The sequence below is a fragment of the Cyanobacteria bacterium QS_8_64_29 genome, from assembly GCA_003022125.1.
Classification (GTDB): domain Bacteria; phylum Cyanobacteriota; class Cyanobacteriia; order Cyanobacteriales; family Rubidibacteraceae; genus QS-8-64-29.
This window is the reverse complement of sequence record PXQH01000055.1, coordinates 1-42,706: the sequence shown is the minus strand read 5'-3', so window position 1 is coordinate 42,706 and position 42,706 is coordinate 1. Positions and strand designations below refer to the sequence as shown.

Genomic DNA, 42,706 nt, shown 5'->3' with positions numbered 1-42,706 from the left:
ATTACCTCGCTGATCGCGATCGCGCGCAAGATCATTATTTTTGACTCCAGCGAAGGTGCTAGCCGCGATCTAATCGCCCTCTCAATCGCCGTACTGGCCCTGGCAGCAAGCTATTGGCTGATCCGGCGCACTAGCCGCCAGCGCGACCGGCAAAGCGCGATCCGGCGTGCCAGCCGCCGTCGCGGCCCGCGCAACCACTAGCGACCTTCCGCAGATCCGAACGGATGGTGCAGCTTGGGTACCATCAATCGTTCTGTACGTCCGCTAGGGGACGATCCTGTTCGTAGCGAAAGCGCTCGGGGGCTCGTAGAGCGGTTTCGGCCTTTTGCAGCTCCGTGCCTAAATACAGCGCATGCTCGACTTGCAAGCTCGGGCAGTCGGCAGCAATCTCGCGGTAGAGCTGCTGGGCCGAGGTGCCAGTGTAGTGCGCGACCGTTTCCCCGCTATGGGGGGTGGTGCGCTCGACTAAAATATCCGCTGCTCGAACGCTGATAATGAAGTTCCCCCAGGGGTCAGCGTAATGGCGCTGGCGGCATAGCTGAGGGTAGTGTTCCCGAATGGCGCGATCAGCACTCTCCCAGCAATCGTCGTAGATGTGGGCGCTTTGGCTGAGGGTGATGAGCGGTCCCAGCTGGATGCTGCCGTTGTTACTGGCATTGAGCCGGTCCCGCACGTACTGCTGCAGGGCGCGCAACCCCATGGCATTGGCCGGCCAGGCCGAGAATAGGTCATTGCTGCGAAAGGTCGCGGTGAGCGAGAGTTCCCCCTCAACCAGGCGCAGCCACACGTGATTGAGACAAGGCGGACTGTCGCTGGCCTCGCCATCCCGCACGTCCCAAAGCGACATGACTGCCCGCGTGGAGTGGGGGTCGGCGGTTAGCGTTTGAATGGCTTGCTCGATCTGGTCGCGCCCGAACCAGGAGCGCAGCCGCTGGCCGTAGGTGTACTGCACGCCGGCTTGCGGGGCGGCATCCGCCAAGATTTCGTTGATGTAGTCCTGGATGAAAGGGCGGCCGATGGGGAGGTAATTGGGCTCGGGGAAGTAAAAGTCCTCGGGTTCTGCCGTGACGATCGCCATGAGGTCGATCAGCTCTTGCCACTGCCCGTCGTAGGCGGTCGGGCGGATTGTGCCGGTGGTTTTGACGCGGTGGATCAGCTGGATCCAGGTCTCGGCAATGGTGCGGCCTTCAATGCGATGGCCGTAGCGCGGCCCCGGGTAAACGGTGGGTGCCGCCTCGGGCATGGGAAACTGCTGGGGCTCGCCCCACGGCGGCAGCGGTCCTTGCTGGGCGCAAGCGCGCGCTTGCTCGATGGCTTCGGCAATTGAGCTGGCCGCACGGCACGCAACCGACTGCCGCAACGCCGTTAGGGCTGCCGCCGGGATTTCGCCGTCGAGATAGCCCGCGACTGGCGATCGCACCACCCAGCAGGGCTGCCCGGCATCGCTAGTGCCGCTGGTAAACCCGTTGCGGAAAAAATCCAGCAAGCACCGGCACGCACCGGCATTGCGATCAGCCGCCGTGGCCTCCAGCACCACCAGAAAGCGAACCTGCGGGTTGAGCAGCAGGTTGCGCGCTAGCAGGTTCACCCCGCGTGCCGGCGAGTACAGCTGCCCGATCGCGGCGTATTCGCTGGGCGCCAGATGCTTGCCCACCGCGTCTTTGCGCGTCCAGCCGGTCACGATGGCAACCTGCCCCGTGCCGCACAGGAGCTGGTTGGGCTTGTAGAGCGGCCGATACGGCGATTGCGAGGTCGCAGTCACAACAGGGATCGCTGAAGGCACAAGCGACTCGATCCTATTCGTTTGATAGGACGCAGCCGCTGCGAGCTGGGAGGTCCAACTGCAGCGTCGAGCCGTCCCAGCTCAGTTGGGCGCGGCCGTAGCGCAGCCGCTCGGGTTGGGATTGCAGGGACGGGGCCTCAATAGCCACTGAGACCGCTTCGGTCCCGGCGTTGACGGCCACAATAAGCTCGGCTGTCCCCAAAACGCGCGCGAACGCATACACCCCTCCCTCGGCCAGCAGGATGCGGTAATCGCCAGTGTGCAGGGCCGGGTGCGCGCGGCGCAGTGCAATTAGCTCTTGATGGATTTGGCGCGTTTCGCCATCCCATTGCGCGTGCGGGGGGAACCCGCGCCGCGAGTCCGGGTCCAGGCCGCCTGGCAGGCCCACCTCATCGCCGTAGTAAATGCTGGGGGCGCCGGGAAAGGTCATCAGCAGTAGCGTCGCAAGGTGGATGCTGGCGCGATCGCCGCCTGCAATGGTGAGCAGCCGGGCCGTATCGTGGCTGTCGAGCAAGTTGAGTTGCGCCTGCCCAATTTCGCGCGGATACAGCTCGAGCAACGTGGCAATCTCGCTGGCATAGCCCGCCGCATCCAGCGGCGGATAGGGAGCATAGTCAGGCTGCTCGACGTACTCGGGCCTGACGCGCTCGCCCGCTGCAAACGCGATTGTCGGGCCGCAAAAGCGGTAGTTCATGACCCCATCAAACTGGGTCCCATCCAGCCAGGCGCTGGCGTCTCCCCAAATCTCGCCCACCAGGTAGGCCTCGGGGTTGATGGCTTTAACGCGCCGGCGGAACTCCTGCCAAAACCCAGGTGCCTCAATCTCAAAGGGTACATCCAGGCGCCAACCATCGATGCCCTGGGCGATCCAGTACTCGCCCACCTGCATGAGGTACTCGCGGGCGGCGGCGCAGTCGTGGTTGAACTCGGGCAGCGCCCGATTGCCGCTCCAGCTATCGTAGTTAGCTGGCTTGCTGCCGTCGTAGGCCGATACGGGCCAGTCGCGGATTTTGAACCAGTCGAGCCAGGGGGAGTGGGGGCCGTTCTCCAGAATGTCGTGGAAGTAGAAAAAGCCCCGACTGGCATGATTAAAAACCCCATCGAGCACGATCTTGATGCCGCGCTGGTGGGCCGCATCCCGCAAGGCTTGGAACGCCTCGTTGCCACCGAGTAGCGGATCGATCTGATAGTAGTCGTGGGTGTGGTAGCGGTGATTGCAGGCCGCCCGAAAAATGGGGGTCAGATAAATGGCATCGATGCCCAGATCTTGCAGGTAGGCAAGTCCCTCAGCGATGCCCCAGAGGTCGCCGCCTTTGTAGCCGCCTAGCGTGGGGGGATCCATCCAGGGCTCGAACGAAACGCTATCGGTCCACGGGCGGGCGCCACCGCGGGGCGGTTTCCCGCGAGCAAAGCGATCAGGAAAAATGTGATAAAAAACCGCGTGCTTGACCCACTCGGGCGTCTCGATGGCCATACTGGGCGTTGGTCTTTTGGCAATGCAACTGCGCGGCTCGGGCCAACGCTACCACGGCCCTACTCTCTAGCAATCAGCGAGGCTCGCTCGTCTGGGCCTTTTAGGGCTGGTGAGGTGCGCTTGGAAAAGCCCCAAGCGAACGCGCAGCCAACGACGGCCACCATGGCCCACTCGGGCGGTACCCAGGTGGGCGCGATCACGCGCACCAGCAACCGCAGGCCCACCAAGCCCACCGTGAGGTAGCCGGCGTCTTCGAGGCGCTCGAACGCGTTCAGCAACTGAATGAACCAGCCAGCCAAAAAGCGCAGCGCGATGACACCAATCGTTCCGCCTGCCACCACCAGCCACGTTTCGTCAGCAATGGCGACCGCTGTCGTCACACTATCGAGCGAAAAGGCCAAATCGGCCAGCGCGATTGCGGGGATGACCTGCCAGAACGAGGCAAACTGCCGCGGGTTCGTCCCGTTGGCGCTCGCGCCCCGCCAGGCAAAATGCTTGATGGCCAACCACAGCAAGTACAGGCTGCCCAAAACCTGAAACTGCCAAAACTGCACGACCCAGCTCGCCATTAAGATGAGCGCGACCCGGAGCACGTAAGCGGCCACCAGGCCGAAATTGAGCGCTTGGCGCTGGCGCTGCTTGTCGGGCAGCCCTTGGGCGATCGCGGCCAGCGCGATCGCATTGTCGGCCGACAGCACGACCTCCAGGGCCACCAGTACGGCCAGCAAAAATGGCGTTTCCAGGCCGGCTTCTACAGGGAGATCGGCAGCTGCGTCTAACATGCGTGCTGGCAGGGAGCGGCTCAACTGCTCGAGGGCCTGCTCCTTAGGCTAACGTCCGGAACGCCGCTGCCTGACGGCTGAGTGCTGGGGTCGAATGTGGCGTTTTGTAACGCATGGCTTCGCGATGCCACTGTGATCGCCCACCTTGGTAGAGTGACGTGCCGAGTGAGGGTTTTTGTGATGTCAGACGCTCAGGTTTTGATTGCGTTGGCTGTCGCTCTCGTGCCCGGGGTTTTGGCATTCCGGCTGGCAACCGAGCTTTACAAATAGGCGGCAGCCAATCAGGACTGACGCGCCGGGACCATCATGGGCAGTTCCCCTCACTGAGGGGGTTGGCCCCTTGTCCGCGGCGTGTATACTGGGCGCGAGCGCGCAAGCGGGATCCCCATGAACGCACCGGCGCCCACTGAGCCCACCCCCCGGCGATCGCGGTCCCGCCGCCGCGCGCCGCGCCAGCGCCGCCAGCAGCTGCCAGCCAGCCGGACGCTGGCAGCTGAAGCCGGCCTCAAATTGGGCATTAACAGCTTGCTGATTGCGGCGGCGATCGCGGCGCTGAACCAACTCCTGCCCATCTACCGCCAGCAACAGCAGCAGCTCGATCGGTTGCAGGCCGATCTCGGGCGCACCGAGCAGCGCGTCGATCGCCTGCGCCAGCGCCTGGGCCACAATCTCAACCCGCAACACCCGGGCACGATCGTCCGCGAGCAAACCCACCTGCTGCGGCCCGCCCAGCGCCAGATTATCTGGACCGAGCCCCCCACGGGTGCGGGCAAGCAACTGTCGGCTACCGGCGAGCGTAGCAACTCGCCCTGAGCGCGGCCCGGTACAATGGCGGGAGACGAGCGCGGGAGTGCCGACGACGCCATGCTAAAGCTCTACGGGGGTGCCCGCAGCCGCGCCGCGATCGCGCACTGGTACCTGGAGGAAAAAGGGCTGGACTACGAGTTCGTTCAGCTCGATATGGAGGCAGGCGAGCACCGGCAGCCTGCCTTTTTGGAGATCAATCCGGTCGGTAAAGTGCCCGCAATTACCGATGGCGGCCTCAAGCTGTGGGAATCGGGCGCCATCCTGCTGTATTTGGCCGAGAAAGCGGGCGAGCTGACGGCCCATGCGCTGCAAGCGCGCATGGAAACGGCGCAGTGGGTCATCTTTGCCAATGCCACGCTCGCGCCCAACCTGTTTATGGAGTCGGCTCGGGAGCGCGAGATGCCCAAGCTACTCGCGCCGCTCGAGCAAACCTTGGGGGAACGCTCGTTTCTACTGGGCGAGGAGCTGACGGCAGCGGATGTAGCCGTAGGGGCCTATCTGACTTACGCCCAGCTGATGTTGGGCTTGACCTTTGACGGGCATCCCCAGCTGCAGGCCTACCTCGAGCGCCTCTCGCAGCGAGAAGCGTTTCAAAAAAACATCGGCACCCGGTCGGCCTAACGGAATCCGACCGCCGCCTGCCAGACAAACGCAAGCAGCAGGAAAAACAGTGGGATTAGCGGCAGGACGTCAACTAGCGGTTTGAAAGCCGAGTAGGCCTCGGGCAGTTTGGCCAGGAGAATGCCTGCTTCCATAAGGCAGTACGGCCGTTGCGGCCGGTGGCTCGCGTGCTGCCTCAGTAGATTAACACGACTCCGGGGCCGCCCGAGCGGGGGGATCGACCCAAGCAGTCAGCTCGGCTGTCAGGCGATCGCGCCGGATGGCCGCGCGCAAGCGCTCGGTGAAGCGCACGAGCTCGGTGATGTTGTGCAGCGATAGCAGCGTACCGCTCAGCAGCTCGCCCGCCCGAATCAGGTGATGGAGGTAGGCCCGGCTAAAGGTCTGGCACGTATAGCAAGCGCAGTCCCCGTCCAAGGCAGCCCAGTCCTGACGAAAGCGCGCATTTTTCAGGTTCCAGCGCTCTCCTCGCACCAGCGCTGCCCCATGGCGGCCCAACCGCGTTGGCAGGACGCAGTCGAACAAATCCACCCCGCTGGCGATCGCGTGGGCCATCTCGCGGTAGGTGCCTACCCCCATCAGGTAGCGGGGTTTGTCGGCAGGCAGCAGGGGCGCTGTCTTGCCGACAATGGCCCGGATGGTCTCGACTGGCTCGCCGACGCTCACGCCCCCAATGGCGTAACCGGGTAAATCGCAATCGGTGACGGCCCGGGCAGCTGCCGCGCGCAAATCCGGATGCGCGCCGCCCTGAACGATGCCAAACAGGGCCTGCTCGCCCGGGCGCTGGTGGGTTGCAATGCAGCGCTGCAACCAGGCATTCGTTCGGGCCGTTGCCGCCTCAATGACCGCGCGGTCGGCCGGATAGGGCGGGCAGCAATCGAAGGCCATGATGACATCGGCCCCCAGCGCGTTTTGGATGGCCGTGGCCCGCTCGGGCGTCATCTCGATGGTTTGGCCGCTGCGCGGCGAGCGGAACGTCACGCCGGCGTCGCTCACCTGGCGGCAATCACCCAAGCTAAAGACCTGAAAGCCGCCTGAGTCGGTCAGAATCGGGCCGTCCCAGGCCATAAAGGCATGCAGGCCGCCCGCGCGCTCGACGATTGCCTCGCCGGGTTGCTGGTGCAAGTGGTAAGTATTGGCCAACAGCATCTGGGTGCCCGCAGCATGCAGCTGGGCCGGCGTCATCCCTTTGACGCTCGCGAGCGTCCCCACTGGCATAAAGCAGGGGGTCTCAACGGCGCCGTGCGGCGTGCAAAAACGCCCCACGCGAGCGTGCGTTTGGCTGCACTGGGCCTGGCGTTGAAATCCAAATGCCAAAGCGCGGGATCCCTGACTCGCTGGCGGCTGCACCAGCCCCAGTCCAACAGTTATTGCGATCGCGAGCCAATATGCCACGCCCGCAACTGCCTGGGTGGGTCGCCTCCTTGCTGGGGGCCATCGTCTTTTTTACCGCCATTCCGCTACCCCGGCACTGGCCCATTGCCTGGGAGCAGGTCGCCCGCTGGGCGCCTTGGATCGGGATAGCCATAGGCGGGATTGTGGCCGGATTGGATGTCGCGCTGGCCGGAGTGGGAATGCCCCCGCTCGCGCGCAGCGCGTTGCTGGTTGCCGTGTGGCTCGCCCTGACCGGCGGCCTCCACCTCGATGGCGCCATGGACGCGGCCGATGGCCTGGCCGCAACCGATCCCCAGCGGCGCTTGGCCGTTATGGCCGATAGCACCACCGGGGCCTTTGGCGTTATGGCCGCCATCGTGCTGCTAGGGTTCAAAACGCTGGCGCTGAGCGAGCTGACAGCCGGGCGCAGCTGGGCTTTAATGGCAGCGGCGGGTTGGGGACGCTGGGGGCTGGTCGCGGCGATCGCGGGCTATCCCTACCTCAAGGCCGCAGGCAAGGGCGCCTTTCACCGGCCCGCCCTGCGCCTGCCTCAGGACCTGCTGCTGGGCCTGGCGGGCCTGCTGGTGCTCGGCGGGTTGGGGGTCTGGCAGTCGCCAGGGGGTGGTTGGGCGGCACTGGCAGCCATCCCGGCCGGTGCCGCCATCGCCGCTGCGGTCGGCGCCTGGTTTGCCTGGCGCTTGGGCGGCCACACTGGCGATACCTACGGTGCCGTCGTGGAGTGGACGGAAGCGCTGCTGCTGGGGGCGCTAACCGTGCTCTATCCGGCTGGCTGATTGCCGCTTTGCGAGAGGCGCATCCACATGGGGAGCTGGCGCTCGCCACCGCTGCGGATGCGCTCGAGCGCTGCGTTCATCTCCAGGCGCACGTCGAATTCACACTCGCGCTCGATGGCCTGTTGCAGGGTTTCGAGGGCACGCTGGTCCCCACTTTCGTTGAGAAAGCGCGCCGCTCGCCAGCGGACGAGCTTGGAGGGATCGCCCAGCAGCTGGCCCATGGTGGGCGTCGCGCGCGGATCGCCCAAGTCGCTAAGCGCATCGCCGGCAGTGCGGCGAACGATCGCCGAGCGATCACGACAGGCTAGCTCGCTCAACGGCTCGATAGCCTCGGGCATCTCGCTGCCGCCTAGCAGGACAGCGGCCCAGCGGCGGACGGCCGCTCGCGGATCTTGGAGGGCCTCAACGATGGCTGGAAACGTCTCGGCGTCAATATCGAGGATTTGGATGGCTTTGAGCCGCTCCTTCCAATCGTCGCTGCGCAGCTGCGCGAGCGCTTCGGCCCGCTGGGCTGCCGTTTCGTCCGGCTCCGCGGCTGGCGTGCCTTGGGCCGCCGCCCGCTCGATGCGGGCGAGCCGCTCGCCATCGATGGCGCTATCCAGCTCCTCGGCGACCATATCGGCCACCTCCTGGGGTTGGCCGTAGCGCGAGCCGTAGGGCTCCCAATGGCGCTCGAAAACGTAGTTGGCCCCGGTGGCTTCCACAACGCGCTGCATGGTCTCGTTAAAGCGATCCGGCAGCGCAGTGCGAGCTTGCGCCTCGGCGCCAGTGGCGCGCACCTGGGTGGGAATGCCGCGGAAGTAGAGCACGGCCACTTCCACCTCGCCCAAGGCTGGCTCCTCACCGGCACTAGCGGCAGGAGCGCTGGAGCGGGCTTGACTGTCGGTCGTTGCTTCGCCGCCAGCCGCCGACTGGGAGCGGGCCAGCAGCTCGGCATCGGCGCCTTTGGCAATGCCCAGCACCCGGGCCGCTGAGGCCAGAATGGGCTCCCAATCGGCATTGCCCTGGCGCGTGAGCGTGACAAAATCTTGGGCCAAAAATGCTTCTTGCACGCCTTGAATCTCGATCAGCTTCGCCACAGCGGAGGGGACGCCTTCCGGGCGGCGATCAGGCTTGAGGGTTAGGGGCTGATCCGCGATCACTTCATCCAGGTTGAGCTTCATGCAGTTGGGGTTGGGAGTGGTCTCGAGGGAGGCAAGTTTCATGGCGGTCGCTCGCGCGCTCGCTCGATCGCTAGGGTATCGGGGGCCGGAGACTAAGGCGTTTGCAACCCCTTGAGCGAACGGTGGCGCTCCGCTTCGCTCAGGCCTTTGGCTTGGATCAAAACGCCAAAGTTCCCCAACCCGGCGGGATCGATGAGCTGGTGTAAGGCGTCCCGGCGCCGCAGCGCTGTCGAGACATCCCAATTGCCGTCCGAGAGGGCCGCCAGGCGATCACCCAAGCCCAGCGCCATTAAAAACGGGCCCTGTTGGGTCAGTCCCAAGGTCGCCAGCCGGCACGCCTCGCCCTGTTGTTGCAGCGCCGTCCAGTCCACATGCGCCGTCATGTCCTGCCGACCGATGCCCGCGTAGGGATGGGCGTTGCGCTGGTGCTGGGTGTAGCACTGCAGCGTTCCCTGATGCCGCTGCGGGCTGTAGTAGCGCTGGGCGCTGTAGCCGTAATCGACGATCAGCATGTAGCCGCGATGCAGGCGCTCGGCAATGGCCTGCAACCAATCCAGGGCCGCCAGGTTGACCTCGGTACGGTAACCCTCGGGATACGCCGGTGAAGGCAGCTCGACTCCCACCCAGCGCAAGTACTGGGCCAACCGCGGCGTGGAAGGCTCGCCGCTGGTCTCGGCGAACGGTCCGTTCTGGCCCGAGGCAGTGGTGACGTAAATTTCGCGCAGCCGGCCGCCTTCAAGGGTGACGCGGTGGACGGGCAGCGCATCGGCGACCTCGTTGGCAAAGACGCAGCCCGTGAGGCTATCGGGCGGGATGGCCTCGAGCGAGCGCCACTGGATGGCAACGCCGTGATCGCGCCAGGGTTGCAAGCGCTCCTGCTGGCGTGCCGCCAGCGCTGGGGCTTGCTCGACGATGGTGTAGTCGAGCGCGGCCAGCAGTTGCGGTTGGTGCTGCTGCAAGTGGTGCAGGATATCGGCAGCCAACTGCCCTTGGCCGGCGCCCACCTCCACGAGCGAAAACGGCTGGGGGCAGCCCAAAACCGCCCACATCTCGGCGAACTGTTCGGCCAGCAGCTCGCCCCAGTCACTGCCCAAGGAGGCAGCCGTAAAAAAATCCCCCTCGGCCCCAATGGCTGCATTCCCGCCGCCGTAATACCCATGCTGCGGGTGATAGAGCACCCAGTCCATGTATTCGGCAAACGAGATGCGCTGCTGCGGCGCCGTGGCAATGCGCGTCGCAATGGCATCAACGAGTGCGGGCGAGTTCTCGGGCACCGCCATTTCCTACCCCGCCCCCGAATCGGTTGGAGCCACGCCCTAGCAGCCCTATTGGTAGTAGTTGCCTTCGCTGCCCGGGACCGCCTGGTGGGGCAACCCCATGCTGTAGTTCAACGTCCGGCTGTCGAGGTTATAGTCGAGCTCGCCGGCAAACAGCAGCGAGCGGATGTAGTGCTCCAAATCCGAACCGATGCGCCGGAGGTTGTACTCGCTCAGATCGCGCCCGCTGTAAGACTCAACCAGGGCGTCGAACTTGCGATAGACCTTTTGCAGGGCCTGCTCGTTCCAGTCGAACTCGTTATCCGGATCGACATCGAGCGTCAGGGCGCTGTCGCTGCTGACGAGCTCGTTGTCTTGGACTTCAGCCGTGTAGATGCGGACGTGCCGCGTTGTCGATTTGAACAGCATGCGCGCTGCCTCCGCTTTACTGGGTGCAGTTCGCTCGTCGCCATTGGGCGGCCGCGGGCCCAACGGGCCGCCTGGCTAATGTATCGCACGCCCGCCGGAGCCAATCCCGTGACGCCGCGATCAGCCAGTGCCGACAGTCCCTGCATTTTGCGGCACAATGCCCCGGCGACCTAGCCCGACAGCCTGGTTGCCGCGATCGAGCCACCCCAAGCCAGCCCAAACGGCGCATCCGAGGGCACAGAGGCTGTTGCCGTCGAGACCGAAACGCTCGAGCGGCGCAGGCGGTGCATTACCGCCCGAACGCCCATCGAGGCTGCTCCCGAAGCCATTTGGGCCGTCCTGACCGACTACGAAGCTCTGGCAGAGTTCATCCCCAACTTGAGCGCGAGCAATCGGCTCGAGCGCCCGGATGGCGGCATCCGCTTGGAGCAAATTGGGGCGCAGCGTGCGTTGGGGCTCGATATCCGCGCGCGGGTCGTCCTCGATTTAGAGGAGGATTTTCCCGACCAGATCCGCTTTGCCCTCGTCGAAGGCGATTTTCAGGAATTTTCAGGCGCCTGGCAGCTGCATCCGCTAGCAGCCGATCCGCCCCAAACTGAGCTCGCCTATACCGTGACGGTCCGGCCCAAGCGGACGCTGCCGGTCGCCGCGATCGCGCGGCGCCTCCGGCAGGATCTCGCGGCCAATCTGGAAGCCGTTCGCCAGCGGGTTGCCGAACGGGCTGCAACCTAAACCAAGCGGCACCAGCTCGCCAGAGCCAGTGCCGCTCGATACCCCCAAGGGAATTCGAATCCCTGTCTCCTCCGTGAAAGGGAGGTGTCCTAGGCCGCTAGACGATGGGGGCACGCTTGAGTGGCCCTTGACGGGCCAACTTCAACCATAACGGTGTCGCCCAGGCGCGTCAATGCCTCAATTCGCGCTCGATGGCGCCCAAGCGGCTGCAAGGACAGCTCAACCGTCTTTCATGGACTGCAGCAGCACTTGCCGCAGCCGTTGCGGATCGCCCCAGTCGGTAACGCGCCCGGATTCGAGCAGGAAGGCCCCATCGCAGTAGCTGAGCTCATCCAGGCGGTGAGTTACCCAAAGCGCGCTCATGCCGCGCTCGTCGACCAGCGCGCGGACGCGGGCGACAAACTCAGCCTGCGTTTGCGGATCGAGCAGGGCCGTTGGCTCATCGAACAAAATCGTTTGGCTCTGACGCGCGATCGCGCCAGCTAGGGCGATCCGCTGCTTTTGCCCGCCGCTTAGCGCATAAATGGGGCGCTGCTGCAGCTCGAGCAAATCCACAGCGGCAAGGGCCCGGGCCACGCGCTCGCGGATCTGCCGGAGCTCGAGCCGTTCGGCCACCAACCCAAAAGCCACATCTGCCCCTGCAGTGGGCATGACCAGTTGGTGGTCGGGATTTTGGAACACTAGCCCCAACGGCGCAGCAACCTCGCAACTGCCCGAATCCGGTTGCAGCAAGCCTGCCAGTACGCGCAGCAGGGTCGATTTGCCGCTGCCATTGGTGCCCAAAAGCATCCAGAACTTGCCCTGCGGCACAGTCAGCGAACAGGCCTGCAAAGCCGCTTCCTGCCGGCGGTCCCACCGGAAGGTCAGGCGATCGGCCCCAATGGCGGTGCGGGCCATGGCGTTTCCCCCAAACGACCGGCGCTCAGGCAGATTGCGCTTCGCTGGCAGCGAAGAAACCGGGCGCGCGGTTCTGGGTTGAGGGACCGGACTGAGGCGAGACCACGACTGCGCTGATTTGATCGCTGAGCACGCCGATCTTTTTATCCGGCTGCCGCTCGCAGCTGAGCTCTACCAGAGAACTATCCTGGGAGCGCATCGCCTCCAGCACGTGCCGGTAGAGGGCTTCGGCATCGGCAGCGTCCTTGCGCTGCACGGACAGCGGCAAGGAGCTGTTTTTCAGGGTCAGATCGATGGTAAACATGCAAGGCCTTCCGAAACGCCGCCTCCGATTATCACAAATGCCGCGCCAGACGGCAGCTTAGCGCGACGGTGCCTGGTAGGGCGGCTGGGGCAGCTAGTGACAAACGAGCTGCTTCTCCTTTAATATCTTATATAAGCCTACGTAAACTTTCTTTTCAACCTGAGGGCCTATCGCTTAATCTGGTCGGTAGGACCCGGGTGCGGAAAGAAGGAGTCCTCATCGGGAGATTGCGTTATGACTATCGCAGTAGGAAGCGCGCAACAACAGCGAGGCTGGTTTGAGGTCCTAGACGACTGGCTCAAACGCGACCGGTTCGTCTTTGTCGGTTGGTCCGGCCTGCTTCTGTTTCCTTGTGCCTACCTAGCTATCGGTGCCTGGCTTACCGGCACCACCTTCGTGACGTCGTGGTACACCCACGGGTTGGCGAGCTCATACCTCGAGGGCGCCAACTTCCTCACTGTCGCCGTGTCCACACCGCCAGACAGCATGGCTCACTCCCTGCTGTTCCTGTGGGGCCCTGAAGCCCAATGGGATTTTGCCCGCTGGTGTCAGATTGGCGGGCTGTGGACGTTTACCGCCCTCCATGGCGCCCTGGCATTGATTGGGTTCATGCTGCGCCAGTTTGAGATTTCGCGTCTGGTCGGGGTTCGCCCCTACAACGCGATCGCCTTTAGTGCCCCCATTGCGGTCTTTGTCAGCGTCTTTTTGATGTACCCGCTGGGCCAATCCAGCTGGTTCTTTGCCCCGAGTTTTGGGGTTGCCGGCATCTTCCGCTTCATCTTGTTCTTCCAGGGCTTCCACAACTGGACGCTCAATCCCTTCCACATGATGGGCGTCGCCGGCGTCCTTGGTGGGGCTCTGCTGTGCGCCATTCACGGCGCTACGGTGGAGAACACCCTGTTTGAAGACGACAAGCAGAACTCGACGACCTTCCGCGGCTTCGACCCCACCCAGGGCGAGGAAACCTACAGCATGGTGACGGCCAACCGCTTCTGGTCCCAGATCTTTGGGATCGCGTTCTCGAACAAGCGCTGGCTGCACTTCTTCATGCTGTTTGTCCCCGTCACGGGCCTGTGGATGGCCAGCGTTGGCATCGTAGGGCTGGGCGTCAACTTGCGGGCCTACGATTTCGTCTCGCAGGAAATCCAGGCTGCTGAAGATCCCGAGTTCGAGACCTTCTACACCAAAAACATCCTGCTCAACGAGGGCCTGCGCGCCTGGCTGGCGCCCAAAGACCAGCCTCACCAGAACTTCCAATTCCCTGAAGAAGTTCTACCGCGCGGTAACGCGCTGTAGTGCTTGCGCCTAGCGCCCTCTCGAGCCCCTACCCCAGCGGTAGGGGCTTTTTGCGCGGTGGCGCAGCTTGCAGGCAACTGTGTTAAGCTGCGCTAAGTACATCAACAGCTCGAATGAGCCGCACAGGCGATCCAGGAGGTGATGCCAATGGCAAGTAGTAGTAAACGCATGGGTCTGCTGGTTGAGGTTAGCCGGCTGTGCGCCGGGGCTGTTCGCTAACAGCCAGTGGTTTGCCTCTGCGGAGGCAGGTAAGCTGGCTGTAACGGGTTCCTCCCGGCAGTCAGGTTCAATTCAGACAGACCCGCTAGACCGCCCCTGCCATAGCGCTTTTAAGGCGCTCCTCGCAGGGGCGGATAGTTTTTTACGGGTGTGATCGCGGCGTTATTCTAGACTAGCAGCAGCTGCCAATCGCGATAAGGACGGACTGCCATGGTGCAACTGCTAGATGAGTCGCAAATTCAACAGCGCATGAGCGAGCTGTCCGACGAGTGGCAGCGAGCGGGCAATAAAATTCAGTGCACGCGCGAGCTGGGCAACTTTGTTGAAGCGGTCAACTTTGTTAACAAGCTCGTCGAACCAGCCGAGTCGGCAGGGCACCATCCGGATTTGGCCGTTTCCTACAACAAAGTCACCATCGAGCTGACTAGCCACGGCGTGGGCGGTTTGACCGACAACGACTTCAACATGGCCAAAACCATCTCCAGCATTCAGTAGCAGCTTGCTGCCCGTAGCAGCGAATGGCGCCAGCTCCTGAGGCTGGCGCTTTTAAGCCTATCTGCTGCCGCCACTGCTGCAACCTTCCTCCATCGATGCCCTCAAACGTAACCTAGAACACTGTTTGGCGCGAGCGGCTGCCCGACAATGGCCCCCAACCTTATTTGTTTGGGTGAGGAGGAAACATGCAGTCGCCTAAAAGGCCATTGGCCCTCGCGCCGACAGCCCTAACCGCAACGGCGTTGGCCGCGCTAACAGGGACAGCAGCGTCGGCAGATCCCGCTAGCCCAACGCAGTCACTCGATCGCATCGAGGCCTACAGCAACCAAGGTGATCGCGCCCAGAGTCAAGTCAACAGCGTCTCGCAGCTGCGCGATTTCTCCCCGGACGCCTGGGCGTTTGAGGCCCTGCGCAACTTGGTCGAGACCTATGGCTGCATCGAGGGCTACCCGGACCAGAGCTTCCGTGGCAACCGCGCGCTGACGCGCTACGAGTTTGCCGCTGGCCTCAACGCCTGCCTGCAGGCCCTAAAGCAGCAGACAGTGGGCGAGAAAGACCTGCAAACGCTGCAACGCTTGGTGGAGGAGTTCGAGGCCGAGCTTGCCACGCTGGGCACGCGCGTGGACAATCTGGAAGGCCGCGTTGCCACGCTGGAGGAGAATCAGTTTTCCACCACCACCAAACTTTCCGGGGAAGTTGTCTTTGCGCTGACCGATACTTTCAGCAACGGCTCAATTGCAGGTACCGACATCGACGGCGAGACAGTTTTCCAGAATCGCGTTCGCCTACTGCTTGAGAGCAGCTTTACTGGTACGGATCGACTCTTTACGCGCATTGATTTTGGAGGCGCTAACAATCCATTCCCAAGCGGTGTCAACCAGGGGCTTCCAACCTTTACGGGGTCGACTGATAATGAAGCCATATTGGGATGGTTAGCTTACTACTTCTCGCCGACTGAAAACAGTCGCGTCTATTTGCCAGCTGCCGGCGCACTGCACCAGGACTACGCACCGACCCTAAGTCCATACCTCGAAGGCGTTACTGGTGCCAACAACGCCATATCGAACTTTGCAGAATCGAGCCCAATTTATAAAATTAATGAGTTCGGCGGTGGTGTCGGTGTCAACTACGAGCTGGCCGAGAACCTGAAGCTGACGGCAGGCTATCTGGGGACTGCCGATCAATTCAGCGCTCAACCTGGCAACGGTCTCTTCAACGGTGGGTATTCGGCGCTGGGTCAGATCGCTTACCTCGGTGATCGCTTCAAACTAGGATTGACGTATGTCAATGCCTACGTTGATGATGGATCCCTCTTTACCATCAATACTGGAACGCGTACTGCCGATAATGTCAATGCCTTCTTAGGGGGCAATGCCATCACCAATTCGTTCGGCATCGAAGGGTCGCTCAAACTGAGCGATAGCGTTACGCTTAATGCCTACGGCGGATTCACCAAGGCCGAAGAGCGCGGCACGCCAGCGTCAACACCGGAAGACGCCGAAATCTGGTACTACTCGCTCGGTGCCGCCTTCCCTGATCTAGGGGGTGAAGGCAATCTGGGTGGCCTGGTGGTTGGCTCCGAGCCCTACGTGGGCGGTGTTGACGATACAGCGCTCCACATCGAGGCCTTTTACCGCTACCAGCTCACCGAGCGGCTCTCTATCACGCCGGGCCTCGTTTGGCTGGGTGCCCCGGCTGGCAATAGCGATGACAATGCATTCCTGGGCACGATCCGGACGACCTTCCAGTTCTAGGACTTGCCAGGGAACCCCGCAGCATATACTTAGCCCCATCGCTCCGATGGGGCTTTTCTGCCATTGGGGGGGATATACTGGACGCGAGCGCCCAAGACCGGCAAGGTTGAAACCCGTGGAACTGTCGTGCAAGACAGAGTACGCCCTCCTGGCACTGCTGGCGTTAACCGGTCGCTACCGCCAACAAGAACCGCTCCAGATCCGTCAAATTGCCGCGCAACAGGGCATTCCCGAACGTTACTTAGAGCAACTCCTGGCGACGCTCCGGCGCGGTGGGTTCGTTCGCAGCCAGCGAGGGGCTAAGGGCGGCTACTTGCTAGCCCAGGAACCCGGCTGTATTGCGCTGTTGGATGTTATTGACTGCCTAGAAGGGTCCGAGTCTCAGGCAACGGATGGTGCCACGCACCAGACCGTTGAGCGCGCAGTCGTTGCTGAAGTTTGGAAAGACGTTTACGCCAGTGCCAAGACAGTCCTGCAGCAATACACGCTGCAAGATTTGAGCGATTGGCGCGATGCCAAGGCGCAGCCCAATCTGATGTATTACATTTAACGGACCGCCTCGCGCGAGCGCGTTTGGGGGACCGGCGATCGCCTGCGAGCTTGCCATGCCTATTGCCAGCGACATTACCGAGGTTGCCTTTCAAACGCCGCTCGTATGGCTCAAGCGGATTCCGCAATCGGAGGGGTGCCACGCCCGGATTGCCATCAAGCTGGAAGGCATGAACCCCTCTGCCTCGGTCAAAGACCGCATTGGCATCAGCATGATCGATGCCGCGGAGCAAGCGGGCGAGATCGAACCCGGCAAGACAGTTTTAGTCGAGCCCACATCCGGCAATACGGGCATTGCGCTGGCCATGGCAGCCGCGGCTAGAGGCTACAAGCTCGTTTTGACCATGCCGGATACGATGAGCAACGAGCGGCGGGCCATGCTGCGCGCCCACGGCGCCAATTTGGAGCTCACCCCAGGCATCCAGGGCATGACCGGTTCAATCGAGCGGGCTCAGGCGATCGTGGACGGCACGCGCGATGCCTACATGCTGCAGCAGTTCAGCAATGCCGCCAATCCGGCGATCCACCGCACGACCACTGCCGAAGAGATTTGGTCGGATACCGACGGGCGCGCCGACATTCTGGTTGCCGGTGTGGGCACCGGCGGGACTATTACCGGCGTTGCCGAGGCGCTCAAACCGCGCAAGCCCGATTTTGAGGCGATCGCGGTCGAGCCGGCCAACAGTGCCGTCCTGTCAGGGGGACAACCGGGACCGCACAAAATCCAGGGGCTGGGGGCAGGATTCGTGCCCAAGGTGCTCAATGTCGATCTCATCGATGAAGTCATGACCGTCACCGATGAAGAATCGATTTTCTACGGCCGACGCCTGTCGCGCGAGGAAGGCATTTTATCCGGCATCTCCAGCGGCGCCGCGCTCTGCGCCGCCATTCGCGTGGCACAGCGCCCGCAAAACGCCGGCAAGTTAGTCGTCACCATCCAGCCCAGCTACGGCGAGCGCTATCTAAGTACTCCCCTGTTTCAGGATTTGGGGGCTAGCGTTACCAGTGCTGCTCGCGAACGCTAGACGTTTGCTACGGGCTGTCCTCGATGGCAACTGCTAGCTACTACGACATTCTGGGCGTCTCGCCGCAGGCGAGCCAGCGCGATATCAAGCAGGCCTACCGGCAGCTTGCCAAGCGCTTCCATCCCGATGGCGACAATGCCGCCACTGACAGTGCCGCCATCGCGCGCATTAATGCAGCCTACGAGGTCCTGCGCGATCCGCAGCGCCGCCAGGCCTACGATCGCCAGCAGCTGGATCCTGGTGGATTCAAGCGAGGACAGGCTAGGACTGCCGCTCAGGCTAGCTACCAACGACAGCGCCAGGCCGATCGCGAAGCCGTGCGGGACTGCCAGAATTGGCTTCGAGCCGTCTATGCCCCTCTCGAGGCATCCATTAGGCGCATTCTCGATCCGCTGGAGGCGCAATTGGATGCCCTAGCTGCCGATCCGTTCGATGAACGCTGCATGGAAGCGTTTCAAGCCTATCTAGACGACTGCCACGACCAACTCCAGCAGGCTCAAGGCCTGCTGGTGTCTCAGGCCCACCCCGTACTGGCCCAGGGCGCAGCCGAGTGCCTCATGTATTGCCTGGAGCGCATTCGCGATGGGCTCGAAGAGCTGGCTTGGTTCCCGCTCAGCTATGACGAGGGCTACTTGCACGCCGGCCGAGCGCTGTTTGGGGTGGCCGAGCGCTTGCTGCAAGAGGCGCGCGCGAGCGCCCGAGCGCCGGCCTAGCAGCAAGCCTGCAATGGCAGGGGTTCTTGCCGGCGATCTATGCTGATGGGGAGGCTTGCTTAAGCTCCATTAACAATGAGCTGCATCGTCCATCGCCGCGCGCAGTTTTCCGCTAGCCACCACTACTGGCTGCCCGAATGGAGCGAATGGGAAAACCAACGGCGCTTCGGGGCAGGTAGCCATTTCCCCGGCCACGGCCACAATTACGTTTTGTACGTCTCGCTAGCCGGCGAGATCGACAGCAACGGCATGGTCGTCAACCTCTCTGAGGTCAAACCCATCCTGCAGCGCGAGGTCGTCGACCAGCTGAACTATGCCTACCTCAACGAGGTCTGGCCGGAGTTCCAGCAGACGCTACCGACCACCGAATGCATTGCGCGCGCGATTTGGCAGCGGTTGCGGCCGCAGCTGCCCGTTACCAAGGTGCAGCTATTCGAGCATCCCGAGTTGTGGGCCGACTACCGAGGCAATGGCATGGAAGCATCCCTGACGCTGCGAACGCACTTTAGTGCCGCTCACCGGCTGGCACGCCCCGATTTGAGTTACGAGCAGAATTGCGACATTTACGGCAAATGCGCCTGGCCTCACGGCCACGGTCACAACTATCACTTGGAAGTCACCGTCACCGGTGAGATCGAGCCGCGCCTGGGAACAGTCGTCAATTTGGGGGCCTTGCAACAGGCTGTGGACCAGTACGCAACCGAGCCCTTCGACCACAAGTTTCTCAACAAGGACATCGCCTACTTTGCCCAGGTTGTGCCCACAGCTGAAAACATTGCCGCCTATATCGCGCAGCAGCTGCAGGAACCGGTCCGAGCACTAGGCGTCACGCTCGAGCGGATCGAGCTCATCGAGAGCCCGAACAACGCTTGCGAGATTGACTGCCGCCAACTGGGCGAGTCCGCCCAGCCGGTGCAGACTGGCGCGCCGGCCAGTAACCGCGCCTAACTTGCCCGCCTTTTGGCGCTTGCCAAGGCTCGATCGCCTCTGCAGGGCGCAAGGGTTGAACGGCGCCGCCGCCTTAGCGCATACAATGGCAAGCAACCGAGTGCGCCGAACGCAGTAAGGACCGACAACCTATGGCATCGCAAGCTGAAAATCAAACCGAGCGCACCGACGCCGAGTTCGATACTGAGCTAGGGGGCGTGATCGCGCCCACACGAACGGCGGCCGAACCTGAACCTGCGGCCTCGGATCAGCCCTGGCGCGAATGGCTGGATCCGGTTGTAGAGTTTATTGCCCAACTGCCCGACTTGATCGGTCGCTTCGTTGCCGACTACAAACAGCCGCTGATCGCGCTGGTCCTGTTTGTGGCCGCCATCATCGCCGTGCGCATCACGCTGGCGGTTTTGGAAGCCATCAATGGCATTCCGCTGTTGGCACCGGCATTTGAGCTAATTGGCTTGGGATATAGCGGCTGGTTCGTCTACCGCTATCTGTTGCGCGCCTCGACGCGCCAAGAGCTAGGTAGCGAGTTCCAAGCCATCAAAGCGCAAATTGTAGGCGAGCGCCCCTAACCGGCAGCTCCCGTTTTTATCCTCAGCCCGGGCTGCCAAGCGCCGCTTGACAGCCCGATTTTTACGCTTGTGGCGCTGCCTGCTCCGCCGCCAGCTCAGCCTGCGCCTCGCTGGGGGCGAAGTGCTGCTCGACTAGCGCCGGGATGCGCTCGGGAGTTACCCCCAAATAGCGCGCTTTATCGGGCTTGAACGCGATGCAGGGCCCCTGCTTGCACTTGCTCATGCATCCAGTGGCACGGACCTCGACCTCCTCGTCCAACCCTTGCTGCTGTAGCGCCGCTGTTACGGCCTGATAGACATCGCGGGCACCGCGCTTGCAGCAAGAGGATTTTTGGCAAACCAAAACGGCTGGGGAAGCCGATTTGCCCGAGCGCTTGGCGGGTTGGTTCGCTCGGGCTGCTGAAGCTTCAGCAGTGGCAGGCGAGGGCGCTGTCGCTTGTCCCAGCGGGCGAATGACCTCGGCTCGGCACTTCCAGCAGTCCTTTTTGGGGTTGTATTGCTGCATCCCGATCACCTCAACCCAATCGCCGGTTTGCAGGTTGGCCCCCGCCCAGCCGCGAATGGCCTTGGAGAGCTTCAACTCACGCTCGGCATCGCTGCCGACCAGGCGCATGCGCTTGGGCCGATCTGGGGATTTGCCCCACAGCGCTGCGATCTGACCTCGCAGGTGCAGTTGCGACGCTCGCTTTTTAGCCTTGCTCACGCTCACCCTCATGCGCGCTGTTACTCGCATCCTAATTGATGCGATTGAGTTGCAGCAACGGAGGACGGTGCTCACGCGGGCGGGAGCGGCTACGGCTTCTGCGACCAGCTGAACATCGCGCGCAGATCCTGACCGACTGCTTCGATGGCATGCTCGCGCTCGCGCTGGCGCATTTTGGCTAGAACCGAGCCCCCGGATTGATTCTCGAGGACGTACTCGCGCGCGAACTCGCCGGATTGAATGTCGCGCAGAATGCCGCGCATGGCCTCTCGAGTCTGCTCGTCAACGACTCGGGGGCCGCGGGTGTAGTCCCCGTACTCGGCCGTATTGGAGACGCTGTTACGCATGTTGCTCAGGCCGCCTTCCACAATCAGATCGACGATCAGCTTGACCTCGTGGAGGCACTCGAAGTAGGCCAGCTCGGGCTGATAGCCAGCCTCAACCAGGGTTTCGTAGCCCGCTTTGATCAGCGCGCTGATGCCGCCGCACAAAACGGCTTGCTCGCCGAATAGATCCGTTTCGGCTTCTTCGCGAAAGCTGGTCTCTAGCAAGCCCGCTCGCGCGCCCCCAATGCCCTTAGCGTAGGCAAGGGCGCGATCGCGGGCCCGCCCGCTGGCGTCTTGAAAGACCGCGAACAGGCAGGGGACCCCCTCGCCCTGAGTGTAGGTCCGGCGCACCAGATGGCCGGGGCCTTTAGGGGCGATCATGACCGTATCGACCGATTCTGGGGGCACGATCTGGGCAAAGTTGATGTTGAACCCGTGCGCGAAGGCAAGCGTTTTGCCCTCACCCAAATGCGGAGCAATCTCTTGCTCGAACACGCGCTGCTGCACCTCATCCGGCAGCAGTACCATGATGAAATCGGCCTGCTGGGCCGCCTCGCCGACCGAGCGCACGGTCAACCCGTCCGCCTCAGCTCGGGCAACCGAGCGGCTCTGCGGGTACAGCCCCACCACGACATCGACCCCGCTTTCTTTCAAGTTCAGGGCGTGCGCGTGGCCTTGCGAGCCATAACCAATAACGGCCACGGTTTGGCCGGCAATCGCGCCCAGATCGGCATCGCTGTCGTAATACATGCGCGCCATGACCCAACTCCTTCAGACCTTACTGTTCGGAAACCGCAACCCTGCAATCCTACCGCACGAGCGGAACGCGCTCGAGAGGCGGATGCGGCCGCCAAACGTATTCGATATAACAAAGTGGCATCGCCCAGCGTGGTAAAAACGGAAGAACCGTTTGATCGGTTAAGGCGTCCGGTAGAGTTCGCAAAGGAGCGGTACGGTTGAAAAAAATTGAAGCGATCGTCCGGCCCTTCAAGTTGGACGAGGTCAAGGTTGCCCTAGTGAATGCCGGCGTTGTGGGCATGACCGTCTCTGAAGTCCGCGGGTTCGGACGTCAAAAAGGCCAAACCGAGCGCTATCGCGGTTCCGAATACACGGTCGAGTTTTTGCAAAAGCTCCAAATCGAAATTGTCGTTGAGGACGATCAAGTCGATACGGTCGTCGACAAAATTGTCAATGCTGCCCGGACTGGCGAGATTGGCGATGGCAAAATCTTTGTCTCGCCCATCGACCAAATCGTTCGCATTCGCACGGGCGAGAAAAACCTGGAAGCCGTTTGAGCGCTACTCGCAGCGGAAGGGGTCAGCCGTGCGCTGTCCCCGGTAGCGCTGCTAGCTGCGGCAGCAGGGTCCGAAATGCCTGCGCGCGATGGCTGAGCTGCTGCTTGGTGGCTGGCGGCATCTGGGCAAACGTTTGCCCCTGCTGGGGGACGTAAAAAACGGGATCGTAGCCGAAGCCGCCGCTGCCGCGCGGCTGGGTCAAGATCTTGCCCCAGCAGCTGCCTTGCGCTTGCAGCGTGATCGCGCCATCAGGCTGGGCGACTGCGACCGCGCAGGCAAATTGGGCCGCCCGATCGTCACTGTCGCCTAGCTCTTGCAGCAACCGTTGGATGCGCTCGTGATCGCTGCGGCCGTAGCGGGCCGAGTAAATGCCGGGCCGAGCGCCCAAGGCCCGCACGCACAGTCCCGAGTCTTCGGCGATCGCCCATTTGCCCGTGGCGCGAGCAACGTGCGCCGCCTTGAGGGCCGCGTTCTCGGCGAAGGTCATTCCGGTCTCGGGGGGATCGACCGCCTCAGGTTTGAGCTGCAAGCGCCACCCACTCTGGGCCAAATAGGCTTGCATTTCGTCCCGCTTGCCGGGGTTGCCGGTGGCCACGATCAGCTCGGTCATGGCGCTCGGGCTTCGCTCAGTTTGCGTTGGTCCACTGCCGCGCCCAATCCAGGGTCTGGCGCACGCGCGCGGCCGTGGGTGCCTCGCAGTAGAGCCGCAGCAGCGGTTCCGTGCCGCTACAGCGGATCAGCAACCAGCTGCCATCCTCGAGGCGGAATTTATGACCGTCCTGGGTGGTGCACTCGCGGACCCGCCGGCCGGCAATGGTGTCGGGCGGCGCTTGCTGCAGGCGCTCGCGCACCCGATCGCGGGCTGCGGCATCCGCCAGCGGTAGGTCGAGGCGATCGTAGCTAGCGCTAAAGCCGGTCTCGCGCTGCAGCTGGGCGCAGCGCGCGCTCAGATCCTGCCACTCGAGCGCGACGGTCTCGAGCAAGTACAGGGCCGATAGCAGCGCATCCCGCTCGGGGATGTGGGTGCCGTAGCCAATGCCGCCGGATTCTTCTCCTCCGAGCAGCACGCGCTCGGCGAGCATGCGATCGGCCACGTGCTTGTAGCCGACGGGGGTTTCGCAAACTGGCAACCCGAGCTGAGCGGCCACATGGGCGATCAAATCCGAACCGCTGACCGTTTTGACTACTTCACCGCTCAAGCCGCGCTGGCGGGCCAAGCGATCCACCAGGAGGGGAATGAGGGCTTGGGCGCTCAACACGTTGCCGCGACCGTCGATGGCCGCGATGCGATCGCCGTCGCCATCGAAGGCCAACCCCAGCCGCAACCCGCCCGAGGCTCCGCGAGCGGTGCGCCGCACCTGGCGGCAGAGGGCTGACAGGTGCTGGGGAAGGGGCTCGGGGGCGCCGTCCCCAAAGGTGGGATCGCGTTCGCTGCGCAGCTCGCCAATGGGGAGCTCTAGCAGCTGGCTCAGACCGCCGGCCGCTGCCCCGTGCATGGCATCCGCCCAGACTGTCAGCTCGCCGCTGGCAATGGCATCGCGGATGGCGGTGCAGTCCACCCGCTCGCGCAGGGCTTGGCAGTAGTGCGGCCAGGGGTCGAAGGCGCTGGCGTGCCCGCTGCGCTCGCTCGGGGGCATCGAGTGGGTCAGCCGGGCTTCCACTTGCTGCGCCACGGCCTGCGGTACGGAGCCGCCAAAGCTGCCCTTGAGCTTGACGCCCAAATCGCCGGCTGGGTTGTGGCTGGCCGTGATAACGAGGGCGCCTAGGGCCTCGCGATTGCGGGCAGCCCAGCTCAGCGCTGGGGTGGGGGCGTAGGTTTGCGCCAGCCAGACATTAAAGCCTGCTTGCCGCACGGCATCGGCTGCTGCCTGCGCGAAGTCCTCGGCCATGAAGCGGCGGTCGTAGCCCACCAGCACGGGGCGCTGCCGCTCGGCATCGCCATAATGCTCGGCCAGGACCTGGGCAGCCGGCGGCGCGAGCTGCCGGAGGCGCTCGAAAGTAAAACTGCCTGCGATCTGGCCCCGCCAGCCATCCGTTCCAAACGCGATCGGGGAGCTTGGGGCGGTCATGGCAATTCGGTCGCAGTGGCGGGACGAGATTGTACAATGAAAGCGCGTTACGCGAGTTTAACAAGCTGAGTACGCTCGATCGAGCGGCAGCGATCGCTTGGGGTGCCCAAGTGCGCCAGCGCTCGATAGCGGTCTATAGAGAAAACCCGAAGCGAGCGAGAGCAACCATGAGCTACCGTGCGTTTGTCGTTGCCGTTCTGGCTTTGTGCGTCGGCGTCCTGACGGCTTGCAGTGAGGGTCCTGCCGCCACGGTCACGGCGACCGACCGGCAACAACTAACTTACGACCAGGTTATTGGGACGGGCCTGGCGAACAAGTGCCCGCAGCTATCCGAGACGAGCCGCGGCAAGCTCGACATCGAGCCCGGTCGGTCCTATGCCATACGCGATATGTGCTTGCAACCGACCGACTACTTTGCCAAAGAAGAGCCGGTAACCCAGCGGCAAGACCCCGAGTTCGTTCCCGGCAAGCTGCTGACGCGGGCGACAACGAGCCTGGAGCAAATTCGGGGCAAGCTCGAGGTCGACGATCGCGGGAACCTGACGCTGCGGGAAGAAGATGGCATCGACTTCCAGCCCATTACCATCCAGCTGCCTGGCGGCAAGGAAGTGCCGTTCATGTTTACCGTGAAGGGGCTGGTGGCCAACGCGCAGTCCGCTGCCCCGGCCATCACCACCTCCACCGACTTTCAGGGGCAGTACGTTGTCACCCCTTACCGGGGCGGTGGCTTTCTCGATACGCGCGGCCGCGGCCCAGCAAGCGGCTATGATAGCGCGCTTGGCCTGCCCGCCAAGGCGGACAGCGACGAACTTGCCCGCGAGAACATCAAGCAATTGACTACCGACCGGGGCAATATCGACTTAAAGGTAGCCAAGGTCAATGCCAATACGGGCGAGATTGCCGGCACCTTCGAGAGCGAGCAACCCTCCCATACCGATATGGGGGCCAAAGAGCCCGAGGACGTCAGGGTTCGCGGCGTGTTCTACGCGCGAGTTGCTGAAGCGCTCTAAGCAGCGCGAGCGCCACGAGGATGGGGCTATTCCCCATCCTCGTTTTTAGAGCCCATTGCCTTGCTGGCTGCTGCGAGGAACGCAGCTGTTACGCTTGCTGGATAAAGCTGAGCTTGAGGAACCATCGTGGGGCTATTCGATGACCTGAGCCGCTTTCTGGAGACGCGCCTCGATGAGTTCCTGCGCGAGCATCCGCACTTGGAACTTGAGGCGATCGAGGAGCAACTGCGCGAGCAAGAAGAAGACACCCAGCGCCTGATTGCCGAGCTCCAGCAGCAGCAAAAGCAGCAGCGCGAGGGCATCGTCGCGATCGCGCAACAAATCCAGCGTTGGCACGAACGCATCGAAAAAGCCAAAGCCGCGCAACGCTGGGATTTAGTCCAAGCCGCTCAGGACAAGGAAGCCTCGCTGCTGCGCCTGGGCAACCAACGCTGGGGGCAAATGGAAGGCGTCAACAAGCGCCTCGAGCGCGCTCAGCGCTTGCTAGCTCAGATCCGACAGCGGCGGCAGGAAGTCAAAACGCAGTCTGCTCGCGCGGCCGCACCCTCTGCCGACTCGGGGAGAAGCAGCGCCGGCTGGCAGCGGGGCGCAAGCGAAGCTGCCGACGATCCGCTCGAGGCACAGTTCCAACGCTGGGAGGCTGAGCGCGAGCTGGATGAAATGAAGCGCCAGTCGCGCTCCTAAATTAATATCCCCCGCAAGGCTCCCTTGCGGGGGACGCGTGGGACAGGGTCAGCCCGCGGGAACGGCTAGACCTGGGCGGCCACTTTGGCTTCGCCCGCTGTCAGTTGCTCGTAGGCCTCGCGCATCTTGAGCCCCACTAGCACCTGGAACAAGCCGGTGCCGTTGTTGGAGCCGGGATAGTCTCGATGCTTGAGTAGCAACTCGGTCATCTCGCCGTAGTAGCGGGTGGCGGTCTTGCTGAGGTGGCTCTCGATGTAGATCATCTCTTCGAGGTTGTCGAATTGACCGTCCACCTCAAGAATCGAGACCTCGTTGCCGTGGAAGGTATCCGGCCCGTAGTACATTTTGATGCCGGGGTAGCTGCAGGTGAGCTTGCGCCCGCAGGGCCGCCAGTGGATCGTCGAGCCCTCATCGAACAGATAGACCGACTCGAACGAGTCCTTGCCCTCACGCTGGATCAGGCGAACCCGAACGTAGTTGCAGTCCGGATCGTCGATTAGCTCGGTGGGCAACACCTGCAGCACGACATCGGCGTGTGCTTTTTGGGGCTCGATGTAGGCACTGAAATCGGGACGGCGCGCGTTGATCGAGGCCAGCACGTCCTCGTAACTGTGGCCGCGCTCGGACATGTCCCGCTTGACCTTCCAGCTAATTTTGACCTCGTCGCTGATATCGAGGTAGACGCTAAAGTCAAGCAGCGAGCGGACGCGCTCGTCGTAGAAGGGATGCAACCCTTCGATGACCACGATGTGGTTGGGCTCGATGCGCTCGCGCGGATCGAAGGTTCCCGTTTCGTGGTTGTAAATGGGTTTGTCGATGGCCTGGCCGTTTTTGAGCGCCGCGATCTGTTCGTACATCAGATCGAAGTCGTTGGCCTTGGGGTTGAGTGCCGTCACCCCGGCTTCCTTTCGCTGCTGGCGATCAAGGCTGTGATAGTCATCCAGGCAGATGACCGTCATGAACTCTTCGCCGAACAGATCGCTCAAGCGGCGCAGGAACGTGGATTTGCCGCAGCCGGAATCGCCGGCAACGCCAATTAGGACGACGCGGTCAGATTGTGCCTTCATAACCTCCCTCTTGGTATCCCGCTAGTTGGGCGCACTGCGCTCCTCAAACCAGGGCGAGTAGCTAGCCTCCTACTGATGCTCCGGACGGAGAGAAGGGGGCAAGTCGGGATATGGATTGAGTATTGTTGCTATAGGATATTGAGCCCGTATCATACCAGACGGGAAAACCTCCTACAAGGCAGCGACCACGGCTGCGCTGGTACTGGCAAGCATGCCTCCATTCTGCCTCTTCCCGAGCGTCCTGGCGCTCTAGCTAGCAATGCTAGGCTGATGGATGCGCTAGGGTTCGAGCCCACTAATGACCCCTCAAGCGGGTTAGGGGGCCCACGCGAGAGAACCTGCTTGCAGTTCGAAGCGATTCGGAGTGGAAACTAGTTGCCAATGTACGGTCCCAATCCAGTAGCTGCCTTCGCCAACAACGCCAATTCCAGCCGCACGTTCGTGTTCGAGGTAGCGGGGCTGCACCAGAACGGCGAGACCGATCGCATGGGCTATCCCATCCGCTACAGCGGCAGCACCTACCTAACGGTACCTTACGAGCGCATGAGCAGCGAGATGCGCCGGATTGCACGCTTGGGAGGCCGGATCCTCAATATTAGACCGCTCAATGGCGACTCTGCCTCGGCCAACGGTAGCGGCGGCTCTGCTAGCGCGGGGGCTGCCAAGAACGAGGGCCGCAATGCGCCAGCCCAGGTGCAGCAACAAGGGCAAGATAAGGCGCAGAAGGATAAGGACAAAAAGGCCCAGAAAAAATCGGACGTTCCGGTCAACCTCTACAAGCCCAAAAGTCCGCTGGTGGGCCAATGCGTCGAGAACAGCGAGCTGGTTTATGAAGGCGGCATTGGGACGGTACGCCACGTCGTACTGGATGTAGCCGATAGCGATTTGCGCTACCTAGAGGGTCAGAGCGTTGGCATCATCCCGCCTGGGACCGACAAAAACGGCAAGCCGCACAAGCTGCGGCTCTACTCCATTGCCTCGACGCGCAGCGGCGAATACGGCAAGGCCAACACCGTATCGCTGTGCGTCCGCAAGCTGGTGTACCAACATCCCGAGACGGGCGAGACCGTCTACGGCGTGTGCTCGAGCTATCTCTGCAACTTGGAGGAAGGCGAAAACGTTTGGATCACGGGGCCCGTGGGCAAAGAGATGCTGCTGCCCGAGGATCCCAACGCCAACCTCATCATGATGGCAACTGGGACCGGCATCGCTCCCTACCGGGCCTACTTGCAGCGCCTGCTGGAAGAGCTGCCGCGAGAGGGCGGCCAATTCAACGGCTTCGCCTGGTTGATTTTTGGGGTTCCCAAAACGGAGAACATCCTATATAAAGAAGAGCTCGAGCGCTTGCAGCAGCAGCATAGCGACCGCTTCCGCCTGACTTATGCGCTCAGCCGCGAGCAGAAAACGGCGGAGGGCAACAAAATGTACATTCAAAACCGCGTCGCCGATTGTGCGAGCGAAATCTGGGAGCTGCTCCAGCAAGAGAACACGCACACCTACATCTGCGGCCTCAAAGGCATGGAAAACGGCATCGACGAGGTCCTATCGGCCGAGGCCGACAAGCACGGCGTCAATTGGGCCGAGTTTCAAAAGCAGATGAAAAAAGCCGGTCGCTGGCACGTCGAGACTTACTAGCTCCGCGTGCAAGCCGTTTCGAGGCGCGCCTGGCCCCGACGCAGCGGGGATAGGGCGCGCTTTTAACGTTGGGCAGCTGCCCGGGCGGCGCTCATGAAGTTAAATTAAGTTAAGATAAAAGCCAGCAGCTGGCTGCAAGGCACTTCCAGTTCCGCCGCGAGCTAACTACCACGCGTACCGTCAACAAGCGAGAGATGCAGTTATGAAACTTCCCTGGAGAGCAATCCTACTTTGGACGCTACCGGCCTTAGCCATTGGCATTTTCCTGTGGCAAGGCACGTTCTCGCCTGCTGGGGGCGACCGGTTAAGCGGCAACACGGCCAATACGCGCATGAGCTACGGCCGCTTCATCGAAGCCCTGGAGCAGGGGCGCGTGCAGAGCGTCGATTTGTACGATGGCGGCCAAACGGCGATCGTGGAATCGGCCGATCCGCGACTCGATGGCCGGGTGCAAAAGCAGCGCGTTGAGCTTCCCGAGCGGGCCCCCGAGCTGATTGCCCAGTTGCGCCAGTCGGATGTGGAATTTGAGGTCCACGACTCGGAGGACAATGGCGCCATTTGGGGCATTCTGGGCCAGCTGATTTTCCCCATTCTGCTGATTGTGGCGCTGTTTTTCCTGTTTCGGCGCTCCAACAACAACTCGGCGACCGGCGGCGGCCCCGGACAAGCCATGAACTTTGGCAAGTCCAAAGCCCGCTTCCAAATGGAGGCCAAAACTGGCATCGTCTTTGACGATGTGGCTGGCATTGAGGAAGCCAAGCAGGAACTAGAAGAGGTGGTGAGCTTTCTCAAGCAGCCCGAGCGCTTCACCTCAGTGGGGGCACAAATTCCCAAAGGAGCGCTAGTAATTGGCCCGCCAGGAACGGGCAAAACGCTGCTTGCCAAGGCCATTGCAGGCGAAGCTGGCGTGCCGTTTTTCAACATCTCGGGCTCGGAGTTCGTCGAGATGTTTGTTGGTGTGGGAGCTTCCCGCGTGCGGGATTTGTTCAAAAAAGCCAAGGAAAATGCACCTTGCTTGATCTTTATTGACGAGATCGACGCGGTGGGCCGCCAGCGCGGTGCCGGCATCGGCGGCGGTAACGACGAGCGCGAGCAAACGCTCAACCAGCTGCTGACCGAGATGGACGGATTTGAGGAGAACACCGGCATTATCATTGTGGCGGCCACCAACCGCCCGGACGTGCTGGATCAGGCCCTACTGCGCCCCGGCCGGTTCGATCGCCAGATTATGGTCGAGTCGCCCGACATTAAAGGGCGGATCGGCATTTTGGAGGTCCACGCCCGCGACAAAAAGCTGTCTCCGGATGTCTCCATTGAGGGGATCGCGCGCCGCACGCCCGGATTCACTGGTGCCGATTTGGCCAACTTGCTCAATGAGGCTGCCATTTTGGCCGCGCGGCGCCGCAAAGATGCCATCGAGATGGTGGAAATTAGCGATGCGGTTGATCGCGTCATTGCGGGCATGGAAGGCACGCCGCTGGTGGATAGCAAAAGCAAGCGCCTGATCGCTTACCACGAAGTCGGCCACGCTCTAATCGGAACGCTGCTGCAGTACCACGATCCGGTGGAGAAAGTCACGCTCATCCCGCGCGGTCAGGCCCAGGGACTGACCTGGTTTACCCCCAGCGACGAGGAGCAGACGCTAGTCTCGCGGGCCCAGCTCAAGGCGCGCATTACAGGCGCCCTAGGCGGACGGGCCGCCGAGGAGGAAGTCTTTGGCGAGGACGAGGTTACCAGCGGCGCCGGCGGCGACCTGCAGCAGCTGACCGCCATGGCCCGGCAGATGGTGACGCGCTTTGGCATGTCCGAGCTGGGGCCGCTATCGCTCGAGAGCCAGGGTGGCGGCGAGGTTTTTCTGGGCGGCGGCCTAACGCGCTCGGAATACTCGGAAGAGATCGCCTCGCGCATTGACAGCGAAGTCAAAGCGATCGTGGAGGCCTGCCACGAGCAGGCGCGCCAGATCGTGCGCGAACATCGGCCGGCGGTCGACCGGCTCGTCGATTTGCTGATCGAAAAAGAGACCATCGACGGCGACGAGTTCCGGCAGATCGTGGCCGAGTACGCCACCGTGCCGGACAAAGAGCAGTACGTGCCGCAGCTCTCCTAAACGCGCCCAACCTTGAAGTCCCAAGGGATGGCCTCGCGGCCATCCCTTTTTGTATGGAGCCAGTCGCGCTAGCGCAAGCGCTCCAGCGCCAGCTCAGAGGCCGCGCGGGTGAGTGCCCCGCGATCGCGCCAGCTCGCCAAATAGGGCAGCTTCCCCCATACGGGCACGCCGGTGAGCGATTCCATCAGCGCGCTCGGGGCCCAGTCAGCGCCAGACTCGCCTGCCTGCGGTTGCGCGCAGTTGAGCACCAGGCCTTGCAGCGGCACGCCGACCTGGCGGGCAAGCGCCACGTTGGCCACCGCCTGCGCGATCGCGCCTAGCTGCACCGGCACGACCAGCAAGGTGGGCAGATGCCAGGCAGCCGCCACTTCACCTACTGTGAGCTCTTCGGTGACGGGCGAGCCCAAGCCGCCCAACGACTCGATCAACACAAAGTCTCGCTCTCGCTGAAGCGCCTGCAGCGCCTGCCAAGCCGCGCCCAAATCGAGCGGGCGTTCCTCACGGGCGGCAGCCAGCGGGGGCGCGACTGGCATCTCGAACGCCAGCGGCACTCGGATGGCAAGGCCCTCATCCTGCCCGAACAGCTCGCGGTAGCACTCGGCATCGCCGCGACCGGCCTGAACGAGTTTCATCAGCCCCAGCGAGGTGGCCGGCCGATACGTCCGCCAGTAGGCTGCTAGGGCGAGCGTTAGCGCTGTCTTGCCGCTATCGGTATCGGTTCCGGCAATGAGCAGGGAGGAGGTCATGCAAGCGCGCCCGCGACCGTTGCGCTCGAATGGCAGCCAGTGTAGCGTCCCCAGCAGGCCGGCTGCGATCGCAACAGGCAGGCGAGCTGCTGGAGTGACAACGCCTCAAGCCCCGTCAAGCGAGGTTTTTGCGGAGCGTCGGGCAAGCTCGTTGCCGGCGGCAGAAGTGATAGAATGATTGTCGAGTCGAGGGGGAGCTGTTTGCCGTGAGCCAACCTGCTACTTTGCCGGTTCACCCCAGCGCAGCCTCGGTCGCACCCCAAAACCGGCTGCGCTTGTTTTCGGGCTCAGCCAATGTCTCGCTCTCAAAAGAGGTGGCGGCCTACTTGGGCATGGAGCTAGGGCCCATCGTGCGCAAGCAATTCGCCGACGGCGAGCTCTACGTCCAAATTCAAGAATCGGTGCGCGGCTGCGATGTCTATCTCATCCAGCCCTGCTCGCATCCGGTCAACGACCACTTAATGGAGTTGTTGACCATCATTGATGCCTGCCATCGGGCCTCAGCCCGGCAGATTACCGCTGTCATTCCTTATTACTGCTACGCGCGCGCCGATCGCAAAACCTCGGGGCGCGAATCCATTACGGCCAAATTGGTCGCCAACTTGATTTCCGAGGCGGGAGCCCATCGCGTGGTGGCGATGGACCTGCACTCGGATCAAATTCAGGGCTATTTCGACATTCCCTTCGACCACGTTTACGGCTCGCCGGTGCTGATCGATTATTTGGCGAGCAAGCAGCTCTCCGACCTAGTCATCGTCTCGCCCGATGTGGGTGGCGTGGGGCGGGCGCGCGCCTTTGCCAAAAAGCTCGACGATGCGCCGCTTGCCATCATCGACAAGCGCCGCCAGAGCCACAACGAGGCGGAAGTACTCAACGTGGTGGGCGATGTGGCGGGCAAAACGGCCGTATTGGTCGATGACATGATCGATACAGCCGGCACCATTACGCAAGGGGCACGCTTGCTAAAAGCGGAGGGGGCGCGCGCGGTCTATGCCTGCGCCACGCATGCCGTCCTCTCGGATCCGGCAGTGTCTCGCCTCTCGAGCGGCTTGTTTGAAGAGGTCATCGTCACCAATACCATTCCGGTCCCCGAATCCCACTGCTTCGAGCAGCTCACCGTTTTGTCGGTAGCCAACCTGTTGGGCGAAACTATATCGCGCGTGCACGAAGATAGCTCGGTCAGCAGCATGTTCCGCTAGCGCCGGCCACCCCCGCTAGCCCCTTTGCTAGGATTGCAGCTATCGAGACGGAAGCGATATTGCTCATGCCCATTTTGTTGCAAGCCGGCGGCGACCTGCCGATCTCGTTTACGGCCGTTTACATCATTGGCTTCATTGCCGCTGTCACCATTGGCTCCATTGCCTGGTACAACTCCAAGCGTCCGGCCGGTTGGGAAGGCAGCGAGCGCCCCAATTTCATCCCCAAGGTCAACAAGAAGGTCAACAAGCAAGACAGTTCCGAGTCTGAGGACGGCGAGTCCGGCAGCGATCGCGAGTAGCCCGCAAGCGCTAGCCATGGACGAATCGCTCGAGGGGCTGCTGGCTGAGCTCCGGCAGCCCGATGAAGCGGCCCGCGAAGCCGCGACGGCCAAGCTCTGGCGTCGATGGTTCGAGCAGAAAGGGCGCTGGGGCCAGGAGCAGCTCGAGCGCGCGCAAGCCATGCTCGATGCGGGCAACATCACTGTTGCCGAAGACCTGCTCTGTGAGGCGATCGCCCAGCACCCGGATTTTGCCGAGGCCTGGAACCGGCGGGCCGTCCTCTACTACGTAGTCGGCGAATACGAGCGCTCCCGCGAGGACTGTCAAACGGTGGTGCGCTTGAATCCCCACCATTTTGGGGCCTGGCATGGGTTGGGGTTGTGCCACGCCGCCTTGGGCGACTGCGCGGCAGCCATCGAGGCGTGCCGGCAAGCGCTGGCACTGCAGCCCTACGACATCACCAGCCAGCGCCTGATGCTGGAGTGTACGGCGCAGCTCAGCTAGCGGCATGCGCGATTCCTACCGCCGCAAGCAGCGCCTGTTCGATGCCTGGGCCCCCACTACGACTGGCTGCCGACTACTGCGTTTTATCAGGCCATCCACGCGCGCTTGCTGGCTTTCGTGACGCTGCCGGAGGGGGCGCGGGTTCTCGAGCTGGGCTGCGGTACGGGTCGGTTGCTCGCACGCTTGGCCAAGACCTATCCCCGCCTGCGTGGGGTGGGGTTGGATCTCTCGCCGCAGATGCTGCGCCAGGCGCGCGCGCACAACCCCGATCGCCGGCGGCTGGTGTACGTACGCGGCAATGCTGAGGCCTTACCGTTTGCCAGCGGCGAGTTTGACGCCACCTTTGCAACCGCCAGCTTTTTGCACTACCTGCGACCGCTAGCAGTGCTGTGGGAACTAGCGCGAGTCCTGCGCCGGAACGGGCAGTTCTACTGGGCCGATTGGACCCTGCCGAGCCAGTCTGCCAACAACTGGCTTTGGCAGCGCTCGCCCGAGCGGTTGCACCTGTATGCTCCCCAGCGGCGCGCCAGCCTGGCGCGGGCTGTGGAACTGGTTCCTCAACAGCACCACCGCCTGCTGGGCCCGGTCGTGCTGAGCGTGCTGGCCCAACCGGGTCGCTAATCGCGGTGGTTGCGCCCAAGATTTACAATTAGAGCTCAGCTCAAGCTACCCCGACCGAGCCAGCTCATGCCAGCCATCAGCCGTGTCCTGAAAGCCAGTATTGCTGCCGCCATTGCGGCCGGCAGCAGCACTGCCGCGATGGCACAACCGGCTCTGCCCGAATCGCAGGAATCCGCCCCTGAGCCCCCCAAGGTGCCGACCTTCGAGCTACCGCCTGCCCTCATCCCGCCGCCTCAGGAGCGCTCCCAAGAGTCGTTGCGCGAGATCGAGCCGTCCCCCAATCCGCTGCAGCGCCCGAACCGACCCCAGCAAGCTCAAGTTGAGATGGTTCGGGCCCTATCGCTCGAGCAGGCGCTGCAGCTCGCGCGGCGCAACAACCCTCAGCTCGAGCAAGCGCGGCAGGAGCTCGCCGCCGCCCGCGACAGCTTGCAAGCGGCCCAAGCCGAACGGTTTCCCGAACTCACAACGCGAGTGACGCTCGATACCGCCAAACGGGCAACGAGCGAGATCCGAGCCCAAGAACAAAGCTTTCAACTTGAACCCGATGAACTCAACACCGCCCTCAATGGGGAGCTGCAGCTGAGCTACGACATCTACACTGGCGAGCGGCGCTCGGCCCAAATCGAGCAAGCCGAGCAGCGGGTGCGCTTGCGGCAGCTGCAGCTCGAGCAGCAGCGCGAGGCCGTCGCGCTGAAAGTCAAAGAGCGCTACTACAGCCTGCAAGAGGCCACCTCGCAGGTGGCCATCGCCCAAGCCGCCATCAACGAATCGCGGCAGAGCCTGCGCGATGCCCAGCTGCGCAAGCGGGCCGGGGTGGGCACGCAGTTTGATGTCCTGCAGGCCCAAACCGAGCTCAGCCAGGACCGCCAGGAGCTTGCCAACGCCCGGGCCCAGCAGCGCATCGCCCGCCGGCGGCTGGCCCAAACACTCAACTTGGCCCCGCAAGCGTCAGTCACTGCCCAAGACCCGGTGGAGAAAGCTGGAACCTGGCAGCAGTCGCTAGAGGCGAGCATCACCCAAGCGCTGCGGAACCGGTCCGAACTGGAGCAGCAGATCGCCCAGCGCCGCATCAGCCAACAGGAGGCCCAAGTCGCGCTCGCGGGCATCCGCCCCCAAGTCAGTGCCTTTGGCAGCTACAACATCCGCAAGGAATTCAACAACGTTGGGCCGGGGGACGGCTTCCGCTTGGGCGTGCAGATGCAGTGGACGGCCTTTGACGGCGGCCGCGCCCGCTCCCAAGCCCAACAAGCCCGCGAGCAAGCTGAAACGGCCGAGGCTCGCTTTGCCAACCAGCGCAACCAGATCCGGTTGGCGGTGGAGGAGAGCTTTTTCAACCTGCAAGCCAACCAGCAAAACATCCAAACGGCAAAAGCCGAGGTCCGCCAGGCTGAGGAGGCGCTGCGCTTGGCGCGCTTGCGCTTCCAGGCCGGGGTGGGCACGCAAACCGATGTCATTAACGCACAGGCACGCCTGACGCGAGCGCGCGAGAACCGGCTGACGGCCATCATCAACTACAACACTTCCCTAGCCCGGCTGCAGCGGCGCACGAGCAGCTTCCCCCAGGACGATCCCTTCGCTGCCCCCTAACCGCTCGGCTAGCACCGGCCCGTCGTTTACGATCTAGGGGTGGAGGCGCTCCGCCGCTCGCTGTAAGGAGAACCGATGCCCAACATCCACTTTGCCGTTGAAGGTCAAGATGTGGTTGCTGCCGATGGGGCTAACCTGCGGCAAAAAGCCATAGAAAACAAAATTGATGTCTACACGCTCAAGGGCAAGCTGACTAACTGTGGCGGCTACGGCCAGTGCGGCACGTGCATTGTTGAGGTACTAGAGGGCAGGGAGAATTTATCTGCCCCAACGCCGGCCGAGCAGCAAAAACTCAAAAAGCGCCCCGACAGCTACCGCCTCTCCTGCCAAACGCAAGTCCATGGCCCCGTCAGTATCAAAACTAAGCCGCAGGCGCGCAGCTAGGGCGAAATACGCATTACTGCCGGCATTGCAAGTGGTAGCCTAGACGTTGTGGCTGCGAGCGTGAGAGGGGAAATTGCCATGCTCATGGACGTCAACACCTGGGGCTTTGTCGCTAGCCTGCTGTTCGTGCTGGTGCCGCTTGTGGTGCTGCTCGTGCTCTACATCCAAACCGCCAGCCGCAACCAGCAGAGCGAATGAGGTGCTCCTGGAGCCCACCGCTTATGCTGCCTGCCCGCAGTGAGTAGCTGGGCCTAGGTTGAGCTAGGCATGCGTCCTAAAAGTACCGGACAGGTGGCATTGACGCGCACGTAGTCCGAGATTGAGGTGCCGAGCAGGCGATCCAAATCGGGCAGGCTTTTGGCAACAGAGGGCCGCCGCTCGGGCGATCCCAGCAGCAGCAGATCGGCGCGGTTCTGTTGCGCCAAGTTGCAGAGCGTTTCGGCCGGGGCACCGCCGGTGGCGATGCAGCGGTGGGCAACGCCCTGGCTCTGGGCCTGGCGGGCAGCGGGTGCCAGCACCGGATCCTGCTCGGCGGTTTCGGGGGACTGCGGCGGAGCTTCCTTATCCAAGTTGGGATCGACATGCACCAGATCGAGCTGGAGTGCACTGTGCTCGCGCATGAGAAACAGTGCCAGATCCAAGCAGTACTGGGCGGCTTGCGAGCCATCGAGCGCGACCATCAGGCGCTTGAACCGCCGGACGTAGATGTCGTCTTTGACCAGCAGCAGGGAGCGGTTGGTGAGCTGGAACACGTACTGGCTGACCGAGTTGGCCAAAATGGCCTCCAGCCGCTTTAGCCCCCGCGAGCCCATGACGATCAGATCGGCATCCACTTCCTCAGCCACTTGCGGGATCGTGTCTTTGGGGTCCCCTTGGCGCAGGACCGTGCTGGCATGCTGGGGGTCGAGCTCGAGCCGCTGCAGGACCTCGGCCAGCAGCCGACCCCCTTGCTCCCACTGCTCGGCCATCTGGGCGGTGGTGGTCTGCGCCGAGACCACGTGCAGCACGGTCACCGTGGTGTCCTTAAGCGCTGGCAGCTCCAGTAGGTACTGCAGGGCCTCTTCCACGTGGCCGGTGCCGGCATCGGCGAGCAATAGCTTGTTGAGCATGGCCGTTTCCTCCACTGGGACGATCTGTGCGTATCCCCATCGCCCGAGCAACCGGGCGGTAGTTTTAGCTTAAGCGATGGATCGCGCCTGGCTCGATGGAGCCTCGCGCCCAGCGCAATCACTCTTCAAATTCGGGCGCGATCGCACAGCTACCCTGGCCGCGCGCTGGGGCGGGCTCGCTGCCTTGGCGGCTGCCCCATTAAAATGGATGAAGCTACATAAAACTTCATAAATGGCAATCGCGCGCCCTGCCTCGATCACCACCTTCCTGCAAGACAAGGTTTTTTTCGGCAACAAGCCCACCCCCGAGCTGATCGCCATCCTGACGGTTTATTTCGTTCAGGGGATCTTGGGCTTGGCCCGGCTGGCGATTAGCTTCTTTTTCAAAGACGAGCTGGGGCTGAGCCCAGCCGAGGTGTCGGCGCTGGCCGGGATCGCCGTCCTGCCGTGGGCGATCAAGCCGGCGTTCGGGCTGCTATCGGATAGCGTCCCGCTGCTGGGCTACCGCCGCCGCCCCTACCTGGTGCTCTCGGGGATTGTGGGCTCGCTGTCCTGGCTGGCGTTCGCCACGCTGGTGGACTCGAGCGCAACGGCGGTGGTGGTGCTGCTGCTGAGCTCGCTCTCGATGGCCGTGAGCGATGTCATCGTCGACTCGCAAGTGGTGGAGCGGGCGCGGGTGGAGTCGCTGGATCGGGCCGGGTCGCTGCAGTCGGTGTGCTGGGGGGCCTCGGGGCTGGGCGGCGTTATTACGGCCTACCTCAGCGGCTGGCTGCTGGAGCTGTGGTCGCCGCGGGCGGTGTTTGCCGTCACGGCGATCTTTCCGCTGCTGGTCTCGGCGGTGGCCTGGGCGATCGCCGAGACGCCGGTGAGCCGCGGCACCGCCCGGCCGCAGTTGCGCGACCAAATCCGGCAGCTGTGGGGCGCGATCGCGCAAGAGCCGGTGTGGATGCCGGCGCTGTTTGTCTTTGTCTGGCAAGCCACGCCCACCGCCGATTCGGCGCTGTTTTTTTTCCAGACCAACGAGCTGGGCTTTGAGCCCGAGTTCCTGGGCCGGATCCGGTTGGTGACCAATCTGGCCTCGCTCGCGGGCATCTGGGTGTTCTACCGCTTCCTCAAAACGGTGCCCTTTCGGCGCTTGTTCGTCTGGACCACCGTGCTGTCGGCGCTGTTGGGGCTGACGACGCTGATCCTGGTCACCCACGCCAACCGCGCGCTGGGCATTGACGATCACTGGTTCAGCCTGGGTGACAGCCTGATCCTGGCGGTCATGGGCCAAGTGGCCTTCATGCCCGTGCTGGTGCTCTCGGCGCGCCTGTGCCCGCGCGGGGTGGAAGCCACCCTGTTTGCGCTGCTGATGTCGCTCTGGAACCTCTCGGGGGTGCTCTCGCACGAGGCCGGGGCGCTGCTGACCCACTGGCTGGGCGTCACCGAGACCGAGTTCGACAACCTCTGGCTGCTGGTGCTGCTGACCAACGCCTCCACGCTGCTACCGCTGCCGCTGGTGAGCTTGCTCCCCAATGGCGACCCCGGGGCGCAGCCACCCCCAGCGCGCGAGGGCGAGGTGCGCCACTCGCAAGCCGCCCAACCCGGCTTGCCCCTCGCCGTGCCCGAATGGGGCAGCACCCTCGCCGAAATCGAGGCTTATGCGCCCGCCTCCCCCCGCAGTTGAGCTTGCCTTATGACCGATACGCTCGCATCTGACGCCACCACCGCCCCCTACGACCGCCGCGACTGGCAGCAGGGCTACGCCTCGCAGCCGCAGGAGTTCGACTACCCTATCGAGGCGATCAAAGGCACCCTACCGCCCGATCTGAACGGGACGCTGTTTCGCAACGGCCCGGGCTTACTGGATGTCAACGGCCAGCCGCTGCACCACCCCTTCGATGGCGACGGCATGGTCTGCGCGGTGACGTTTCGCCACGGCCGCGCCCGCTTCCGCAACCGCTTCGTACGCACCCCCGGCTTTATCGAGGAGCAGCAAGCCGGCGGCATCCGCTACCGCGGAGTGTTCGGCACGCAAAAGCCCGGCGGCTGGCTGGCCAATGCCTTGGACCTGAGCCTCAAAAACGTGGCCAACACCAACATCATTTACTGGGGCGGCCGGCTGCTGGCGCTGTGGGAAGCGGGCGAGCCCTATCGCCTGGACCCGGCCACGCTGGAGACCCTGGGTCCCGATACCCTCGATGGCATCCTGCCCCCGGGCGGGGCGTTTGCTGCTCACCCGCGCATTGACCCCAGCAGCCCGCTCAACGGCGGCGCCCCCAGCCTGGTCAACTTTGCCCTGCAACCGGGGCTCTCTACCAAAGTCACGGTTTACGAGCTGGACCCGGCGGGGCAGCTGCTGCAGCGCCAGGCCTTCAGCCTGCCGGGCTTTGCCTTCATCCACGACTTTGCCCTGACGCCCCACTACTGCCTGTTTTTCCAAAACCCGCTGGCGTTCAACCCACTGCCCTACCTGTTGGGCTGGCGCACCCAGGCCCAGTGCCTGCGCTTTCAGCCCCAGCGGCCCACGCGCATTGCCGCGGTGCCGCGCGACCCCAGCGCCGGCGAGCCCGTGCGCTTCTGGGAGGCCCCTGCCGGCTTTATCTTTCACTACGCCAATGCCTTCGAGCGCGAGGGCGGCCTGACCGTGGATTCCATCGGCTACGCCGATTTCCCCGAGCTGGATCCCGAAGCCGACTTTCGCCAGGTTAACTTTGCGGCCCTACCGCCCGGCCAGCTCTGGCGCACGCAGCTGGAGTGGCAACGGGAGAGGGCAACGTGCGAGTGCCTGGAGCCCCAATGCTGCGAGTTCCCGGCGCCCAACCCCAACTGCGAGGGGCGCCCCTACCGCTACCTGTTCCTGGCGGCAGCCCACCAGCCCCGCGGCAACGCGCCGCTGCAGGCACTGCTCAAGCGGGATGGGGCCACCGGCGAGCGCGAGGTCTGGAGCGCTGCCCCGCGCGGCTTTGTGGGCGAGCCGGCGTTCGTGCCCAAGGCCAACGCCAGCGCCGAAGATGAGGGTTGGGTGCTGATGTGGGTCTATCAGGCCGATGCCCACCGCACCGACGTGGTGGTTTTGGATGGGCAGGCGATCGCGCAGGGCCCGGTCGCCCGTCTGCGCCTGCGGCACCACGTGCCCTACGGGCTGCACGGCAGCTGGACTCCGCAGTGTTTTGTTGCCCCCTAGGCGTTGGCGAGCTGGGCCTGCTGGCGCTGGGCCAGGGTCCGGGCGTTGCTGAGCGAGTGCAGGTGCGCGAACACCATCCCCAGCACGCCGTTGCGGGTCCATTCGCCCAGGGTGGCGTCTTCTAGCTGCGAGAGGTGATCGCTATCAAACACGCGGAAGCCGCTCAGCACGGCAGCCTGCTCCTCGCCCTGCCCGATTTTGAACTGGCGCGCCACCAGCAGCTCCTGCTCCTGCAGCGGCGCCAGCAGGCGCTCGGTGGCACTGAGCTCCTGCTGGTATTCGGTCAAAAACTTCTGGGCCCGCTCCACTGGCTCGCCGGGGTTGCCCTCCTCATCGAACAAGGGTTGGCTGTTGGCACCGGCTTGGGCCTGGGGCTGCAGCTGCGGCGCCTGGCGGTCGATGGCAATGGTGTAGCGATCGCTGTCCTGGACCTTGCTCAGGATGAAGGGGTAGCGCCGGATGTGGGCGGGGACGTAGGGCGCCTGCCACTGGCCATCCTCCGACACGAAGGCGTTGCTGTCCTGCTGCAGCGACAGAACCGCTTGCGGCAGCAGCGACTGCCCCTCAGGCGGGAACACCACGGGGAAGTGCTTGGCCGCCTCCGAGACCTCCGAGCCGCTGAGCGGCGCCGCGATGGACTGGGCGGCAAACAGGTAGTCCCGCACGGGCTGGAAGTAGAGGTGGCCGTGCTGGGCAAAGGTCAGGGGTTCGGGCTGGGCAAACATGGCAGCTCTCGCTCGCGCCAGCGCAATTGTAGGATGCGCTGCTTGCCACGGGCGTCGCGGCTGGGGTAGGGCGCGTTTGCCAAGTCGGAAGAGTGGCCTAAAGTTGGCCGCATGAGCGAATCTGACCTATCCGATGGATCTTGCAATTGGGGCGCCTTGGCGCGAGCTTCCCCGAGGTTCGACTCGGTCGACTACTGCATCCAGGACGAGCGCCCGTGCAGCTCGCCAGGACAGCCTCCAAAATGATGACAAAAGGCAGACAAAATGCTATCTTAAGGCATGAAGTACTATAGTTGGGACCCCCAGAAGAACGAAAAGCTACAGGCCGAGCGAGGGATTTCATTCGAGACGGTCGTTTTGGGAATCGAGCAAGGGCAAGAGATCGATATCTTCGCGCATCCCAACCAGGCCAAGCACCCCGGACAGCGAATCTCCGTCGTCGTTATTGAAGGCTACGCCTATTTAGTGCCCTACCTCGAAAACGAGCAAGAAATCGTTTTAAAAACGATTATCCCCAGTCGCAAAGCGACTCAACACTATGTCCCAAACAAATAGCAATCTTGACCCGGAAGAAGCGGAACTCCTAGACGCTTTCGAGCGCGGGCAACTCAAGCGTCCTTTCAATCGCCAAAAGGACCTCGAAAAGCACCGGGCTTACGCCAAATCGACTTTTAAAAAAGACAAGCGCATCAACGTCCGCATTTCGGAGCGCGATTTTAACCAAATCCAGAAAATCGCATCCGAAGAAGGAATGCCGTATCAGACACTCGTCTCCAGTATCTTACACAAATATGTTGAAGGCCGCTTTATCGATAAAAAATCGGTTCAACAATAGCGTAGAACGCTCGCCGACCGTTGTCGATCGTTGACGCATTGCTGTCCGGGTCGTAGAGCTGGAATTTAATGCGCGACTGCTGGCGTCTGGCTATCTCGAGGGGGCCTCCGAACCGCTGAGCCGCGCCGCGATGGACTGGGTGGCAAACAGGTAGCCCGCACGGGCTGGAAGTAGCGGTAGCCGTGCTGGGCGAAGCTCAGGGGTTCGGGCTGGGATGGCAGCTCTCGCTCGCGCCAGGGCAATTGTAAGATGCGTTGCTGGCTGCAGGGGCGGCGGCCGGGCTCAGCAAGGCAGTCGCGGGTACAGGGGCAACGCAAAAGCGCGGATTTCGAGCGATCGCCCCAAATACCAGTGCAGTATTAATCTAAAAATGACTGTGTCTTGCGCAACCAAAGCAATATAATTTAATGTGATCGCGGAAACGATCGTTACCCACTAGCAAAACTCACGTAACCCCACTGGAGCGAATGCTGGATTTTGTGATCGCAACTGTTAAAGAAATGCGATCGATGGGGCTAGCTAGATGCTCATGCTATTGACAGCCTTACAATTTTGCCTTACTATAAAGCGAATGCTAATTAACCAATGCTGAGCGCAGCTGCTTCAGAGGGTGTTTTAAAAGTCAGGGAGCTTCCATGGCATAGGCTGTCCTATTGGAGAACAAGGAGGAC

The 42,706-nt window shown here is 62.9% G+C and carries 47 protein-coding genes, 1 tRNA gene and 1 pseudogene; 30 read left to right on the top strand and 19 right to left on the bottom strand.

Going from position 1 to position 42,706, the window contains the following annotated elements; translation table 11 throughout:
• A partial coding sequence (locus tag BRC58_09020; GenBank protein ID PSP16539.1) for a hypothetical protein occupies nt 1-201 on the top strand: 201 nt, incomplete at its 5' end.
• Nucleotides 202-244: 43 nt separating this feature from the next.
• Here BRC58_09020 and BRC58_09015 read toward each other — a convergent pair.
• The 3 genes from BRC58_09015 to BRC58_09005 are packed head-to-tail and all read right to left on the bottom strand — an operon-like array spanning nt 245 to nt 4,039.
• The gene (locus BRC58_09015) at nt 245-1,762 is read right to left on the bottom strand and encodes a thymidylate synthase (protein PSP16538.1); all 1,518 of its coding nucleotides are present in this window, start codon (nt 1,760-1,762) and stop codon (nt 245-247) included.
• 34 nt (nt 1,763-1,796) lie between these two features.
• Complete coding sequence (locus tag BRC58_09010; GenBank protein ID PSP16537.1) at nt 1,797-3,257, bottom strand: alpha-amylase; 1,461 nt, start codon at nt 3,255-3,257, stop codon at nt 1,797-1,799.
• Between the two features lie 59 nt (nt 3,258-3,316).
• Entirely contained in the window at nt 3,317-4,039 is a 723-nt protein-coding gene (locus BRC58_09005) for a hypothetical protein (GenBank protein ID PSP16536.1), read from the bottom strand.
• Nucleotides 4,040-4,216: 177 nt separating this feature from the next.
• Between BRC58_09005 and BRC58_09000 the strand changes: the two genes are divergently transcribed.
• The 3 genes from BRC58_09000 (at nt 4,217) to BRC58_08990 (ending at nt 5,467) form a co-directional block, all read left to right on the top strand.
• A complete protein-coding gene (locus BRC58_09000; GenBank protein ID PSP16544.1) occupies nt 4,217-4,309 on the top strand; it encodes a photosystem I reaction center subunit XII in 93 nt (30 codons plus the stop codon).
• A gap of 117 nt (nt 4,310-4,426) precedes the next feature.
• On the top strand, nt 4,427-4,852 hold the full coding sequence (locus BRC58_08995; protein ID PSP16535.1) for a hypothetical protein: 426 nt from the start codon (nt 4,427-4,429) through the stop codon (nt 4,850-4,852).
• A 51-nt stretch (nt 4,853-4,903) separates the two neighbouring features.
• The gene (locus tag BRC58_08990) at nt 4,904-5,467 is read left to right on the top strand and encodes a glutathione S-transferase (protein PSP16543.1); all 564 of its coding nucleotides are present in this window, start codon (nt 4,904-4,906) and stop codon (nt 5,465-5,467) included.
• On the opposite strand, the gene BRC58_08985 is transcribed toward BRC58_08990, so the two are convergent.
• Nucleotides 5,464-5,601 carry a photosystem II reaction center protein K gene (locus BRC58_08985; GenBank protein ID PSP16534.1) on the bottom strand — a complete coding sequence of 46 codons (138 nt, stop codon included), beginning with the start codon at nt 5,599-5,601 and terminating at the stop codon, nt 5,464-5,466. The two genes, BRC58_08990 and BRC58_08985, sit on opposite strands and share 4 nt — an antisense overlap.
• A gap of 49 nt (nt 5,602-5,650) precedes the next feature.
• Complete coding sequence (locus BRC58_08980) at nt 5,651-6,781, bottom strand: tRNA guanosine(34) transglycosylase Tgt (protein PSP16533.1); 1,131 nt, start codon at nt 6,779-6,781, stop codon at nt 5,651-5,653.
• A gap of 71 nt (nt 6,782-6,852) precedes the next feature.
• Here BRC58_08980 and BRC58_08975 point away from each other — a divergent pair, with 71 nt between their 5' ends.
• Nucleotides 6,853-7,632: an adenosylcobinamide-GDP ribazoletransferase gene (locus BRC58_08975; GenBank protein PSP16532.1), complete on the top strand. Its 780-nt coding sequence runs from the start codon at nt 6,853-6,855 to the stop codon at nt 7,630-7,632.
• On the opposite strand, the gene BRC58_08970 is transcribed toward BRC58_08975, so the two are convergent.
• The 3 genes from BRC58_08970 to BRC58_08960 are packed head-to-tail and all read right to left on the bottom strand — an operon-like array spanning nt 7,617 to nt 10,480.
• The gene (locus tag BRC58_08970) at nt 7,617-8,837 is read right to left on the bottom strand and encodes a PBS lyase (GenBank protein PSP16531.1); all 1,221 of its coding nucleotides are present in this window, start codon (nt 8,835-8,837) and stop codon (nt 7,617-7,619) included. The two genes, BRC58_08975 and BRC58_08970, sit on opposite strands and share 16 nt — an antisense overlap.
• Before the next feature lie 50 nt (nt 8,838-8,887).
• Complete coding sequence (locus BRC58_08965; protein PSP16530.1) at nt 8,888-10,075, bottom strand: hypothetical protein; 1,188 nt, start codon at nt 10,073-10,075, stop codon at nt 8,888-8,890.
• A 45-nt stretch (nt 10,076-10,120) separates the two neighbouring features.
• On the bottom strand, nt 10,121-10,480 hold the full coding sequence (locus BRC58_08960; GenBank protein ID PSP16542.1) for an NAD(P)H-quinone oxidoreductase: 360 nt from the start codon (nt 10,478-10,480) through the stop codon (nt 10,121-10,123).
• 183 nt (nt 10,481-10,663) lie between these two features.
• Here BRC58_08960 and BRC58_08955 point away from each other — a divergent pair, with 183 nt between their 5' ends.
• Entirely contained in the window at nt 10,664-11,212 is a 549-nt protein-coding gene (locus BRC58_08955; GenBank protein ID PSP16529.1) for a cyclase, read from the top strand.
• Between the two features lie 39 nt (nt 11,213-11,251).
• On the opposite strand, the gene BRC58_08950 is transcribed toward BRC58_08955, so the two are convergent.
• From BRC58_08950 to BRC58_08940, 3 genes are all read right to left on the bottom strand, one after another.
• A tRNA-Glu gene (locus tag BRC58_08950) sits at nt 11,252-11,324 on the bottom strand.
• A 107-nt stretch (nt 11,325-11,431) separates the two neighbouring features.
• Nucleotides 11,432-12,109 (bottom strand): LuxR family transcriptional regulator, encoded by a 678-nt coding sequence (locus BRC58_08945; GenBank protein PSP16528.1) that lies wholly within the window; start codon nt 12,107-12,109, stop codon nt 11,432-11,434.
• 25 nt (nt 12,110-12,134) lie between these two features.
• Nucleotides 12,135-12,413: a hypothetical protein gene (locus BRC58_08940; GenBank protein PSP16527.1), complete on the bottom strand. Its 279-nt coding sequence runs from the start codon at nt 12,411-12,413 to the stop codon at nt 12,135-12,137.
• A gap of 234 nt (nt 12,414-12,647) precedes the next feature.
• On the opposite strand from BRC58_08940, the gene psbD reads away from it, so the two are divergent.
• From psbD to BRC58_08900, 8 genes are all read left to right on the top strand, one after another.
• The gene (gene psbD, locus BRC58_08935; GenBank protein ID PSP16526.1) at nt 12,648-13,709 is read left to right on the top strand and encodes a photosystem II D2 protein (photosystem q(a) protein); all 1,062 of its coding nucleotides are present in this window, start codon (nt 12,648-12,650) and stop codon (nt 13,707-13,709) included.
• A 429-nt stretch (nt 13,710-14,138) separates the two neighbouring features.
• Nucleotides 14,139-14,423 (top strand): 4a-hydroxytetrahydrobiopterin dehydratase, encoded by a 285-nt coding sequence (locus BRC58_08930; GenBank protein ID PSP16525.1) that lies wholly within the window; start codon nt 14,139-14,141, stop codon nt 14,421-14,423.
• Nucleotides 14,424-14,608: 185 nt separating this feature from the next.
• Nucleotides 14,609-16,177 (top strand): hypothetical protein, encoded by a 1,569-nt coding sequence (locus tag BRC58_08925; protein ID PSP16524.1) that lies wholly within the window; start codon nt 14,609-14,611, stop codon nt 16,175-16,177.
• Nucleotides 16,178-16,223: 46 nt separating this feature from the next.
• On the top strand, nt 16,224-16,727 hold the full coding sequence (locus BRC58_08920) for a transcriptional regulator (GenBank protein PSP16523.1): 504 nt from the start codon (nt 16,224-16,226) through the stop codon (nt 16,725-16,727).
• Nucleotides 16,728-16,782: 55 nt separating this feature from the next.
• Nucleotides 16,783-17,751 carry a cysteine synthase A gene (cysK, locus tag BRC58_08915; GenBank protein ID PSP16522.1) on the top strand — a complete coding sequence of 323 codons (969 nt, stop codon included), beginning with the start codon at nt 16,783-16,785 and terminating at the stop codon, nt 17,749-17,751.
• A gap of 23 nt (nt 17,752-17,774) precedes the next feature.
• Nucleotides 17,775-18,464, top strand: coding sequence for a molecular chaperone DnaJ (locus BRC58_08910; protein ID PSP16521.1), 690 nt, complete (start codon nt 17,775-17,777; stop codon nt 18,462-18,464).
• 75 nt (nt 18,465-18,539) lie between these two features.
• Entirely contained in the window at nt 18,540-19,412 is an 873-nt protein-coding gene (locus BRC58_08905; GenBank protein PSP16520.1) for a 6-pyruvoyl tetrahydropterin synthase, read from the top strand.
• Between the two features lie 131 nt (nt 19,413-19,543).
• On the top strand, nt 19,544-19,981 hold the full coding sequence (locus tag BRC58_08900; protein PSP16519.1) for a hypothetical protein: 438 nt from the start codon (nt 19,544-19,546) through the stop codon (nt 19,979-19,981).
• 61 nt (nt 19,982-20,042) lie between these two features.
• Here BRC58_08900 and BRC58_08895 read toward each other — a convergent pair whose 3' ends face one another.
• Both BRC58_08895 and BRC58_08890 read right to left on the bottom strand, forming a co-directional pair.
• Nucleotides 20,043-20,714, bottom strand: coding sequence for a hypothetical protein (locus BRC58_08895; GenBank protein ID PSP16518.1), 672 nt, complete (start codon nt 20,712-20,714; stop codon nt 20,043-20,045).
• 59 nt (nt 20,715-20,773) lie between these two features.
• Nucleotides 20,774-21,769 carry a ketol-acid reductoisomerase gene (locus BRC58_08890; protein PSP16517.1) on the bottom strand — a complete coding sequence of 332 codons (996 nt, stop codon included), beginning with the start codon at nt 21,767-21,769 and terminating at the stop codon, nt 20,774-20,776.
• Between the two features lie 197 nt (nt 21,770-21,966).
• Between BRC58_08890 and BRC58_08885 the strand changes: the two genes are divergently transcribed.
• Complete coding sequence (locus tag BRC58_08885; protein PSP16516.1) at nt 21,967-22,305, top strand: transcriptional regulator; 339 nt, start codon at nt 21,967-21,969, stop codon at nt 22,303-22,305.
• Between the two features lie 22 nt (nt 22,306-22,327).
• On the opposite strand, the gene rdgB is transcribed toward BRC58_08885, so the two are convergent.
• Nucleotides 22,328-22,915: a non-canonical purine NTP pyrophosphatase, RdgB/HAM1 family gene (gene rdgB / locus BRC58_08880; protein PSP16515.1), complete on the bottom strand. Its 588-nt coding sequence runs from the start codon at nt 22,913-22,915 to the stop codon at nt 22,328-22,330.
• A 16-nt stretch (nt 22,916-22,931) separates the two neighbouring features.
• Nucleotides 22,932-24,374, bottom strand: coding sequence for a phosphoglucosamine mutase (locus tag BRC58_08875; protein ID PSP16514.1), 1,443 nt, complete (start codon nt 24,372-24,374; stop codon nt 22,932-22,934).
• A 167-nt stretch (nt 24,375-24,541) separates the two neighbouring features.
• Between BRC58_08875 and BRC58_08870 the strand changes: the two genes are divergently transcribed.
• Both BRC58_08870 and BRC58_08865 read left to right on the top strand, forming a co-directional pair.
• On the top strand, nt 24,542-25,384 hold the full coding sequence (locus BRC58_08870) for a Photosystem II manganese-stabilizing polypeptide (GenBank protein PSP16513.1): 843 nt from the start codon (nt 24,542-24,544) through the stop codon (nt 25,382-25,384).
• A 126-nt stretch (nt 25,385-25,510) separates the two neighbouring features.
• Nucleotides 25,511-26,068, top strand: a complete 558-nt coding sequence (locus BRC58_08865) for a TIGR04376 family protein (GenBank protein PSP16512.1) — start codon at nt 25,511-25,513, stop codon at nt 26,066-26,068.
• Nucleotides 26,069-26,133: 65 nt separating this feature from the next.
• On the opposite strand, the gene BRC58_08860 is transcribed toward BRC58_08865, so the two are convergent.
• Nucleotides 26,134-27,135 carry a phosphoribulokinase gene (locus BRC58_08860; GenBank protein PSP16511.1) on the bottom strand — a complete coding sequence of 334 codons (1,002 nt, stop codon included), beginning with the start codon at nt 27,133-27,135 and terminating at the stop codon, nt 26,134-26,136.
• Nucleotides 27,136-27,516: 381 nt separating this feature from the next.
• On the opposite strand from BRC58_08860, the gene BRC58_08855 reads away from it, so the two are divergent.
• Both BRC58_08855 and BRC58_08850 read left to right on the top strand, forming a co-directional pair.
• Nucleotides 27,517-28,770, top strand: coding sequence for a ferredoxin-NADP reductase (locus tag BRC58_08855; protein PSP16510.1), 1,254 nt, complete (start codon nt 27,517-27,519; stop codon nt 28,768-28,770).
• A gap of 202 nt (nt 28,771-28,972) precedes the next feature.
• Complete coding sequence (locus BRC58_08850; protein ID PSP16509.1) at nt 28,973-30,877, top strand: cell division protein FtsH; 1,905 nt, start codon at nt 28,973-28,975, stop codon at nt 30,875-30,877.
• Nucleotides 30,878-30,945: 68 nt separating this feature from the next.
• Here BRC58_08850 and BRC58_08845 read toward each other — a convergent pair whose 3' ends face one another.
• Nucleotides 30,946-31,623, bottom strand: coding sequence for an ATP-dependent dethiobiotin synthetase BioD (locus BRC58_08845; protein PSP16508.1), 678 nt, complete (start codon nt 31,621-31,623; stop codon nt 30,946-30,948).
• A gap of 206 nt (nt 31,624-31,829) precedes the next feature.
• Here BRC58_08845 and BRC58_08840 point away from each other — a divergent pair, with 206 nt between their 5' ends.
• The 7 genes and pseudogenes from BRC58_08840 (at nt 31,830) to psbM (ending at nt 36,395) form a co-directional block, all read left to right on the top strand.
• Nucleotides 31,830-32,822: a phosphoribosylpyrophosphate synthetase gene (locus BRC58_08840; GenBank protein ID PSP16507.1), complete on the top strand. Its 993-nt coding sequence runs from the start codon at nt 31,830-31,832 to the stop codon at nt 32,820-32,822.
• A 65-nt stretch (nt 32,823-32,887) separates the two neighbouring features.
• Nucleotides 32,888-33,121, top strand: coding sequence for a hypothetical protein (locus BRC58_08835; protein ID PSP16506.1), 234 nt, complete (start codon nt 32,888-32,890; stop codon nt 33,119-33,121).
• Between the two features lie 16 nt (nt 33,122-33,137).
• Complete coding sequence (locus BRC58_08830; protein ID PSP16505.1) at nt 33,138-33,605, top strand: hypothetical protein; 468 nt, start codon at nt 33,138-33,140, stop codon at nt 33,603-33,605.
• 4 nt (nt 33,606-33,609) lie between these two features.
• Nucleotides 33,610-34,226, top strand: a pseudogene (locus BRC58_08825) (SAM-dependent methyltransferase).
• A gap of 66 nt (nt 34,227-34,292) precedes the next feature.
• The gene (locus BRC58_08820; protein ID PSP16504.1) at nt 34,293-35,813 is read left to right on the top strand and encodes a transporter; all 1,521 of its coding nucleotides are present in this window, start codon (nt 34,293-34,295) and stop codon (nt 35,811-35,813) included.
• Between the two features lie 75 nt (nt 35,814-35,888).
• A complete protein-coding gene (locus tag BRC58_08815) occupies nt 35,889-36,197 on the top strand; it encodes an iron ABC transporter substrate-binding protein (GenBank protein PSP16503.1) in 309 nt (102 codons plus the stop codon).
• An 84-nt stretch (nt 36,198-36,281) separates the two neighbouring features.
• Nucleotides 36,282-36,395, top strand: a complete 114-nt coding sequence (gene psbM, locus BRC58_08810) for a photosystem II reaction center protein M (protein ID PSP16541.1) — start codon at nt 36,282-36,284, stop codon at nt 36,393-36,395.
• 53 nt (nt 36,396-36,448) lie between these two features.
• Here the strand turns inward: psbM and BRC58_08805 are convergent, their stop codons facing one another.
• Nucleotides 36,449-37,306, bottom strand: coding sequence for a universal stress protein (locus BRC58_08805; protein PSP16540.1), 858 nt, complete (start codon nt 37,304-37,306; stop codon nt 36,449-36,451).
• Nucleotides 37,307-37,538: 232 nt separating this feature from the next.
• Between BRC58_08805 and BRC58_08800 the strand changes: the two genes are divergently transcribed.
• A complete protein-coding gene (locus BRC58_08800) occupies nt 37,539-38,975 on the top strand; it encodes a folate/biopterin family MFS transporter (GenBank protein PSP16502.1) in 1,437 nt (478 codons plus the stop codon).
• A gap of 9 nt (nt 38,976-38,984) precedes the next feature.
• A complete protein-coding gene (locus BRC58_08795; protein ID PSP16501.1) occupies nt 38,985-40,475 on the top strand; it encodes an Apocarotenoid-15,15'-oxygenase in 1,491 nt (496 codons plus the stop codon).
• Here BRC58_08795 and BRC58_08790 read toward each other — a convergent pair.
• On the bottom strand, nt 40,472-41,200 hold the full coding sequence (locus BRC58_08790; protein PSP16500.1) for a hypothetical protein: 729 nt from the start codon (nt 41,198-41,200) through the stop codon (nt 40,472-40,474). The genes BRC58_08795 and BRC58_08790 overlap by 4 nt on opposite strands.
• A 279-nt stretch (nt 41,201-41,479) precedes the next feature.
• Between BRC58_08790 and BRC58_08785 the strand changes: the two genes are divergently transcribed.
• Nucleotides 41,480-41,755 carry a toxin gene (locus BRC58_08785; protein PSP16499.1) on the top strand — a complete coding sequence of 92 codons (276 nt, stop codon included), beginning with the start codon at nt 41,480-41,482 and terminating at the stop codon, nt 41,753-41,755.
• Nucleotides 41,739-42,035 (top strand): antitoxin, encoded by a 297-nt coding sequence (locus tag BRC58_08780; GenBank protein ID PSP16498.1) that lies wholly within the window; start codon nt 41,739-41,741, stop codon nt 42,033-42,035. The genes BRC58_08785 and BRC58_08780 overlap by 17 nt, the downstream gene beginning before the upstream one ends.
• Nucleotides 42,036-42,706: the final 671 nt, after the last annotated feature.

Excerpts from the sequence above, each read along its gene's own strand:
- BRC58_09010 (PSP16537.1), bottom strand. The coding sequence starts at position 3,257 with ATGGCCATCGAGACGCCCGAGTGGGTCAAGCACGCGGTTTTTTATCAC.
- BRC58_09005 (PSP16536.1), bottom strand. The coding sequence starts at position 4,039 with ATGTTAGACGCAGCTGCCGATCTCCCTGTAGAAGCCGGCCTGGAAACG.
- BRC58_08995 (PSP16535.1), top strand. The coding sequence starts at position 4,427 with ATGAACGCACCGGCGCCCACTGAGCCCACCCCCCGGCGATCGCGGTCC.
- BRC58_08990 (PSP16543.1), top strand. The coding sequence starts at position 4,904 with ATGCTAAAGCTCTACGGGGGTGCCCGCAGCCGCGCCGCGATCGCGCAC.
- BRC58_08985 (PSP16534.1), bottom strand. The coding sequence starts at position 5,601 with ATGGAAGCAGGCATTCTCCTGGCCAAACTGCCCGAGGCCTACTCGGCT.
- BRC58_08975 (PSP16532.1), top strand. The coding sequence starts at position 6,853 with ATGCCACGCCCGCAACTGCCTGGGTGGGTCGCCTCCTTGCTGGGGGCC.
- BRC58_08970 (PSP16531.1), bottom strand. The coding sequence starts at position 8,837 with ATGAAACTTGCCTCCCTCGAGACCACTCCCAACCCCAACTGCATGAAG.
- BRC58_08965 (PSP16530.1), bottom strand. The coding sequence starts at position 10,075 with ATGGCGGTGCCCGAGAACTCGCCCGCACTCGTTGATGCCATTGCGACG.
- BRC58_08960 (PSP16542.1), bottom strand. The coding sequence starts at position 10,480 with ATGCTGTTCAAATCGACAACGCGGCACGTCCGCATCTACACGGCTGAA.
- BRC58_08945 (PSP16528.1), bottom strand. The coding sequence starts at position 12,109 with ATGGCCCGCACCGCCATTGGGGCCGATCGCCTGACCTTCCGGTGGGAC.
- BRC58_08940 (PSP16527.1), bottom strand. The coding sequence starts at position 12,413 with ATGTTTACCATCGATCTGACCCTGAAAAACAGCTCCTTGCCGCTGTCC.
- psbD (PSP16526.1), top strand. The coding sequence starts at position 12,648 with ATGACTATCGCAGTAGGAAGCGCGCAACAACAGCGAGGCTGGTTTGAG.
- BRC58_08930 (PSP16525.1), top strand. The coding sequence starts at position 14,139 with ATGGTGCAACTGCTAGATGAGTCGCAAATTCAACAGCGCATGAGCGAG.
- BRC58_08925 (PSP16524.1), top strand. The coding sequence starts at position 14,609 with ATGCAGTCGCCTAAAAGGCCATTGGCCCTCGCGCCGACAGCCCTAACC.
- BRC58_08920 (PSP16523.1), top strand. The coding sequence starts at position 16,224 with ATGGGGCTTTTCTGCCATTGGGGGGGATATACTGGACGCGAGCGCCCA.
- cysK (PSP16522.1), top strand. The coding sequence starts at position 16,783 with ATGCCTATTGCCAGCGACATTACCGAGGTTGCCTTTCAAACGCCGCTC.
- BRC58_08910 (PSP16521.1), top strand. The coding sequence starts at position 17,775 with ATGGCAACTGCTAGCTACTACGACATTCTGGGCGTCTCGCCGCAGGCG.
- BRC58_08905 (PSP16520.1), top strand. The coding sequence starts at position 18,540 with ATGAGCTGCATCGTCCATCGCCGCGCGCAGTTTTCCGCTAGCCACCAC.
- BRC58_08900 (PSP16519.1), top strand. The coding sequence starts at position 19,544 with ATGGCATCGCAAGCTGAAAATCAAACCGAGCGCACCGACGCCGAGTTC.
- BRC58_08895 (PSP16518.1), bottom strand. The coding sequence starts at position 20,714 with ATGCGAGTAACAGCGCGCATGAGGGTGAGCGTGAGCAAGGCTAAAAAG.
- BRC58_08890 (PSP16517.1), bottom strand. The coding sequence starts at position 21,769 with ATGGCGCGCATGTATTACGACAGCGATGCCGATCTGGGCGCGATTGCC.
- rdgB (PSP16515.1), bottom strand. The coding sequence starts at position 22,915 with ATGACCGAGCTGATCGTGGCCACCGGCAACCCCGGCAAGCGGGACGAA.
- BRC58_08875 (PSP16514.1), bottom strand. The coding sequence starts at position 24,374 with ATGACCGCCCCAAGCTCCCCGATCGCGTTTGGAACGGATGGCTGGCGG.
- BRC58_08870 (PSP16513.1), top strand. The coding sequence starts at position 24,542 with ATGAGCTACCGTGCGTTTGTCGTTGCCGTTCTGGCTTTGTGCGTCGGC.
- BRC58_08860 (PSP16511.1), bottom strand. The coding sequence starts at position 27,135 with ATGAAGGCACAATCTGACCGCGTCGTCCTAATTGGCGTTGCCGGCGAT.
- BRC58_08855 (PSP16510.1), top strand. The coding sequence starts at position 27,517 with ATGTACGGTCCCAATCCAGTAGCTGCCTTCGCCAACAACGCCAATTCC.
- BRC58_08850 (PSP16509.1), top strand. The coding sequence starts at position 28,973 with ATGAAACTTCCCTGGAGAGCAATCCTACTTTGGACGCTACCGGCCTTA.
- BRC58_08845 (PSP16508.1), bottom strand. The coding sequence starts at position 31,623 with ATGACCTCCTCCCTGCTCATTGCCGGAACCGATACCGATAGCGGCAAG.
- BRC58_08835 (PSP16506.1), top strand. The coding sequence starts at position 32,888 with ATGCCCATTTTGTTGCAAGCCGGCGGCGACCTGCCGATCTCGTTTACG.
- BRC58_08830 (PSP16505.1), top strand. The coding sequence starts at position 33,138 with ATGGACGAATCGCTCGAGGGGCTGCTGGCTGAGCTCCGGCAGCCCGAT.
- BRC58_08820 (PSP16504.1), top strand. The coding sequence starts at position 34,293 with ATGCCAGCCATCAGCCGTGTCCTGAAAGCCAGTATTGCTGCCGCCATT.
- BRC58_08815 (PSP16503.1), top strand. The coding sequence starts at position 35,889 with ATGCCCAACATCCACTTTGCCGTTGAAGGTCAAGATGTGGTTGCTGCC.
- psbM (PSP16541.1), top strand. The coding sequence starts at position 36,282 with ATGGACGTCAACACCTGGGGCTTTGTCGCTAGCCTGCTGTTCGTGCTG.
- BRC58_08805 (PSP16540.1), bottom strand. The coding sequence starts at position 37,306 with ATGCTCAACAAGCTATTGCTCGCCGATGCCGGCACCGGCCACGTGGAA.
- BRC58_08800 (PSP16502.1), top strand. The coding sequence starts at position 37,539 with ATGGCAATCGCGCGCCCTGCCTCGATCACCACCTTCCTGCAAGACAAG.
- BRC58_08795 (PSP16501.1), top strand. The coding sequence starts at position 38,985 with ATGACCGATACGCTCGCATCTGACGCCACCACCGCCCCCTACGACCGC.
- BRC58_08790 (PSP16500.1), bottom strand. The coding sequence starts at position 41,200 with ATGTTTGCCCAGCCCGAACCCCTGACCTTTGCCCAGCACGGCCACCTC.
- BRC58_08785 (PSP16499.1), top strand. The coding sequence starts at position 41,480 with ATGAAGTACTATAGTTGGGACCCCCAGAAGAACGAAAAGCTACAGGCC.
- BRC58_08780 (PSP16498.1), top strand. The coding sequence starts at position 41,739 with ATGTCCCAAACAAATAGCAATCTTGACCCGGAAGAAGCGGAACTCCTA.